The 57,671-nt window shown below is 31.9% G+C and carries 56 protein-coding genes and 3 tRNA genes (2 of these 59 only partly in view); 49 read left to right on the top strand and 10 right to left on the bottom strand.

The features are described from left to right. The 4 genes from ACJ6WR_RS14870 to ACJ6WR_RS14855 form a co-directional block, all read left to right on the top strand. Positions 1 to 674, top strand: partial view of an ATP-dependent DNA helicase RecQ gene (locus ACJ6WR_RS14870; RefSeq protein ID WP_409415643.1) — the end only. The gene continues 1,219 nt to the left of window position 1, outside the view; 674 of the gene's 1,893 nt are visible here — the last part of the coding sequence; the start codon falls outside the window, past its left edge; the stop codon is at positions 672 to 674. Beyond that, positions 674 to 1,621, top strand: a complete 948-nt coding sequence (gene fmt, locus ACJ6WR_RS14865) for a methionyl-tRNA formyltransferase (protein ID WP_039118057.1) — start codon at positions 674 to 676, stop codon at positions 1,619 to 1,621. Before ACJ6WR_RS14870 ends, fmt begins: the two co-directional genes overlap by 1 nt. Positions 1,622 to 1,801: 180 nt before the next feature. Beyond that, positions 1,802 to 2,074 carry an HU family DNA-binding protein gene (locus ACJ6WR_RS14860; RefSeq protein ID WP_017498096.1) on the top strand — a complete coding sequence of 91 codons (273 nt, stop codon included), beginning with the start codon at positions 1,802 to 1,804 and terminating at the stop codon, positions 2,072 to 2,074. A gap of 126 nt (positions 2,075 to 2,200) precedes the next feature. Then, positions 2,201 to 2,761, top strand: a complete 561-nt coding sequence (locus tag ACJ6WR_RS14855; RefSeq protein ID WP_039112398.1) for a YqgE/AlgH family protein — start codon at positions 2,201 to 2,203, stop codon at positions 2,759 to 2,761. On the opposite strand, the gene ACJ6WR_RS14850 is transcribed toward ACJ6WR_RS14855, so the two are convergent. Both ACJ6WR_RS14850 and ACJ6WR_RS14845 read right to left on the bottom strand, forming a co-directional pair. Next, positions 2,762 to 3,595: an aminotransferase class IV gene (locus tag ACJ6WR_RS14850; protein ID WP_039112280.1), complete on the bottom strand. Its 834-nt coding sequence runs from the start codon at positions 3,593 to 3,595 to the stop codon at positions 2,762 to 2,764. 55 nt (positions 3,596 to 3,650) lie between these two features. Next, on the bottom strand, positions 3,651 to 4,043 hold the full coding sequence (locus ACJ6WR_RS14845) for an START-like domain-containing protein (protein WP_035620801.1): 393 nt from the start codon (positions 4,041 to 4,043) through the stop codon (positions 3,651 to 3,653). 153 nt (positions 4,044 to 4,196) lie between these two features. On the opposite strand from ACJ6WR_RS14845, the gene ACJ6WR_RS14840 reads away from it, so the two are divergent. The 26 genes from ACJ6WR_RS14840 to ACJ6WR_RS14715 all read left to right on the top strand — a co-directional run bounded on the left by ACJ6WR_RS14840 (position 4,197) and on the right by ACJ6WR_RS14715 (position 27,126). After that, positions 4,197 to 4,273, top strand: a tRNA-Met gene (locus tag ACJ6WR_RS14840). A gap of 300 nt (positions 4,274 to 4,573) precedes the next feature. Continuing rightward, positions 4,574 to 4,831 carry a hypothetical protein gene (locus tag ACJ6WR_RS14835; protein WP_039112317.1) on the top strand — a complete coding sequence of 86 codons (258 nt, stop codon included), beginning with the start codon at positions 4,574 to 4,576 and terminating at the stop codon, positions 4,829 to 4,831. Between the two features lie 208 nt (positions 4,832 to 5,039). After that, a complete protein-coding gene (locus ACJ6WR_RS14830) occupies positions 5,040 to 5,954 on the top strand; it encodes a bestrophin family protein (RefSeq protein ID WP_409415642.1) in 915 nt (304 codons plus the stop codon). Positions 5,955 to 6,314: 360 nt separating this feature from the next. Continuing rightward, the gene (locus ACJ6WR_RS14825; protein ID WP_409415641.1) at positions 6,315 to 9,983 is read left to right on the top strand and encodes a PKD domain-containing protein; all 3,669 of its coding nucleotides are present in this window, start codon (positions 6,315 to 6,317) and stop codon (positions 9,981 to 9,983) included. 172 nt (positions 9,984 to 10,155) lie between these two features. Next, entirely contained in the window at positions 10,156 to 12,315 is a 2,160-nt protein-coding gene (locus tag ACJ6WR_RS14820) for a DPP IV N-terminal domain-containing protein (RefSeq protein WP_409415640.1), read from the top strand. Between the two features lie 355 nt (positions 12,316 to 12,670). Further along, the gene (locus ACJ6WR_RS14815; RefSeq protein WP_409415639.1) at positions 12,671 to 13,048 is read left to right on the top strand and encodes a nuclear transport factor 2 family protein; all 378 of its coding nucleotides are present in this window, start codon (positions 12,671 to 12,673) and stop codon (positions 13,046 to 13,048) included. 249 nt (positions 13,049 to 13,297) lie between these two features. Beyond that, a complete protein-coding gene (locus tag ACJ6WR_RS14810) occupies positions 13,298 to 13,834 on the top strand; it encodes a GNAT family N-acetyltransferase (protein ID WP_409415638.1) in 537 nt (178 codons plus the stop codon). A gap of 35 nt (positions 13,835 to 13,869) precedes the next feature. After that, complete coding sequence (locus tag ACJ6WR_RS14805; RefSeq protein ID WP_039118065.1) at positions 13,870 to 14,430, top strand: hypothetical protein; 561 nt, start codon at positions 13,870 to 13,872, stop codon at positions 14,428 to 14,430. Positions 14,431 to 14,500: 70 nt separating this feature from the next. Continuing rightward, the gene (locus ACJ6WR_RS14800; RefSeq protein ID WP_039118066.1) at positions 14,501 to 15,421 is read left to right on the top strand and encodes an AraC family transcriptional regulator; all 921 of its coding nucleotides are present in this window, start codon (positions 14,501 to 14,503) and stop codon (positions 15,419 to 15,421) included. Positions 15,422 to 15,491: 70 nt separating this feature from the next. Continuing rightward, positions 15,492 to 15,692, top strand: coding sequence for a hypothetical protein (locus tag ACJ6WR_RS14795; protein ID WP_039118067.1), 201 nt, complete (start codon positions 15,492 to 15,494; stop codon positions 15,690 to 15,692). Positions 15,693 to 15,733: 41 nt separating this feature from the next. Beyond that, complete coding sequence (locus ACJ6WR_RS14790; protein ID WP_039118068.1) at positions 15,734 to 16,306, top strand: pentapeptide repeat-containing protein; 573 nt, start codon at positions 15,734 to 15,736, stop codon at positions 16,304 to 16,306. A gap of 74 nt (positions 16,307 to 16,380) precedes the next feature. Beyond that, positions 16,381 to 16,929, top strand: coding sequence for a hypothetical protein (locus ACJ6WR_RS14785; protein WP_409415637.1), 549 nt, complete (start codon positions 16,381 to 16,383; stop codon positions 16,927 to 16,929). 40 nt (positions 16,930 to 16,969) lie between these two features. After that, positions 16,970 to 17,806: a hypothetical protein gene (locus ACJ6WR_RS14780; RefSeq protein WP_086895153.1), complete on the top strand. Its 837-nt coding sequence runs from the start codon at positions 16,970 to 16,972 to the stop codon at positions 17,804 to 17,806. A gap of 20 nt (positions 17,807 to 17,826) precedes the next feature. Next, complete coding sequence (locus tag ACJ6WR_RS14775; protein ID WP_409415636.1) at positions 17,827 to 18,357, top strand: hypothetical protein; 531 nt, start codon at positions 17,827 to 17,829, stop codon at positions 18,355 to 18,357. A gap of 51 nt (positions 18,358 to 18,408) precedes the next feature. Continuing rightward, positions 18,409 to 19,335 (top strand): alpha/beta hydrolase, encoded by a 927-nt coding sequence (locus ACJ6WR_RS14770; protein WP_409415635.1) that lies wholly within the window; start codon positions 18,409 to 18,411, stop codon positions 19,333 to 19,335. Between the two features lie 87 nt (positions 19,336 to 19,422). Further along, positions 19,423 to 19,950 (top strand): MepB family protein, encoded by a 528-nt coding sequence (locus tag ACJ6WR_RS14765; protein WP_409415634.1) that lies wholly within the window; start codon positions 19,423 to 19,425, stop codon positions 19,948 to 19,950. Between the two features lie 79 nt (positions 19,951 to 20,029). Beyond that, on the top strand, positions 20,030 to 20,662 hold the full coding sequence (locus ACJ6WR_RS14760) for a LysE family translocator (RefSeq protein WP_039118074.1): 633 nt from the start codon (positions 20,030 to 20,032) through the stop codon (positions 20,660 to 20,662). Between the two features lie 60 nt (positions 20,663 to 20,722). Beyond that, complete coding sequence (locus ACJ6WR_RS14755) at positions 20,723 to 20,911, top strand: hypothetical protein (RefSeq protein WP_409415633.1); 189 nt, start codon at positions 20,723 to 20,725, stop codon at positions 20,909 to 20,911. 92 nt (positions 20,912 to 21,003) lie between these two features. Then, a complete protein-coding gene (locus ACJ6WR_RS14750) occupies positions 21,004 to 21,684 on the top strand; it encodes a GNAT family N-acetyltransferase (RefSeq protein WP_409415632.1) in 681 nt (226 codons plus the stop codon). A 12-nt stretch (positions 21,685 to 21,696) separates the two neighbouring features. Further along, entirely contained in the window at positions 21,697 to 22,182 is a 486-nt protein-coding gene (locus ACJ6WR_RS14745; RefSeq protein ID WP_409415631.1) for a DinB family protein, read from the top strand. An 11-nt stretch (positions 22,183 to 22,193) separates the two neighbouring features. After that, on the top strand, positions 22,194 to 23,075 hold the full coding sequence (locus ACJ6WR_RS14740) for an alpha/beta hydrolase (protein WP_409415630.1): 882 nt from the start codon (positions 22,194 to 22,196) through the stop codon (positions 23,073 to 23,075). 44 nt (positions 23,076 to 23,119) lie between these two features. Then, positions 23,120 to 23,482 (top strand): hypothetical protein, encoded by a 363-nt coding sequence (locus tag ACJ6WR_RS14735; RefSeq protein WP_409415629.1) that lies wholly within the window; start codon positions 23,120 to 23,122, stop codon positions 23,480 to 23,482. Between the two features lie 80 nt (positions 23,483 to 23,562). Continuing rightward, complete coding sequence (locus tag ACJ6WR_RS14730; protein WP_409415628.1) at positions 23,563 to 24,519, top strand: hypothetical protein; 957 nt, start codon at positions 23,563 to 23,565, stop codon at positions 24,517 to 24,519. Positions 24,520 to 24,566: 47 nt separating this feature from the next. Further along, entirely contained in the window at positions 24,567 to 25,208 is a 642-nt protein-coding gene (locus ACJ6WR_RS14725; protein ID WP_409415627.1) for a DUF6891 domain-containing protein, read from the top strand. Positions 25,209 to 25,316: 108 nt separating this feature from the next. Continuing rightward, complete coding sequence (locus tag ACJ6WR_RS14720) at positions 25,317 to 26,501, top strand: IS4 family transposase (protein WP_409415626.1); 1,185 nt, start codon at positions 25,317 to 25,319, stop codon at positions 26,499 to 26,501. Positions 26,502 to 26,913: 412 nt separating this feature from the next. Further along, the gene (locus ACJ6WR_RS14715; protein ID WP_039112341.1) at positions 26,914 to 27,126 is read left to right on the top strand and encodes a hypothetical protein; all 213 of its coding nucleotides are present in this window, start codon (positions 26,914 to 26,916) and stop codon (positions 27,124 to 27,126) included. Positions 27,127 to 27,364: 238 nt separating this feature from the next. On the opposite strand, the gene ACJ6WR_RS14710 is transcribed toward ACJ6WR_RS14715, so the two are convergent. Next, the gene (locus ACJ6WR_RS14710; protein WP_039112342.1) at positions 27,365 to 27,817 is read right to left on the bottom strand and encodes a DUF4442 domain-containing protein; all 453 of its coding nucleotides are present in this window, start codon (positions 27,815 to 27,817) and stop codon (positions 27,365 to 27,367) included. A 231-nt stretch (positions 27,818 to 28,048) separates the two neighbouring features. Here ACJ6WR_RS14710 and ACJ6WR_RS14705 point away from each other — a divergent pair, with 231 nt between their 5' ends. The 5 genes from ACJ6WR_RS14705 to ACJ6WR_RS14685 all read left to right on the top strand — a co-directional run bounded on the left by ACJ6WR_RS14705 (position 28,049) and on the right by ACJ6WR_RS14685 (position 32,440). Next, a complete protein-coding gene (locus ACJ6WR_RS14705) occupies positions 28,049 to 28,528 on the top strand; it encodes a DUF4870 domain-containing protein (protein WP_240474690.1) in 480 nt (159 codons plus the stop codon). A 189-nt stretch (positions 28,529 to 28,717) separates the two neighbouring features. Then, a complete protein-coding gene (locus ACJ6WR_RS14700; RefSeq protein WP_039112343.1) occupies positions 28,718 to 29,050 on the top strand; it encodes a PadR family transcriptional regulator in 333 nt (110 codons plus the stop codon). Between the two features lie 2 nt (positions 29,051 to 29,052). Further along, positions 29,053 to 30,783, top strand: a complete 1,731-nt coding sequence (locus ACJ6WR_RS14695) for a PspC domain-containing protein (RefSeq protein ID WP_409415625.1) — start codon at positions 29,053 to 29,055, stop codon at positions 30,781 to 30,783. A 2-nt stretch (positions 30,784 to 30,785) separates the two neighbouring features. Next, positions 30,786 to 31,526: a head GIN domain-containing protein gene (locus tag ACJ6WR_RS14690; RefSeq protein WP_039118081.1), complete on the top strand. Its 741-nt coding sequence runs from the start codon at positions 30,786 to 30,788 to the stop codon at positions 31,524 to 31,526. 80 nt (positions 31,527 to 31,606) lie between these two features. Continuing rightward, the gene (locus tag ACJ6WR_RS14685) at positions 31,607 to 32,440 is read left to right on the top strand and encodes a GIN domain-containing protein (protein ID WP_039118082.1); all 834 of its coding nucleotides are present in this window, start codon (positions 31,607 to 31,609) and stop codon (positions 32,438 to 32,440) included. 151 nt (positions 32,441 to 32,591) lie between these two features. On the opposite strand, the gene trxB is transcribed toward ACJ6WR_RS14685, so the two are convergent. Further along, the gene (trxB, locus tag ACJ6WR_RS14680; protein WP_039112347.1) at positions 32,592 to 33,539 is read right to left on the bottom strand and encodes a thioredoxin-disulfide reductase; all 948 of its coding nucleotides are present in this window, start codon (positions 33,537 to 33,539) and stop codon (positions 32,592 to 32,594) included. Positions 33,540 to 33,689: 150 nt separating this feature from the next. Between trxB and ACJ6WR_RS14675 the strand changes: the two genes are divergently transcribed. Then, positions 33,690 to 33,764, top strand: a tRNA-Pro gene (locus tag ACJ6WR_RS14675). Between the two features lie 109 nt (positions 33,765 to 33,873). Here ACJ6WR_RS14675 and ACJ6WR_RS14670 read toward each other — a convergent pair. After that, positions 33,874 to 34,827: an ISL3 family transposase gene (locus tag ACJ6WR_RS14670; RefSeq protein ID WP_409417930.1), complete on the bottom strand. Its 954-nt coding sequence runs from the start codon at positions 34,825 to 34,827 to the stop codon at positions 33,874 to 33,876. Between the two features lie 22 nt (positions 34,828 to 34,849). Then, positions 34,850 to 35,197 (bottom strand): transposase, encoded by a 348-nt coding sequence (locus ACJ6WR_RS14665; protein WP_409415476.1) that lies wholly within the window; start codon positions 35,195 to 35,197, stop codon positions 34,850 to 34,852. Between the two features lie 271 nt (positions 35,198 to 35,468). Here ACJ6WR_RS14665 and ACJ6WR_RS14660 point away from each other — a divergent pair, with 271 nt between their 5' ends. Continuing rightward, positions 35,469 to 36,713 carry a site-specific integrase gene (locus ACJ6WR_RS14660; RefSeq protein WP_409415624.1) on the top strand — a complete coding sequence of 415 codons (1,245 nt, stop codon included), beginning with the start codon at positions 35,469 to 35,471 and terminating at the stop codon, positions 36,711 to 36,713. A 220-nt stretch (positions 36,714 to 36,933) separates the two neighbouring features. Beyond that, complete coding sequence (locus tag ACJ6WR_RS14655) at positions 36,934 to 37,212, top strand: helix-turn-helix domain-containing protein (RefSeq protein WP_059114417.1); 279 nt, start codon at positions 36,934 to 36,936, stop codon at positions 37,210 to 37,212. Positions 37,213 to 37,313: 101 nt separating this feature from the next. On the opposite strand, the gene ACJ6WR_RS14650 is transcribed toward ACJ6WR_RS14655, so the two are convergent. After that, positions 37,314 to 37,529 carry a hypothetical protein gene (locus ACJ6WR_RS14650; RefSeq protein WP_323489699.1) on the bottom strand — a complete coding sequence of 72 codons (216 nt, stop codon included), beginning with the start codon at positions 37,527 to 37,529 and terminating at the stop codon, positions 37,314 to 37,316. A 387-nt stretch (positions 37,530 to 37,916) separates the two neighbouring features. Next, positions 37,917 to 38,354, bottom strand: a complete 438-nt coding sequence (gene mobA, locus ACJ6WR_RS14645) for a conjugal transfer protein MobA (protein WP_323489700.1) — start codon at positions 38,352 to 38,354, stop codon at positions 37,917 to 37,919. Positions 38,355 to 38,576: 222 nt separating this feature from the next. On the opposite strand from mobA, the gene ACJ6WR_RS14640 reads away from it, so the two are divergent. The 4 genes from ACJ6WR_RS14640 to ACJ6WR_RS14625 all read left to right on the top strand — a co-directional run bounded on the left by ACJ6WR_RS14640 (position 38,577) and on the right by ACJ6WR_RS14625 (position 40,500). Further along, positions 38,577 to 39,266 (top strand): nucleotidyl transferase AbiEii/AbiGii toxin family protein, encoded by a 690-nt coding sequence (locus ACJ6WR_RS14640; RefSeq protein WP_323489701.1) that lies wholly within the window; start codon positions 38,577 to 38,579, stop codon positions 39,264 to 39,266. A 48-nt stretch (positions 39,267 to 39,314) separates the two neighbouring features. Continuing rightward, positions 39,315 to 39,626: a DUF6922 domain-containing protein gene (locus tag ACJ6WR_RS14635; protein WP_323489702.1), complete on the top strand. Its 312-nt coding sequence runs from the start codon at positions 39,315 to 39,317 to the stop codon at positions 39,624 to 39,626. 76 nt (positions 39,627 to 39,702) lie between these two features. Continuing rightward, positions 39,703 to 40,149, top strand: coding sequence for a hypothetical protein (locus ACJ6WR_RS14630; protein WP_323489703.1), 447 nt, complete (start codon positions 39,703 to 39,705; stop codon positions 40,147 to 40,149). A 108-nt stretch (positions 40,150 to 40,257) separates the two neighbouring features. Further along, entirely contained in the window at positions 40,258 to 40,500 is a 243-nt protein-coding gene (locus tag ACJ6WR_RS14625) for a DUF6922 domain-containing protein (protein ID WP_409415623.1), read from the top strand. 898 nt (positions 40,501 to 41,398) lie between these two features. Here ACJ6WR_RS14625 and ACJ6WR_RS14620 read toward each other — a convergent pair. Next, a complete protein-coding gene (locus tag ACJ6WR_RS14620) occupies positions 41,399 to 41,671 on the bottom strand; it encodes a hypothetical protein (RefSeq protein ID WP_323489705.1) in 273 nt (90 codons plus the stop codon). An 11-nt stretch (positions 41,672 to 41,682) separates the two neighbouring features. Next, on the bottom strand, positions 41,683 to 41,832 hold the full coding sequence (locus ACJ6WR_RS14615; protein ID WP_323489706.1) for a hypothetical protein: 150 nt from the start codon (positions 41,830 to 41,832) through the stop codon (positions 41,683 to 41,685). Positions 41,833 to 42,045: 213 nt separating this feature from the next. Here ACJ6WR_RS14615 and ACJ6WR_RS14610 point away from each other — a divergent pair, with 213 nt between their 5' ends. From ACJ6WR_RS14610 to ACJ6WR_RS14580, 7 genes are all read left to right on the top strand, one after another. Continuing rightward, entirely contained in the window at positions 42,046 to 44,463 is a 2,418-nt protein-coding gene (locus tag ACJ6WR_RS14610) for a T9SS type A sorting domain-containing protein (RefSeq protein WP_409415622.1), read from the top strand. A 1,061-nt stretch (positions 44,464 to 45,524) separates the two neighbouring features. Further along, positions 45,525 to 45,597, top strand: a tRNA-Met gene (locus ACJ6WR_RS14605). A 400-nt stretch (positions 45,598 to 45,997) separates the two neighbouring features. Then, entirely contained in the window at positions 45,998 to 47,443 is a 1,446-nt protein-coding gene (locus ACJ6WR_RS14600; RefSeq protein WP_409415621.1) for a hypothetical protein, read from the top strand. Between the two features lie 14 nt (positions 47,444 to 47,457). Next, a complete protein-coding gene (locus tag ACJ6WR_RS14595; protein ID WP_409415620.1) occupies positions 47,458 to 48,789 on the top strand; it encodes a DKNYY domain-containing protein in 1,332 nt (443 codons plus the stop codon). A 113-nt stretch (positions 48,790 to 48,902) separates the two neighbouring features. Then, positions 48,903 to 52,718 (top strand): WG repeat-containing protein, encoded by a 3,816-nt coding sequence (locus ACJ6WR_RS14590; protein ID WP_409415619.1) that lies wholly within the window; start codon positions 48,903 to 48,905, stop codon positions 52,716 to 52,718. Between the two features lie 598 nt (positions 52,719 to 53,316). After that, the gene (locus ACJ6WR_RS14585; protein ID WP_323489711.1) at positions 53,317 to 55,515 is read left to right on the top strand and encodes a hypothetical protein; all 2,199 of its coding nucleotides are present in this window, start codon (positions 53,317 to 53,319) and stop codon (positions 55,513 to 55,515) included. Then, positions 55,512 to 57,671, top strand: the 5' portion of a protein-coding gene (locus ACJ6WR_RS14580; RefSeq protein WP_409415618.1) for a WG repeat-containing protein. Its footprint extends 1,887 nt past the window's final position; the window shows 2,160 of its 4,047 coding nt (coding positions 1-2,160); its start codon is at positions 55,512 to 55,514; the stop codon falls past the right edge of the window. The genes ACJ6WR_RS14585 and ACJ6WR_RS14580 overlap by 4 nt, the downstream gene beginning before the upstream one ends.

The raw sequence follows: 57,671 nt of genomic DNA, 5'->3' as shown, positions 1-57,671 counted from the left end.
CTTTATCTCAAAGTTTTTCGGAAAAAATCACAATGCAATTTCTTATCGAATCGAGAGAGGTAATACGTTATACAAGCCTAAACTCTAATGACGAGGAAATTATTCTGGCAATTTTGCGTACTTACCCTGGTATTTACGAAATGAAAACTCCGTTTAACCTGCAATTGATTGCTAAAAAATCGAATAGCTCTGAAGCTGAAGTTCATACCGTTTTAGAAAAATTAAAAGAAAAAGAAATCATTGAGTATAATAGCAAAAACAATGATGCCTCTATATTATTTAATGAAGTACGAGAAGATGACCTTACTATTAATAGGGTCTCGAAATATCTTGAAAAACAGAACAACCTAAAGAAAGACCAATTACAATCGGTTCTGGACTATGTAAACGAGAAAAAAACTTGCAAAAGCAAATTGATCCTGGATTATTTTGGAGAAAAAACAACTACCGATTGTGGCATTTGTTCTTATTGTATTACCAAAAAAGTCAAAAAGACAAACAACTCTGTCGCACAAACTATTCTTGATTTATTAAAAACTGAAGATTTGAGCTCTAGAGACATCCAAACACGCACTAACAATAGTGCCGATGATGTTGTTCATACTTTACAAGAATTACTAGAGGACAATCGTATCATAATAAAACCGAATAATAAATATACATTAAAATCATAATGGAAAAATTAAGAATCATATTTATGGGAACTCCTGAATTTGCAGTAGGAATTCTAGATACCATAATAAAAAACAATTATAATGTTGTAGGTGTTATTACCGCAGCAGACAAACCAGCAGGACGTGGTCAGAAAATAAAATATTCGGCTGTAAAAGAATATGCGTTAGCAAATAACCTTCCTTTATTACAACCTACCAATTTAAAAGACGAAGATTTTTTATCGGAGTTAAAATCTTTAAATGCTAATTTGCAAATTGTTGTTGCTTTTAGAATGTTACCTAAAGTTGTTTGGGAGATGCCTTCGTTAGGAACATTTAATCTTCATGCTTCACTCCTTCCTAATTATCGCGGTGCCGCTCCTATAAACTGGGCTATAATAAATGGTGAAACCAAAACTGGTGTTACTACCTTTTTTATAGATGATAAAATTGATACCGGAGCAATGATTCTTAGTTCTGAAACAGAAATAGAACCAACAGAAAATGCAGGTCAACTTCATGATCGCTTAATGCAGTTAGGAAGCGAAACAGTTATTGAGACTTTGCAAGCTATTGAATCAGGTAACGTAACCACTATAATTCAAGAAGACAATGCCGAAATTAAAACGGCATACAAACTAAATAAAGAAAACTGCAAAATAGACTGGACAAAACCAGCAGCTGTAATTAATGATTTAATAAGAGGTTTAAGTCCTTATCCTGCAGCCTGGACTTTCCTTAAAGATAAAGAAGAAGAATTAAGTGTAAAAATCTATGAAGCTAAACCTATTTTGGAAGCACATAATCTAGAAATAGGCACTTTAATTAGCACCAAAAAAGAGATTAAAATTGCAGTTACTGATGGCTATATTCAATTATTAAGCCTACAATTGCCCGGAAAAAAACGAATGGCGGTTGCAGAATTACTAAATGGGATTACTTTTTCTGACAACACAAAGGTCTACTAACATCAACAAAATAAGGCTACTCACTAAATTTAGTGATGCTTTTGGGTTGCTTTATGAACAAAAAAAGCAAGTTATTAACAATTCAAACTAAAATTAAACAAAACACTTGCAAGGAACGTATTTCCTACTAAATTTGTGTATTGACAATTTTTTTTAACCAACAATTAATAACTAATTATTATGAACAAATCAGAATTAATCGATGCTATTGCTGCTGATGCAGGAATTACAAAAGCTGCGGCAAAATTAGCTTTAGAATCATTTTTAGGAAACGTAGGTGCTACTTTGAAAAAAGGTGGGAGAGTATCATTGGTAGGTTTTGGATCTTGGTCAGTATCAGCAAGAGCTGCGAGAGATGGTAGAAACCCTCAAACTGGAAAAACTATTCAAATCGCTGCTAAAAATGTTGTGAAATTCAAAGCAGGTGCTGAATTAGAAGGTGCAGTTAACTAAGAACAAGTTACATACGCTTTTAATATAATTAAAACCTTCCATATGGAAGGTTTTTTTTTGCCGTTTAACGATTTTATTTACGATTTTAAAAAATTTATTCTTAAATTTAATAAAAATTGTAACGATATGATTTCAGAAAAATTAAAAAAAGGACACCTGCTTATTGCCGAGCCTTCTATAATTGGAGACTTATCATTTAACAGGTCAGTGATTCTATTAGCAGATCACAATGAACAAGGTTCAATAGGTTTCATCATAAATAAGCCACTTAAATATACTATTAATGACTTAATTCCCGAAATCCAAGCCACGTTCAAGATTTATAATGGAGGTCCAGTTGAGCAGGATAATCTCTATTTTATCCATAATATACCCGATTTAATTCCGAATAGTGTCGAAATTTCAAATGGTATATATTGGGGAGGAGATTTTGAGTCTACAAAAGACTTAATTAATAGTGGAGCAATCAATAAGAACAACATACGTTTCTTTTTGGGCTACACTGGTTGGGACGAAAACCAACTCGAAACAGAAATGCAGGGTAACTCCTGGATTATAGCCGATAATAATTATAAAAATAAAATTATCGGAAAATCACCTACCCATTTCTGGAAAGAACAAATTATCGAACTGGGAGGCGATTATCTTATTTGGTCTAATGCACCAGAGAATCCGTATCTCAATTAATTAAGCAATACTTTCATTAAGTTTTTGCGTAAGGATACCAGATATCTTAGTCGTAAAATCTTTCTTTCTGTATTTGGTTATTGGTTGAATCCCTTTTATAACATTAGTAAGAAACAATTCGTCGGCTTTTTGAAGATCAAACGGCGATATTGGTTCTTCTACAACTTCTATGTCTGTTAGTTTTTTGGCAAGGGCTAAAATTTGTTTACGCATCACACCATTCAAACATCCTTCAGAAACTGGTGGTGTAATTAATTTATTACCCAACAACATAAATAAATTTCCTTGTAATGCTTCGATTGCATTCTTACTATCATTTAACAAAATACAATTATCCAGTCCGTTTTCATTTGCAAAAATACTTCCTGTGATATTTATTATTTTATTTGTCGTTTTTATTGATGACAATAATTGCTTGGTAACATAAAAATCCTTGTACAAATCAACTTCATATGGATTCTCATTTACTTCGTATGCTTTATTATCCAAAGCTGTCGCATGGATTAAAAAGGATACTGTATTGTTTTGAGGTAAATAATATCCGCCGTCATTACGATATACCGTAATTCTTGCTCTAGCCGAATCGGCAATAGAATTATGATTAAGCAATGAAAGGATTTGCTCCTCTAGATATTCCATTGTAAAGTTCATAGGAATCTCCATTCGAACTACACGCATTGAAGCCATTAGCCTAAAATAGTGATCCTCAAGAAAGAGGATTTTATTATTTACTATTTTAAGTGTTTCAAAAACACCATCTCCATACAAAAAAGCGCGATTTTGAATCAATAAATTATCGTCCTGCGCTACTATGTTTCCGTTAAAATTAATCATAAAAAAACCCTGAATTTTTGTTCAGGGCAAATATAAGTTATAAAATAGACTTTTACTAAACTGATCCGATAAGATGTTTTAGATCTGATATTTGATTTTCCCATAATTGTTTCGCTTCTCCAAGCTCATCTTTTTCGGCAAAATCGACTACCATAAGCGAAACATCTTTCGTTATTTCGTCTACGAGAATATGCAGTTCAAAGAAATACTCTGTGTCTTTGCTGCTTTCGTCAACCCATTTAAACTTAACTTTTTCGCCCGTTTTTTTGGATGCTAAACGTGCTTTTTCCTGAGAATCATTCCAGATGAATGTAAAAAACTCTCCACGTGAATTTACATTATCAGCAAACCATTCAGACAATCCTGATGGTGTAGATATATACTGATACAACAACTGCGGAGATGAATTTATAGGAAACTCGATTTCGTAACGTACTTTTAGATCCATGTGCCAGATTTAATTTTTTGGAAATATAAGAATATATCTCTGAAAAAAAGAGTTTTTTAAAAATATTTTTTTTTCTTTCATTTCTGCTTGCTAACTCTAAATTTATTTCTATATTTGCACCCGCAATGAGGGACATACTCTTACTGCAAATATGGCGAGATAGCTCAGTTGGTTAGAGCGCAGGATTCATAACCCTGAGGTCCCGAGTTCAAATCTCGGTCTCGCTACCAAAACAAACCCTTAAACAACAATTGTTTAAGGGTTTTTTATTGAAATTATGCTTAGAAAATACTGCCCTAATCCTTTAGGACTGACGATAAAATCATAAATTTGAAGTGATAAAATTAACCTTAACTAAATATTTTAGCCGCAAAGATGCTACTTCAATCTCGCCTAATATTGCTGAATCTATATGAAGCCTCTCTTAAACTTCATATTCAGAAGGTAAATTAAAGCTCCTCATCTTTTGCATGACTGCAAAAAAAACCAAAAAAAACAGCATTTTGCAAACTAAGTAATTTACAAACAACATGGATATAGTTAAATTTAAAATCACGTCTAAGACGATAAAAGTAGAAGTACGCAACTCTAATAATTATATTTTTAATTTCAATACTGCTTTAGAGATTGAAAAAGAAGACAAAGAAGTTTTATTAAGACTTTACAATGCATTAGACCTTCTTTTTAAGAAAGAAATCGCTAGCGAGACAAAAAATTACATTGCACCCAATCAAACTAATATACTTGATCAGATTTCTGCTGCTGATAATTTAGAACAGGAGAAATAAAATAGTATCGAATAAAGCTTAGCAGAAAGAATTATCAAAATACCCCTTAAACAATTATTATTTAAGGTTCTTTTTCTTTTGATAATGCTTCAAAAGCTACAATCATACCTACATTCCTTAAATACTACATAGCTACTTACCAAAAATTTGAGAGATACAATCAGGGATATAATTATTACTTTTGTAGTAACAAAATTGATTTCACCCAATGATTATAAAGAAAAAAAGCAATTGGTTTAAAATGTTGTTCGAATGGAATGGTTCCGTTTTGCCACAACTTATGCCGAGATTAATACTATTGTTATTGTTTTCGATATTGGTGGTGTATTTCAAACCTTTTTTATTAGAACATAATCTACATATTAATCCTGCTATATTTACTTTATTTGGAATTGCGTTGGCTATCTTTTTAGGCTTTCGTAATAACGTTAGCTACGACAGATTCTGGGAAGGCAGAAAACTTTGGGGAGCATTACTTAACGACACCAGATCGTTGGCTCGACAAAGTCATACATTAATAGACAATGACTATAATGAAAAACGTGACCAATTTATCAATTTACTTATTGCTTTCGTTTACGCATTAAAACACCAACTCAGACATACTGATTCTAGCGACGACATGAGTCGTCTTCTTTCTAAAGAATTTGCAAACACCTTAAAAGAAGTTCATTTTAAACCCATCATTATTTTAAGAGAATTAGGAAATTGGGTGAAGAACGCAAAAAAAGAAGGTAAAATCGATAGTATGTCCCAATTGGCATTTGAAGAAAACCTGAATAAACTTTCGGATATCGTAGGTGGTTGCGAAAGAATTGCCAGTACTCCTATTCCTTATACTTATAGTGTATTACTACATCGAACAGTTTATATATACTGCTTTATATTGCCTTTTGGCTTTGTAGAAACATTAGGCTGGATTACTCCATTTGCAATCGTGTTTATTGCCTATACATTTGTAGCCTTAGAAGCAATCGCAGATGAACTAGAAGATCCTTTTGGTCTACAACCTAACGATTTGGCTCTGGACACCATGTCGCAAATGATAGAAAACACACTTTTGGAATTAAACAACAAAAAGATAACTCCACCAAATAATTCCAACGATTATTACATTACCTAAAAACTGGTATCTATCCCTCAATTAAAAAAAAATTCCGATTAGTAATCTAGGATGTAGCAAAATCCTATCAGGCATCATACTACCTTGTGTTTTCTGTATATTTTTACCACAAAAAATACGAATCACTTTAAAAAACAACCAATATATTAACACCTAAACATATTTTTTAACATTAAACCAGATAATATACCATTATTTAATGTTAATATAATATAAATGTGCCACAACTCACTACTGTACTTTTATCAAAAAAAATATTTAGCTCAAGATTAAGACCACGACATTAGATCAATTTTTAATTTAAAAAATAGAAATTGACACTACAGGATCTAAGCTAATTACAAATTAACCTAAATTTTTATGAAAAAAAATTACTTAGTATTTGTGTTTTTACTGCTCTTCGCATTAAACACTTCTGCACAAACAATTATGGGATGCGGAACCAATTTATCTCAAAAAGAGCAAGATCTATTTAGACAATCTTTGCCAAAAATTGAAACTGCAAAAAAAGCTGGATTAACCAAGAAAAAGGACGCTGCTCCTTATATTATACCAGTAGTATTTCATATCCTAAATGACGGATCTAATATTGGGAAAACATTTACCAAAGCCCAAATGCAAAGCCGAATTAATGATGCAATCGATGTTTGCAACAAAGATTTTAATGGTTTATACCCTGCTTACAATACTGTAGACCCACGTTTTGAAGCTATAAAAAGCAAAATGAACATTCAATTTGTTCTGGCTACAGTTGACCCAGATGGCAATTTATTAGAAACTCCCGGAATGAACTGGCATCCAGAAGCACATATTGTCGATGGATACGATTCGAAAATTTATAATTATATGTACTACGGTAAAAACGGAAAATATTACTTAGACATAGTTGTTGTAGATGAACCTAACCCAGCTGATGGTGTTTATGGTTCTGGACATGCTTTTTTACCTGTACAAGATGTTGTTCCTCACGTAACTTATAATCATAGATATATTGGTACTACGGGTGGATCTGATGCTAATTTCCAATTTGCTAAAGAAATGTCTCATGAGTTTGGACATTATTTTGGTTTGCAACATACTTTTCAGAATGGTTGTGACCCAATTAACGATGGTATGGCAGATACTCCACCAACAACGCAGGGATTTGGTTGTAATTTATCGGCTGTAAATAGCTGCGGAGTTATTGCAAACTATCAAAATTTAATGGATTATAATGTAGATTGTCAATCTATGTTTACCAAAGACCAGACTAATGCAATGACTTATTGGCTAGACGATATGACTGTAGCCAAATATCCTAGAGGTTTTTTATGGCAAAACAGTAATTTAGCTTCTGTGGGAGTTATTAGTACAGCGCCAATAGCTCAACTTACAGCAAGTACAACTGCTATTTGTGCTAATAAAAGCATAACTTTTAAAGATGTTTCTCTTGGATTACCTACTTCCAGATCCTGGACTTTTATCGGAGGGTCACCAGCTACATCTACAGCGGTTAACCCAACAGTTACTTATACAACACCAGGAATTTATCCTGTTTCACTTACTGCTACTAACGCATTAGGAAACGACACCAAAACAATTACCAGCTATATAAAAGTTGATCAAAGATCTACAGTAAACTTAACTGAGAATTTTTCGGGAGCTTTTCCTCCAGACGGATGGGCTATTACAAATCCAGATGCAGGTTTAGCGTGGGAAAAACGTAAAGATGTTGGCAATGGAGATTCAGCATGTATGATTATGAATAATGCTGATAATGCTGTCGTTGGCGAACTGGATTACATACAACTTCCTTATTATAATTTTACAAATGGAGTAAATAGTCAACTCTATTTTGATGTTGCTTACACAAAATTTGATGATATAAGTCCAGACGTTCTTGAGGTAGAAGTTTCTACCGATTGTGGGGCAAGTTGGACATCTGTATATTCTAAAACACATACCGATCTTCAAACTACAACTACTCCTATAACGCTTCCAAATAACTGGATTCCGAGTACACCTGAAAACTGGAGAAAAGAAATCGTAAATCTTAATGCTTATATAGGAAATCCAAATGTTACAATTCGTTTTAAAAACAAATCAGGTTATGGAACCCGCATTTGGATAGACAATGTAAATGTAGCGATTACTCAAAGTCTTACTCCTATATCTGATTTTTCTGCTGCTGTTACCAAAACAAATTGCGCAAGTTTAGTTGTTCCATTTAAAGATACCTCAACAGGAAACCCTACAAGTTGGTCATGGTCTTTCCCAGGTGGAATTCCTGCAACCTCAACAGCACAAAATCCAATAGTAACATATACTACAAATGGTTCTTATAATGTTACTTTAACAACTACAAATCCATCTGGTACAGGAACTTCAGTTACCAAATTAAACTTTATTACAGTAACTACTCCTGTAGGCGCTTCGTTTACAGAAACCTTCGAAGGAACTTTTCCTCCAGCTGGATGGGAAGTCACTAACCTAAATAACAATCTAACATGGGAAAAAAGTACTGCTGCTGGCAGAAATTCTTCCTCTTGTATGATTATAAACAATGCAGATAATGCTGCAGGAGATGTAGATGAAATTACATTGAAACCATTAAACTTAGCAGTTGGTGCAACTGATTTCTCTTTTGATGTTGCTTATGCAAAATTTGATGCAGATAGTCCTGATCTTCTAAATATTTTAATTTCCAAAGATTGTGGAACCACTTGGACACCTTTATACTCTAAAACTCATACGGTACTAGAAACTGCCACAAGTACAAATCCTAATAATTGGGTTCCAACATCAGATTCTGATTGGAGAACTGAAAGAATTTCATTAACAGCTTTTAAAGGAAACCCTAACGTTCTGATTAAATTTGTGAATACATCTGGTTATGGTGCGAGAATTTGGATTGATAATTTAAAATTTACTTTTGATAGTAAAGAAAAACCATATACTGATTTTAAAATTACAAGTTCAATGATTTGTAGTGATTTACCAGTTCAATTCTCAGATACTTCTTTTGGTGAGCCAACTTCATGGTTATGGTCTTTTCCAGGAGGAACACCAGCAACTTCTACAAGCAAGAATCCAGCTGTAGTATATAATACTCCAGGTGATTATAATGTTACTTTAGTTGCTACTAATACTTACGGACAAGGTACAACCATGCTAAAAACAAGCGCAGTAACAATAAAAGGTAAAAATACTTTACCTGTTACTGAGAATTTTAATGATGCTTTCCCTCAGCAAGACTGGCAAGTTCTAAATTTAAATGCAGATCCTATTACTTGGGAACAACGCACCGATGTAGGTAAAGGAGATTTAACTTGTTTAGTTATCAATAATGCTGATGCTCCAACAGGAATGGTCGATGAGTTAATTTTAAAATCAATGGATTTTACAACAGCTGATAAACCTCATTTACATTTTGATCTTGGATACACACAATATTTAAGTGTTTTTGACCCTGCTCCTGCCCCAGATCAGATCGATATTTTAGTTTCATCAGATTGCGGTGTTAATTGGACAAATGTATATTCTAAGAATCAATTGCAATTGCAAACTGTATTGCCTCCTATTCAGGATGACCCTGCTACTACGCAAGCAAATGAAACTAATGACTGGAAGCCAACACAAGATTCTGATTGGAGAAGCGAAACTGTAGATTTAAGTGTTGTAAAAAACCAATCGAGTGTTCTAGTTAAGATAAGAAACACATCGGGTTATGGTACCAGAGTTTGGTTTGACAATTTCAAAATCAACAACAGTCCAACATTAAATGTAAAAGAAAATAAAATCGAGGGAGTTGTGGTATATCCTAATCCATCAAAAGATTTATTTACTGTATATATTCCTTCATTAGATCAAGAAGAATACGAAGCTTCTGTTTACAGTGTTACGGGACAATTAATATTAAGTACAACATCATCAAAAATTAAATCAAATGATATAACAATTGATTTATCTGGAAAAGTAAATGGTGTTTACATTTTAAAAATTAAATCGTCAAGCGGAAAAACAATAATCAGTAAATTAATAAAGGAATAGCAAAAATGTGAATCAAGGGATCAAACAACACAACTACAAATTAAGATTAAACCTAACAGATTTAAAAACCCGTTAGGTTTATACAAAAATTCAACTCTTGATTCGCATTAATCATTAATTTTATAGCGCTATAACCATAGCGCTATTATTAATCTAAAATTACATAAGTATAATGAAAAAGCATTTTCTACTATTATTATTAATCTGCTCGAGTGTTTTTGCTCAGGAAAGCATTGATATTAATCGGTTAAATTGGTTGCCAAACTCCCATTCTTTTTGGGTAAACTCCCAAGGAAACGTAGTTGTTTACGATGTTGATAAACTAAACCAAAACACTACTATTTTAACTCAGGAGCAGTTACAAAAATCTGGATTTACGGGTGAAATAGAACAATTGGTTTGGAACCAAAACAAAACAAAAGTATTGGTCTATACTAATTCTAAGAAAGTTTGGAGAGCTAATACCAAAGGAGATTATTGGTTTTTTGACCTTGCAACTGGTAAAGGAAAGCAACTTGGTACAAGCTTAGAAAAGTCATCCTTAATGTTTGCTAAGTTTTCTAATGATAATGAGAACGTAGCCTATGTTTCGCAACATAACATTTATCTGGAAAATCTAGTTACTGGAAAAATAACTCCGCTAACAACCGATGGAACTGATAAAATCATCAACGGAACTTTTGATTGGGTTTATGAAGAAGAACTTGCAGCTCGAGATGGTTTTAGATGGAGTCCGGATGGAAAAAGCATTTCGTTTTGGCGTGTAGATGCATCCCAAACAAAATTCCATTTAATGATAAACAATACCGATGCACTATATCCTTTTACAGTTCCTGTAGAATATCCAAAAGCAGGCGAAAAACCATCATCTGTAAAAATTGGGGTAATCGATATTACTTCATTAAAAACAAATTGGTTAAATATTCCAGGTGAGCCAGACAATAACTATTTGGTTCGAATGGAATGGATCAACAATCAAAATGTAATGGTTGTTCAGTTAAACAGACTTCAAAACCAAGCTTCTATTTATACTTGTGATGCAAAGTCTGGAACAGCTAATTTAATCTATCAAGAAAAATCAGAATCATGGATTGATGTTTTTGACATCTCTTCGGGAGAATACGATGTTTTTCCTTGTCAGTTTGTAGATAACGGAAAAGCTTTTTTATGGAGCTCAGATGCTGATGGTTGGATGCATATTTATAAAATTAGTGCCGATGGTAAAAAGAAAGAATTAATTACCACCGAAAATTTCGACGCTTATTATAAAGCATATAATCAGGAAACAAAATCTATCTATTATATTGCCAGTCCTACAGATGCAACACAACGCTATTTGTATGAAACCAATTTGAATACAAAAAAAACAAAACGCATTACTCCTAAAGAATTTGAAGGAACAAATGAATACCGTTTTTCTACAGATGGTAAATATGCCAAACATACCAACTCTAACATTAATCGTGATTACAACACACGCTTAGTCGCTTTACCTAGTCATAAAAAAATATTACCACAAACAGCTGATTCTTTTGTAGCTCCGGATCGTAATTATTCTTTAGAGAAATTTAAAGTTACTACTGTAGATGGTATCGAAATGGACGGAATAATGGCTAAACCATTAGACTTTGATCCTAATAAAAAGTACCCTGTGTTCTTTTATGTTTATGGAGAACCAATGGCTTCTGTAGCAAATGACGAACCATATTTTTATCCGTACATCGCCTATTTAATTCCAGAAGGATATATAGGAATTGCTATGGATAACCGAGGAACTCCTGTAATGAAAGGTACAAAATGGAGAAAATCGATTTATAAAAACATCGGAATCGTAAATACTCGTGATCAAGCCATGGCTGCCAAAGAGGTTTTAAAATGGAAATTTATCGATACCGACAGAGTTGCCATTCACGGATGGAGCGGCGGTGGAGCAGTAACATTAAATTTAATGTTTCAATATCCTGAAATTTACAAAACAGGAATTGCAGTTGCTGCTGTAACCGATCAGCATTTTTATGATAATATTTATACAGAAAGATATATGGGATTGCCTAGCGAAAACGAAGTAACTTATGTTAAAGCATCACCAGTAACTCACGCCAAAAACCTAAAAGGAAACTTATTATATGTTCATGGAACAGGCGATGATAACGTACATTATAAAAACGCCGAAGTTTTAATTAACGAATTAGTTAAATACGATAAAATGTTCGACTTGATGATTTATCCTAATCGTTCGCACAGTATATCCGAAGGTGAAGGAACAAGAAAACATCTTTTAGATACCTTTATGAAATACATAAGAGAGAACTCTCCTCCAGGAGCAAAATAATTCAAAGACATTTTAACTTGTCATCTTTCTCAGTCTTGTCATTCTTAGGAATGGTGAGGCTGAGTTTTTTTTTGAGAAAAGGTTCAAAGGTTCAGAGAAGCAAAGGTACAAAGGTTTTAAGCCACAGAGGTGCTACGATTCTATCGTATTTTGCATAGCCCACGGTTTCAACCGTGGGATACGGATTGTGATAATGCATTGTGCTCCAACGGTTGAAACCGTTGGCAATGTTTATATTCGCCAGTTCGCTATCGCTCGTGTATTCCTGTGTCAGATAGACACATTTGAAGAAATTCTTGATAAATATTTATATATTAGCTGAAGAAATAGATTCCTCGAATATAAGACTATTATCATGATCAAAAGAGAAAAAGCAATTCAGAATTACATTGACGGTTATAACCAATTTGATATTGACAAAATGGTTTCAGATTTTGACGAAGCTATAATCTTTGAGAATATTCAAGGTGGCGAAACAAATATGTCTTTAGCTGGATTAACCTCTTTTAAACAGCAAGCTGAACAGGCAAAAGCATATTTCTCGAGCCGAACACAAACCATAAAATCTTTTAAACATTTAGAAAACGAAACCGAAATAGAGATTAACTACTTTGCAATTTTAGGAATGGACTTTCCTAATGGACTCAAAAAAGGACAAGAACTGAATTTAAAAGGAAAATCAATCTTTAAATTTTCAGGTGACAAAATTTCTAAATTAACAGATATTAGCTAACATTCTATAAACAACAAAAAGTAATCAACTCATGAGTATTTACAAAAAAATAGGAATTGGTTTTATTATAAATGGTATAATAATGTTTCTTATAACTGGGGCATTGTTTAGCTATATGGGAACAATAACTCCATTAATAAAACTGATTGCCGAAATATCTTTTATATGTTGGGTTCCTTCAATAATTTTAGGAATATTTATGATAGTAATAAAAAGAAAGAAATAAAATAATACTTCACCCCATCAATCATGACCATAAACATAGACCAAAACCTAAAACTTGAGTTAATCCACGAGAATCATGCACAACCAATCTTTGATCTTGTTGATGCAAACAGAACACATTTAAGAGAATGGTTACCATTTGTAGACAGAATGCAAACAGTTGAATTTGCAGAGAATTTTGTAAAAGGGACAATGCAACGAAACAAAGACGGAAATGAGTATGCTTTTGTTATTGTTGATAATGGAAAAGTCATAGGAAGAATTGGCGTTTATAAAATTGATGGTCAGAATAAAATTGGAGAAATCGGATATTGGCTTGCCGAAAACCTACAAGGAAAAGGGATTATAACTAAATCTTGTAAAGCAATTATTAACTTTGGTTTTTCGGGTTTGCAATTAAACCGAATCGAAATAAAATGTGGAACCGAAAACTTTAAAAGCAAAACAATCCCAGAAAAACTTAACTTTACCAAGGAAGGCATTATTCGCCAAGGAGAATTACTTTACGATAAATTTATCGACTTGAATTTATATTCACTTCTTAAATCTGATATCGAGTAAAACATCTTAGTCCATCCAAAAACTAAATTCATAAAATGAAAAATATAAAATTTACAAAACTCATCCTTCTTTTTAGCCTTATCACATTAGTTTCATGTAGTGAACCAGTAACTATTGATGAATTTGCCATCGAAATTACAAATAGCATTAAAGATAAAGATGCAGAAGATTTGTATTCTTTGTTTATATCTCCCAAAGAAAATGCTGCTTATGGTTTTGTAAATGGTACAATAACTCCTGAGGAATCTTCGAGATTAAAGTCCAACGAAGATTTAATAAAGCTAATTGTTAGAAAAGGAAAACAAAGAAAACCGGAAGATATCAAACGTATAAATCAGTTTATTTCGGAGGCGCATTCTTTATTTAATTGGGAAAACATCAAATTGGTAAAAACAGAATCTGCTTTAGTAGAAACTAAAAAAGTTAATACCATAAGAAATAAAGTAACTATTGAGGCTGCTACTTATGACTTAAAAATCATAATCGAATTAAATGATAATAAAGTATATCATTTAAAAGTAAACAAAGCAATGAAAGTAAATGATCGTTGGGTAATCTTCCCTACGAATGGTTTTGGGATTGAAATTGAGAAATAAGTAAACAAGAAACCTATTTTTAATTCCTATTTTCGCTGAGTAAATTTTACTACGAATACCAAACAGGAAAATGAAAGCGAAAAAAGAGGAAGATATAAAAACCTATGGTGCAAAAGATTTTCGGGATAAGTTCCTTGAATCTGAAAATACTGTAGAACATCTCTTTAAATCAAATTCAGAACATTTTTTTTGTTTGAGGCTTGAAGATGTAAATCAACTAAAATATCCTGTACCTCCATCCAAACACATTTGCCATACGTTACTTTTTATCACTTCTGGAGTTCACAAATTAAAAGTTGGATTTGAAGAATATACTACTAAGGAAAATGAAATGATACTTGTTCCTGCCGGACAGATTTACTCGATAGATTTTATGAGTAAAAAGATAACTGGTATTATATGTCAGTTTCATCAGGATATCCTAATTGGGAAATATGGTAATCGGGAAATGCTAAATGATTTTGATTTTTTGAAAGTTTGGGGAAATCCTACTGTAAATTTCCAAAAACAAGAAGCTGGATTTATTTCGAACTTATTAAATCGTTTACTTATTGAATATACCGAAACTGGTAGTACCAATCTGGATATTATACAACCATACCTTATTGCTTTACTTTTCGAAATAAACAAGAACGCCGTAAAAACCAATAAAACCCTCACGGCAGCAACTACACTTACAACTAAGTTTAAAGAACTTATTTATTTACATATAAAAACCCAACATCAGGTAAGTTATTATGCCTCGATTCTGAATGTCACTCCAAATCATTTAAACAAATCGGTTAAATCAGTCACAGGAAAATCGCCTACAAAATGGATAGACGAAACAATCCTACTAGAAGCCAAATACTTATTATACCAAACCAATCTTACCATTAACGAAATTGCAATACAGGTAGGACATTATGATCAATCGTACTTTAGTCGTATCTTCAAAAAACACGAAGGCGTCACTCCTATTGAGTATCGGAAAATGATTGATAAATCCTAACTCCTGCTTATTGAATCCTAATAGAATTGTCTCTTTATTATTGACATTTGCAAACTAAAAAAAGCAAATAATGATTTACGTTTTCAAAACTTCGGTAAACACAGAATCGAAATTAGAATCGGCAACAACAATCCTTAACGAATTATTACCAGACGCAAAGTGGAATTTCGATCTTGAAGATTGGGATAATATTTTAAGAATTGATAGCGAAGCCGATATAGTCGAAATGATACTAAACAACCATGTTTTTGATTGTATCGAATTAGAATAAATATCGCATTTGCAACAATTAACTTTCATCATCAATTTATTATGGACACATTACTTCAACAAGGCAAGACATTTGAAAACATCGATTACTCAGAAAAGAAATTAGTTGATTTCGAATTTTTTAATTGCGACTTTATAAACTGTAACTTTTCAAAAAGCGATTTAAGTAATAACGACTTTATAGACTGCAACTTTAAGAACTGTAATTTCTCTTTGGCAACGCTACGAAACACAGGATTGAAAAACATTAAATTTACTGATTGCAAATTAATGGGATTAGACTTTAGTGACAGTAATGCCTTTTTATTCTCCATGAACTTTCAGGGTTGTATCCTGGACTACTCTACTTTTTTACAAAGAAAATTAAAGAAAACAAACTTCTTCGATTGTTCTCTAAAAGATGTAGATTTCTCCGAAGCCGATTTGACTCAAGCTGTATTTAAAAACTGCGACCTTTCGAACGCAACATTTGTACGAAGTATTCTTGAGAAAGCAGATTTTCGTACTGCAAAAAACTATTCTTTCGACCCAGAAGAAAACAGAGTCAAAAACGCTAAATTCTCCCGTTTGGAACTTGCGGGATTATTAGAGAAATTTAATCTTGATATTGAGTAAATCAAAGAGAAAGACTAGATTATGGTAGAATTTTTATTTGTATTTTCGTTCTATTAAAACAACAAAATGCTGATATGAAGAAATACTACCTATTACTAATCTTAACAATTATAAGCTGCAACAATTCAACTAAAGTTATTCCAAAAGAAAATATTACTTCAAAAAAAGAATTGAAAAAATTCTACGAATCTGATAAAATTGACCATTACTATTTGGACATTTCAGAAGATAAAATCATTGATATTCTATGTATTAAAAACGGGACTAACGACGAAAAAAATCTAGGCCAACTATTAGCTGGCCATTATCCTGATTCTATCTCAGAACCTAACTTTGAATCCGATTTAAAAAAATTCCATTTTGTAAAGCAAGAACTAAACGGAGAAAAGAAAAAAGAAGTGGAAAACATTTTTAGTCAAAAAGATTCCTTACGATATGAATATTCTTCCTGTATTCCTGAATATCGCGATATCTTTATTTTCAAAAGAAAAGATTCTATAATCGGAATAGCAAAAGTTTGTTTTGGATGTGGTATTTCTCAATTCATAGGAACTAAAGTAGATACCGAAGGATTCGGATTAAATACTGAATTAGATAAACTCGAGAAAATCATTCGAAATTAGAAGTAAATAAAAAATAGTTAACGGAGAATCATAAAGCCAGATGAACGAAAAAACAACTGTAGACAACGCCATTAAAAAAGGTAAATGGTTAATTAATTACCCCGCACGAACAATATTATTTACATCAATTTTTATTGCTATTTTTCTTCAAACTCAAAACATCGTAACAGGTTGGTTAATTATACCAATTGTATATATCCTTCCTTTTTTCTTAGCTTGCTTATATTGGTGCCTTACAATTACCAAGTGGAGGATTTGGGCGTTTACAAACGTTAGAAATGTTCATGAATTAAAAAAAAGAGCTATTCAGGAAAGGTTAATTGGCACTGATAACAGTATTTATCAAAAAGCAGAAATAAAAAGTCCCGGAGATAAAAAGAAATGGGATTCGTTACTATTAAAATTTGAAAAGGAAGATGTATTTCAAGACAACATATTTATCCCAAAACAAACTATAATTTTTTATTCCAAAAGCAAAAATTCAATCCAAATGCTTTTAGGTATTTCGAGTATTATCCTTGGTGGCTACTTACTATTTAATTCAAGAAGCCTGCCTTTAGGAATACTATTAACATTTGCAGGTCTTTATTTAACTTACAAAGAATTCAGAGAAGTTATAAATACTACACCTCAGATAATTTTAAATGAAAAAGGTATAGAAACCATAAAAACAAAGTTTCACAATTGGGAATCTATAAAGAACGAAGAAGCAATCTGTGAGGGCTTTGGAAAAAACAGACATTATTATTTAGTCTACGATTATCCTGGTGGGAGAGAATATTTGCAAATAGATAGTTATACTACAAATATGAAATCTCTAAATAAGTTATTGATATTATACAGAGGTCGATCAAAACAAATAAATAATTCGATTTAACCAACAGTAAAATCCTAACAATGATATTTATAATTAATTCTAAAAATACAAATCTCATAACACGTGAGGAACTTTCTGTTACCGAATGGGCTGAAAAATTAGATAAATTTGTTAGATATATAGCTTTTACAAATGACAACGAACTCATAAAACAGCTTACTTATGAGTACAATCTTAATCACAGCCAGATTGAAGAAATTAAAAAATGCCTTGAAAACGAAAAGATAAAATCTCATCGTTATTCATGTACCAAATACGAGCATTTTAAAATTGAGCCAGTTTATTTGGAAATTAGAAAGGTAAAAGGAAAACTAATTTATTGGAAAGATTGGGATTATATTTTTGAGAAACGAGACAACGATTACTTTCTTTGGTGTTTTCTGGGAGGTTTTGCCGATGCACAACGAGAAATAAAACTGAGTGAAGAACACATCAAAAAGTACAAAGAAAAAGGTCTTGCGCAAATAGATTATTTAATAGACAATCTAAGAAAGCTACACAACTCCGAAGAATATGAACTTGCAATAACCGAGAATAGAAAGATAATGTAAATCGTTCTTTCTGATATTTTCCTTATATTTCAAGTTCTATTTTACAACTTCATGAAACAATTACTTTTAACTCTTTATTTACTTATCGGAATGTCTAATTATCAATATGCCCAAAATGTTATCCCTTTATATAACGGTAAAGTCCCAAACGCTAAAGAAATTGCAGACTTAACAGATTCTGTTATGGTTTATGATACTGGTGCAAAAAAAATCACTGTAATTACAAGAGTCGCTACTCCAGACCTCACTGTTTTTCTTCCCGAAAAAAATAAAGCTACAGGAATTGCTGTAATTATTTGTCCTGGTGGCGGCTATTCAGGCGTGGCAATTGATCATGAAGGTTATGCTATTGCAAAAAAACTAAACGAAAGCGGAATAGCAGGATTTGTATTAAAATACCGCTTACCAATTGCAAAATATGTCGAAAACAAAGAAATAGTTCCTTTGCAAGATGCGCAACGTGCTATTGAATTGGTAAGAGAAAATGCCAAAAATTGGGGAATAAATCCAAACAAAATTGGAATTCAAGGTAGTTCTGCCGGGGGACATTTGGCTGCAACTGCGGGAACACATTATACCAAATCATATATCGCCAATCCGTTAAAAACCAATTTGCGTCCCGACTTTATAATTCTTACTTATCCTGTTATTAGTATGACAGATAGTTTAACACATATGGGATCCAGAAATAATTTGCTTGGAAAAGACGCATCTCCCGAGGAAATTAAAGAATACTCGAATGAATTGCATGTAACACCAAATACTCCTCCTTCATTTATTACTCATGCCATAGATGATCCTGATGTTATAGTACAAAACTCGCTTGTATTTATTGCTGCTTTGCAAAAAAACAAAGTCCCAGTAGAATCTTTCTTTTATGCCAAAGGGGGTCATGGTTTCGGGATGGACAATCCTACCAGCGATGTACAATGGATTGATAACTGTATTGATTGGATTTTGAAAACCAATAAAAAATAACCCCTTCAATAATTTAAACGAAAATAAAAACTAAACGGCTTAGGTAGTTTAAATTTTATATAATCCTCCGAAATCTAATAACAAAGCATGACAACCTCAACCATTTGGTCTACAAATACCATTCATAAAGATTTGCTTGAAGCAAAAGAACTACTATACGATACTTGCAACTTAGAATGTTCGCAACCTATAGCCGAAGCAGAAAGTGCCGATTATGGTGCTTATACTTTTAAAATAAACAATCAGGCTGTTATATACCGTGTGGCAAAAATTACCCCAACAAAAGTGGGACAATTTGTTACTTTGTGGAAAAGAAGCCTAAAAGGTCCTATTGCCCCTTTTGAGATTACAGATGATATCGATTTTTTTATTGTAAGCACTAGAAATAGTTCTCACTTTGGACAATTTATTTTTCCGAAATCGATACTACACCAAAAAGGAATTTTATCTGATAATAAGAAAGAAGGCAAACGTGCCATTCGTGTATATCCGCCTTGGGACAGCACAACAAGTAAACAAGCACAGAAAACACAACAATGGCAATTAGATTATTTTGTTGCCCTACCGAGCGATAAACCTGTAGATTTGGATTTAATAAAAAAATTAATTTCGTGATAAATAAATTCATATTTTAGCTAATGCTTAAAACTTAAGCAGATAACAAAACCAATTATTAATACTAAAAACGATAGCCATGACAGGAATAGAAAGCTTAGGAACATTTATAATAGCAGCAACAATTGTAGTTATTACTCCAGGGATTGACACTATCATGGTATTAACAAGAAGTATTTCTCTAGGCAAGAAAGCAGGATTATATTCGGCATTAGGAGTTAGCTTAGGGCTAATTGTTCATACACTTGCAGCTACATTTGGGCTTTCGCTCATTTTAGCACAATCGGCACTGGCATTTAGCATAGTTAAATATTTAGGAGCTGCCTATTTATTTTATCTAGGCTATAAATCGCTTACCGCAAAAGCAGATCAAACAGAAATAAAATCTATTGAAGTTAAAAATACCGCTAACAGAAAGTTATTTTTCACAGCACTTTTAAGCGATGTTCTAAATCCTAAAATTGCAATTTTCTTCTTAGCATTTTTACCGCAATTTGTAAAAAGTTCAGAGATAAACAATCCTGTTCCATACTTATTACTAGGGTTCATCATCTTTATCATAACCTTAATATGGTGTTCATTTTTAGCATTAATGGGAAGTAACGTTGCAACACTTTTTAATAAAAACAAAAATGCCGAAAGTCGATTAAACAAAATGACTGGAATTGTTTTTATCTTACTTGGCCTAAAAGTCGCACTTACAAAAAGATGATTTTAACGAATTGTTACCTTTCTAAATAAATTCATTTAAAACCAATTTAAAGAACACGATATGAAAAAGATTTCCAGATTACTCTTGTTTTTAGCAGCTGTAGGTTTAGTTACCGGAGCAGTGATTAAGCTTCAAGGTTTTAAAAACATTGGAGATGTATTTCTTGGTGTATCAACTCTCATTTGGTTCTACATTATTAGTTCTTTTATTTATGAAAGAGCAAAGAAAGATAAACTAAAGACAAACTAAAGACAAACTAAATATTCAGAAACATCTAATCAATCTTTAGGCAAAAGCATACAATAATAAACGCTCGAAGTAATTCTGGCAATATCAAACATATGAATACCGATTACACAAAATTAGACAATCCCGCTTGGTATTCTTTATCTGAAACGCACCAGGAATTTTCAATAAATTACAATAACATCAAATTTTACAATCCTGATTATTGCCCTTTTGGAGGATTTATAATCCTTGAAAACATTTCAAAATCTATTGATGAATATTCGAAATTAACAAATGGCTTTTTTATAGTTGGTGAGAAACCTCAACTTTCAAATCAACTAAAATTGAATAACGAATTGGTTTGTTTGCAAATGATTATTCATGACCGAATAGATGTTGAAATAAAAGAAAACATCGTTGCTCTTACAACTAGCGAACACATTGACGCTTTATTTGAACTGGTTAGTTTGGTTCAACCTGGTTATTTTAAAAGAAAAACTGCTTTACTAGGCAATTATTTCGGAATATTTAAAGACGATAAACTTATTGCAGTTACAGGCGAACGTATGAAAATGGATGATTTCACTGAGGTAAGCGCTATCGTTACGCATCCCGAATATACTGGTCAAGGATATGCTAAGCAACTAATTACCCATGCTGTAAACAATATTTTTAACCAAAATAAAACACCATATTTACACGTAGTCGAAAGTAATATTGGTGCTATAAAACTATATGAAAAATTAGGATTCTCAACCAGACGTAAAATGAGCCTTTGGCATATTTCAAAATAAATAATTTATAATATGACAAAAACTTATAGACAAGGAGCTAGTGGCGCATTACTAGATGAATATGAACGGACAATCATAGATTTGCAAAATACAATTTCGGACATTTCAGATGCTGAACTTATAACTATTGTAGACAACCAAACAACAGACGATAGCTGTAAATCAATCCAGACCATTTTATCTCACGTTGTTTGTTCAGGTTATGCTTATGCAATTTACATTCGAAGATTTAAAGGGGAGTCAATAGATTTTCGAGATGAAATATTTCATACTTCTATACATGATTATACCAATCATTTAAATGATTCCTTTGTTTTTATGGAGGATTCCTTTAAAAACATAAACGACAATCAGCTTGAAGAATCAGATAACGCTAAAAAACTAAAAACTTCTTGGGGGCAAATTTACGATATCGAACAAATCATGGAACATGCCATTGTGCACGTCTTGAGACATCGCCGCCAAATCGAAAAATATAAAATAATCGTACGCCAATAATCCACCCTTTCATGAAAAAAATATTCTACCTCTTTACCTTCCTTATAGTATCAAGTCAGAATTTTGCTCAAACTAAAAACAAACAAGATACAGACGAAAGTCAGCCGATAGTTCTTGGAATTACAGATAAATTAAAATCGGCAGAGCTTGGCGAGACAAGAACAATAAACATATACTTACCTGAAGGATACGATAAAAAAGACAACACAAAATATCCTGTTATATACATTCTGGATGGTGGTGTCGAAGAAGATTTTATTCATATTACAGGAATCGTACGATTTAATACCCAATCATGGATTGCCAGATTTCCTAAATCTATTGTTGTAGGGATAGAGAATACAAACCGAAGACGCGATTTTACATTTGCCGTTCCCAATTTGGACTTTGTTGAAAAAATGGGATTCAAGAAAAAAAGCTTCCCTCAATATGGTGGTTCTGATAAATACATCGCTTTTCTAGAAAAAGAACTCCAACCTTATATCGATAAAAAGTTCAATACAAGTAATCACAAAACTATTATCGGAGAGTCATTGGCAGGACTTCTGGCAACCGAAATTTTATTAAAACACCGAAATTTATTTGACAACTATATAATCATCGCTCCAAGTTTATGGTGGGGAGATCAATCATTATTAGCAGAAGCTCCTAAATTGCTTAAAGCAAAAGATAACAAACCTGTACTAGTATATATTGCTGCTTGCAATAAAGAAGAAGATAAAACAATGTATGATGATGCCGTTTCATTAAGCGAAATGCTAAAGCAAAATGACGAAAAGAATACTAAAGTGTATTATGACTATATCCAAAACGAAATTCACTCGACAGTAATTCATCAAGGTGTTTACAATGCTTTTAAAGCTTTTTATCCTAAAACTATTTACGAGAAATAAAATCAAAGAGATATTAATTGCACAGAATACACTAACAACCTTATATGAATATTAATAAAAAAAGGACTCTAAGTAAGAAGAATATCTTTCTTATTATTCTGCTTGCGTTTCTTACTGTTTTATTCTTCACACCAATTTTAGGAAACATATTCTCTCTTATTATCGAGAAAGAATACTTTATTCCTAAACAATCTTCTATTTTCACTTTTAATGAAACTGTGCATAATGATGGTTCTAGTGACGTGTGGAGATATGGAGAAGATTCTAATAATTATTACTTAAACTTAAGTGATACTAATAATAATGTGCTTGTTTTCCCAAAAGCCAATATCAGTAACTGCCCAGGATTTAATCCTGAAGATGTAACTACTTGGTGTGGATTGAAAGGGCCAAAGACTGAGCTTTAATATTAGCTCCATAACACATAGACTATTTACAAGAAATAAAACTAATTAATCCAATCCTACAATTAATCCTAAAGACCTAAATGAAACATATTACTCTTTTCTTTTTATTATTTCTAAGCTCAAATGTATTTTCACAATCAACCGAAGACTTATTAAAATTTAGCTATGAAATGTACAAAGACTATAAAAAACCTAGTCTCGAAAAAGTAAAATCAGTTACATATAATCCTGACATAACTTTCATTAAATCAAAATACAGTAAAGATAACTTGATTAGTTATATCGATTTTTTTATTACAAACGCAAAAATCGCATTAGAACAAAAAGATAAAAACCATCTCAATGTTTTATTAAATTCTGATTTCCCAACCTATTATCAGGAAGAATTGTTTGGCATCGTTAGCTTAAAGAGCACCAATAGTGAACTAAAAGACTCCAAAAACAAAGAAATTAAAATGGGAAATTCCAATGCTAATAGCATGGGAGGAAAAATAAAAGAAAATTCTAATTCTGAATTTGAATATAGAAGTATCGAAAACCAAACTGTTGCTTTTACTAATAATGTAAATCTAAAAGGTACTATTACTTATGAGTTATCAATTCTTACTGATTATTCTACTCAGAAATTAACGAAACAAGATACTGGAAAAACTATCGTTTTAAACCATCTAAAATATGAAGTCGTAGAAATAATTGGCAACAAGGTTATTCTAAAAAAACTTTATGATTTTAAATATGATGGAAATATTAAAATACTATTATTTGACAAAAATAAAAACCTAATAGTATCTGATGATGGAAACAGAGCTCAAAACTCACTTCTTTGGACAGGAAAGATAGATAGTACTTATTATAATTTTATATCAAAAAACCCAAATGCTACTTTTGATGAATTTAAGAAACATATCAAACTTGAAAATATGATGTCCAAAAATCCAGAATACATTATAATTACAGCAGTTTCAAACTTAGATAATGAATTTGTTATTTACGAGCCTGAATATAATGCCTCTAAAGAATTTAAAGTAAAATTATAATTTACTCCATCATAAAATAAATTATCCCAAACTATAAATTAAAAATCATGACCGAAGATCAAGAATACATATACGATTCATTAGTGAACCAAATAAAAATGGGATTTTTTCCTGTTGATGAGATTAAAGAAATGACTTGGGAACAAGTTGAAGATGAAGAGATGGAAGATGACGTCTCAGAAAAATGGGTTAATACAACTATTGATGCCGAATTTAAAAAACATCTAGAAGCGAGTAAAACGTGGAAATCACCAACTGATACCGAAAGACTTGTAAAAGCTTTTAATGAGTTGAGTCAATCAAATATCATTGCGCTACATAATGCTGGTTATACCACCAGCGAAGGCGAATATGAAGTTGTTGAGGTAGAAATAGAATTAAGAAAACAACAAGTACAATCGGATGGATATTGTTTTTATCACGGGCAGGATCTAGAAAGAGCTATTGACCCTGATAGTAGAAACTTGATGATTGCTTTTCAGAAAATAGATAATTCGGATGATACGGTTACAATAGAAGTGGGCAAAAAAGTAGCCGAAAAACTAAAAGATAATGGCTTCGAAATAATTTGGGACGGAACTGCTCTAACCAAAATAGAGATTCCAAATTTTGATTGGCAGAAAGTTTATAATGACTCTGAAGAGGATTTGTTGAATCATAATAGGGTATTGCAGTTTATGGTAAAATAATTCTATGAGAGACTCCACAATCTTTGTCAAAGTTTTGAACCAAGGCTGTAAGGAACTTTAGTAAAAAATATTATTTTTATTTTCGTATATCTTTAAACATATCATGAAATGCAAATCAGAACAGATGTGAGAGAAATATTAAGTTATATCTCAGATGATCAACTTGATTTTTTTGCTCGAGAAACTATGGTTGATTGGAATGCTAAAAAATTAAAAGGTAAGGAATTATTTAAACTTTGTGTTTTTGGAGTTCTAAATGAAAATAGAGCTAGCTCTAGAGTATTTGAGAATTTTTATGAAAATCATTTCTTTTGTAAATATGCTCAAATTCCTAAAGATAAAAGTGTTAGTCACAGTAGTATTGCTGAGAGAATAGGAAAAATAAACGTTGCGTATTTTGAGAAATTATATCAGCATACTGTTACTATCTTTGAGGATAAACTTAATGAAAAAGATAAAGCTAAATTAAGTTTATATGACTCAACAATTACAAGTTTATCAGCTTCTTTACTGAGTTTTGGAATGCAAAATGGACAAAAGAACAAAAAAGGCGAACAAGGAAAAAATAGTATAAAATTCACGATTGGCTTTAGTGAGCTGCCTTTTAATGTCAAGTTTCACAAAGATCAAAAAATGATTAGTGAGGATTTGGCTTTGGGAAATATTCTAGAAGAACACATAGCCAATAAAAAAGATATTGCAGTTTTTGACAGGGGAATGAAGGATAGAAAGACAATGGTTGAACTCTCTAATGATGATAAGTATTTTGTGACCCGAATTTATAAATCATCTAAATATGAAGTAGATAAAGGTAGTAAAGTAACTCTATTAGATTTTGAAAATGAAATCCTTAAACTAACAAGACATAGCAAGGTTTACCTTTATGCTAATCAAAAGAAGACTAAAATAGTTTTTAGATTAGTTGAGGGGATATTAAAATCTGATGGAGAAAAAATATTGTTTTTAAGCAATTTACCTGAAGATGAATTTACAGCAATTCAAATAGCTGAAATTTACAAAAGACGTTGGGATATTGAGCGTTTCTTTAGATTTATAAAACAAGAATTGAATTTTAAACACTATTTTTCAAGACAGTGGAATGGAATTCAAGTAATGATTTACATTATTTTAATTGCATCAATATTGCTTTTGAGTTACATAAAACTAAATCAATTAAAAGGATATAAAATCCCCAAAATGTCATTTTGTAATCAATTGCAAAATGACATTATTCAACAAGTAGTAATACATTGTGGTGGAGATCCTACTAAATTAGAAACATTTAATGCATGAAACCAAGTTCCTTACAGCCTTGGTTTTGAACTTTGACAAAGATATGCGGGTATTGCTATTCCGAAAAATAAAGAATCTTTACTAGTAGCTAGACAAAGATTATGGAGTCTCTTGCGGAGATTGCTTCACCAGTTCGCTATCGCTCATATCTTCGTTCCTCAGAAAGACAAGTTTGTGGTTAGTTTATGTCTAAACCTATATTATGTAGACGCACTGCTGTGCGTCTCTACAGAAAACCTTTGAACCTTTATTCCTCTGAACCTTTTAAACCTTTACTAAGAACCTTAAAAAGATTTTATAAAAACATTAACGTTACTCTTATTCTTACAAAGAGTAAATCATATTATATTTGATTCATATTTTTAGAACTATCTAAAAATGAAATCATCAACATTCAAAAAAACCTAACAAAATGACAAAAGTAATCACTATTCTAACTATTGCCTTATTCTCTATGGGTGTTAGCGCTCAAGAAGCTAAACCAACTGCTAAAAAAGAAACTTGTTCGAAAACAATGAGCAAAGCTGATATCGAAAAATGTAAAGCTAAATGCAAAGCTGAAGGAAAAAAATGTGATAAAGATATGGCTGGTAAAGATGCCAAAAAATGTTGCGCTAAGAAATAATACTTCTTTGTATCCCATAAAAAATGCCTCAATTACTTGAGGCATTTTTTTTTAAATTTATGTGCTTAGTACGCGGATGAAACGGATTCGCTATCGCGAAAACGCAGATGAAAACAGATTTTCTTTCACAAACTTTAAATCTGTTTGATGATTCTTTTAAAAGATCCGTTTCATCTGCGTTCCTTTCCCTTCCTTTCCTTATATAGACAATTGTAACTCTTTATCTATGGCTAAATCGTTATTTTACACGTACGCTCCACTCAAAATCCATTTCGGATACTTGAATTCCTTTTTCATCGGTTCCTATAGATTTCATCCAGAAGGTTTGCCCCTCTCCTGTTTCGATTGTTCTTTGGATGGCTTCGGCTATTAAATGACCGTCGTTACATACGAATGTAATACGCCCAGTTGCTTTCTTGGTAAAGTTTCCTTTGTTATTTGCCACTAGCATTGAAATCTTGCGTCCGCTTTTTTGGATTTCGGATATTACCAATGCTCCTGTTGTAAGTTCGGCTGCCATGGCTTGTACTGCAAAGTACATAGAATTGAAAGGATTCTGGTTTATCCAACGGTGTTTTACCGTTACAACACATTTATTATCGTTGATTTCTTTTACTCGTACTCCACAAATGAAGGCCGATGGTAATTTGAATAATACAAATTTATTGAGTTTAGAAACTGAAACTGCCATACCGTTTTGATTTTTATGTAAAAATACAAAAAAACTATGCACGCACAATAAATTGCCATTTTTTTCCTAAAACCTCAATAAACACAATACTTAGCACTGGTTTTCAGTATCTTTTTTATAGAAAACAAATTTCAACTTTGTTAAAATTTTGTTAATAATTAGTACTATGCAAAACAAGATACTGTCTTTTAGCTATATATTTGTATAAGAAATTACTATATACTTTTAATCATGGAAACATCAACACCACTAATCATGGAAACATCATCAGAAAGAAACATGGCAACGTTTACTCATTTGAGTACATTAACTCAATATTTTATCCCTTTTGGGAATTACATCTTCCCGATATTATTATGGTCGAGTAAAAAAGACAAGTCAGAATTTGTGAATCATCATGGTAAACAAGCTTTAAATTTTCAGTTAAGCTTATTATTATACACTTTGATTCTTGCATTAATTGCTATTCCAATTTTTGTTTTTGTAATCTTCAAGAACATTCCGATGGATGTAATTATTAATGACAACGATTTTACAATGAATAATTTTAATCTTGGGGACAATATCGGAATCTTAAGTATTGGAGTTTTAGCAATCTTAATTTTTGGAATGCTTAAAGTAGTTGAGTTCTTCTTGGTTATTTATGCTTCGATAAAAGCTTCGAACGGAGAATTATACAAATACCCGCTTACGATTCCTTTTATTAAGTAATTGTAAAAATTAAAAGTTATATACAATATATGAGCCTAGCCCTGATAGAAGCAGCATCCTTTTTCTGGCTCTTTTGCCAGAAAAAGATATAGCGGAGAGCAGGAAAAAGCTTCAAAAAAAAATCATCAATCAATCACCAATCATCGATCAAAAAACGAAACGTCAATCTAAACAAAACAAAATGAAATTATGAACATTGAAAACACAAAAGCACAGATGCGCAAAGGTGTTCTTGAGTTTTGTATCTTATCTGTACTGAAAGAAAAAGATGCTTATACATCGGAAATATTAGACACTTTGAAAAACGCAAAATTACTGGTTGTAGAGGGAACTATTTATCCATTATTAACCAGATTAAAAAACGACGGTTTACTTAATTATCGCTGGGAAGAATCGACTTCTGGACCACCACGAAAATATTATGGATTAACTGAAATAGGTCAGACATTTTTAAACGAACTAAATGGCACCTGGAATGAACTTTCGGATGCTGTAACACTAATCACCAATCAAAAACAATAGTCATGAACAAAACTGTAAATATTAACTTAGGAGGCATGTTCTTTCATATAGATGAAGATGCATACTTGAAACTGACGCGCTATTTTGACGCTATAAAACGTTCTTTAGGTAACTCTTCTGGTAAAGATGAAATCATTAAAGACATTGAAATGCGTGTATCGGAATTATTAACCGAGAAACAAAAAAGTGAAAAACATGTTGTGGGATTAAAAGATGTGGATGAGGTTATTGCAGTAATGGGACAACCTGAGGACTACATTATCGAGGAAGAATCTAATGCATCTCATCAATCATTTAGCAATTCTGGAACTCGTAAATCTAAAAAATTATACCGTGATAAAGAAAAAGGTATGATTGGTGGTGTAGCAACTGGTTTGGGTCACTATTTTGGAATAGATTCTGTTTGGTTAAAAATCATGTTCTTGATATTTGTTTTTGCTGGATTTGGAACTGGAATACTTGCTTATATCGTATTATGGATTGTAACTCCCGAAGCTGTAACAACTTCGGAAAAACTAGAAATGACTGGTGAACCGGTTACGATTTCGAATATCGAAAAAAAGGTACGTGAGGAAATTGAGTCTTTTTCGGATAAATTTAAAAATGCCGATTATGATAAAATGGGAAACCAGGTAAAATCGGGTGCTGAAAGACTAGGAAGTGGTTTTAGTGATTTTATCATGACTGTATTTAAAATCTTTGCTAAGTTTTTAGGGATTATTTTAATCATGTCGGGTATCTCTACCTTAATCTTATTACTTATTGGGGTTTTTACTCTAGGAACTAATCTTTTTGTTGAGTTCCCTTGGCAAAACTTTGTAGATGCTGGAAACTTTACTGATTATCCTATCTGGATGTTTGGTTTATTAATGTTCTTTGCTGTTGGAATTCCGTTCTTTTTCTTGACGCTTTTAGGATTTAAATTATTAGCGCCAAACATGAAATCTATAGGAAACATAGCAAAATACACGCTTCTTGCTGTATGGATTATCGCAATGGCATTGGCAATAAGTATTGGAATAAAACAAGCTACAGAAATTTCATATGACAATAAAACGGTACAAAAACAACCTATAAACATTAAAACTACTGATACCCTTTTTGTAAAGTTTAAATACAATGATTATTTCTCTAAAGATCTTGATCATCACAGAGATTTTGAATTTGTACAGGATTCGGCAAACCATCAATTAATCTATTCAACTAATGTTAACCTGCGAGTATTGCACACTGATGAGAAAACAGCTTACATTCAGATAGAAAAGACTGCAAGAGGAAAATCATACATTGATGCTAAGGAAAGAGCTGAAAAAATAAACTATAAATTTGAAATAAAAGGAAACCAGCTTATACTAGACAATTACCTTCTTACTGATATTAAAAATAAATTTAGAGACCAAGAAGTAAAAATATATTTATACTTACCAGAAGGTCAATTACTAAAACCAGATGCTTCGGTAGAAGATTATGATGAGTCTGATGACAATTTCTTTAATTTGCATTTCAGTTCTGATAATTACATTTATAAAGTAGAAAGTTCTAAAGTTAAATGTTTGAACTGCCCTATCTCTGAAAATGAATTTGATGATGTTGAAAATATTGAAGATATCGATTCAAATGATACTATAAATGAAGTATCGGTTAAAATAAACGGAAAAGAAGTCTTGAACGGAAAGAAAACTTCAGGACACTTAACAACAGACAAAAACGGAGTTATAATTAAAATTAATTAGTCATGATCAAGATAATTATGTGGATTACCAAGTTTATAGTTGTTGCCTTAACAGCTTTGTTATTTGCTTCTTGTAACTACTCGAATAATTTTAAATCGATAGTAGGAAGCGGAAAAGTTATTACTGAAAAAAGAACGGTTCAGGGAGATTTTAGAAATGTATCTGTTAGCAATGCTATAGATCTTGTAATTGAACAATCAGACAAAACTGAAATTACTGTAGAAGCTGATGATAATTTGATAAACGGAATTACCACAAGAGTGGAAGGAAATACTTTGGTTATTAAATCTGACTACAACTCTTTTAAAAATATAAAATCTAAAAGAGTTATCGTAAAAATGCCTTTCATTGATAAGATTAAAGCTTCGAGTGGATCATCTGTAAAAAGTCAGAATGTTTTAAGAGGCGAAGATATTAGTCTGGATGCTTCGAGCTCTGGAAACATGAGTCTAAACATAGAATCGGATGCTATTACTTGCGAAACAAGTAGCGGTAGCTCAATAGTTATTGAGGGAAAAGCATTAAAACTAAATGTGTCTGCATCTAGCGGAAGTGATATTAGTGCAAAAAGATTGCTAGCAAACGAAATTGAAGCACAAGCTTCTAGTGGAGCTACTGTATATGTACACCCAATAGTAAGCTTAAAAGCTGATGCTAGCAGCGGAGGAAATATTAATTACAACTCTGTCCCAAAATCTATAGAAAAAAAATCTAGTTCTGGCGGAAGCATCGATCAGGACTAATACTTAAATAGTACTTAAAATTATATTAATCATCCACCGCAAGTGGATGATTTTTTTATATTTGTAAAAAACAAAATTTAATGAAAAATTACACACTAGCGCTCCTGCTTTTAGTTGTTACTACAGCAACTTTTGCACAAAAAAGAGAAAAGATAAAAGGTTCAAAAACAGTAACTATAGCAACCAAAGAAGTAGGCGAATTTAATAGCCTTGAAGTTAATGACAATCTTGAAGTTTACTTAGAACGTGGAGAAAAAAACGAAATAAAGATTGAAGCCGACGATAATCTTCATGAAATTATTGGCATGGATTTAAACGGACAATTGCTTCGTCTTTACACATCTAAAGATGCTAGTATCTTTAAAAAGCTAATTGTAAGAGTAACTTATACTAAAGATTTAATTAAAGTTATTGCAAAAAATGCGACTGTAGTAAATGCTATTCAGGAAGTTCAGCTTGATGATATCACTTTTAACTCTGTAGATTACTCGAAGTTATTTTTGAATGTAAATTCTAAGAAATTTGCTTTGATAGCTGATGATAAATCGAAAACGGAACTAAATTTAAAATCAGAAAATGGAAGTGTGCAATTAAGTAAAAATGCTGGTTTGAAAGCATTGGTTGTTGCAACAGATTTTAAATGTGATTTATATCAAAAAGCAAATGCAGCTATTGAAGGTTCTGCTACTAATGGAACTTTTAGACTGGATAACAACTCTGTACTAACAGGAAATAAATTTACTGTAAAAAATGCTAATCTTACTGCCGAGAGTTATTCTACTTGTAGCTTACTTGCAGAAACTACCATTACTATTGCAGCTGGAGATAAAGCCGAAGTTCAGCTTTTGGGAACACCTAAAATTGAACTTACCCGTTTTTCTGAGGAAGCAAAACTGATAAAAAGATTGAAATAAATAAATCTGGTCTTAAGTTAATTTGACAATATAAAATAACATAGCATTGTCAGGTTGAGCGGAGTCGAAACCTTATCTATAAGTATAAAAACAAAAAAGTCCCATTCGCCGCGGCGAATGGGACTTTTTTTTATAGATTGTAAAGAACTAATTAGTCTTTTGAAGCCAAATATCTTTCAGCATCTAATGCGGCCATACATCCGGTACCTGCAGCAGTAATTGCCTGACGATATACATGATCAGCAGCATCTCCAGCTACAAAAACACCTGGTACATTTGTTAATGATGTTCCTGGAGTATTAATGATATATCCTGTCTCGTCTAGAGTCAAGAAATCTTTAAAGATATCTGTGTTTGGTTTATGACCAATTGCAACGAAGAATCCTGTTGCTGGAATGTCAAAAATTTCACCAGTAGTTTTATTTTTTGCTTTTACAGCAGTAACTACTTGTTCGTCTCCAACTACCTCTACAGTATCATGGTTCATTAATATCTCGATATTTTCGGTTTTACGAACACGATCTTCCATAATTTTTGAAGCTCTGAATTTTTCACTTCTTACCAACATCGTTACTTTTTTACAAAGTTTAGATAAGTAATGTGCTTCTTCGCAAGCTGAATCTCCTGCTCCTACGATTACAACTTCTTGGTTTCTGTAAAAGAATCCGTCGCAAACAGCACAAGCTGAAACTCCACCACCCATTTTTAAATAATGTTGCTCAGATGGCAATCCAAGGTATTTAGCAGATGCTCCGGTAGAAATAATTACCGTTTCGCAATGTAATTCGATAGTATCGTTGATCCAAACTTTATGGATATCTCCAGAAAAGTCAACTTTGGTAGCCCAACCATCTCTTATATCAGCACCAAAACGTTGTGCTTGGCTTTGTAATTGTATCATCATTTCTGGTCCAGTAACTCCATCAACATAACCAGGGAAATTTTCAACTTCGTTAGTAGTTGTTAATTGTCCTCCAGGTTGCATTCCTTGATATAAAACTGGATTCATATTAGCTCTGGCAGCATAAATAGCCGCAGTATAACCTGCTGGTCCAGAACCTATAATTAGGCATTTAATTTTTTCGATTGTATCTGACATAATTTTAATTTTACTGAGATGCAAATGTAATCTATATTATAAAAATTAGAGCCTTAAATAAATCCTAAATAACTATATAGAAATAAATAAAATTTATTTTCAAAAAATGTTTTGACAACTGAAATAAATGTCTATCTTTGCAGCCGCTTTCGGGGTGTAGCGTAGCTCGGTTATCGCGCCTGCTTTGGGAGCAGGAGGCCGCAGGTTCGAATCCTGCCACCCCGACAAAAGTCTTTTCATTTATTTGAAAAGACTTTTTTGTTTTACAACAAATCCCATACTAAATCCATTATATCGTCCCGAAGGAAAAGGGATCATGTTCAAAAGTTGGGGATTAAGCAAAAAGATTAGATAATCTGAACAAGAAGAAATCAATATTTCTTACACCTCTAAATTGGCTTCTAAATGCTTTTATTTTTGCATTAAAAGATTCGGCAGAAGCATTGGTACTTCTATTATCAAAATAGTTTAAGATTGATTGGTAGTTAAAAGTTATAGTATTGAGCAGAATATTGAAGTTTTTAAAACCTGATTCCTCTACATTTCTATACCAATGTGCTAGTTTGGTCATAGCAATATGTTTATCGTTGTGATTATTGTAAATCCCTCGAAGTTGTTGATTTAAATTATAGGCTGTTTTTATATCTGGATATAGCTCAAAGAGCATTTGAGCTCTTTCTTTTTGACTAGTAGTCCATTTTTCTCGAGATTTATAAAGTAGATATCTGCTTCTGGCTAATAGCTGTTTTACAGAATCTCCGTTTGATAAAAGCTGTGAGATATATGTTTTATTTTCTTTTTTTGCCTGTAATATCAATTGATTTTCAAAATCCATAGCTTCCCATCGATGTTTGATTCTGATTTCTTGTAATGCTTCCAATGCCAATTTTTGAACATGGAACCTATCGGTTACTTGTATGGCTTTTGGAAAGGCTCTCTTTGATATTAATTTCATGGAATTAGCCATATCAAGTGTTATTTCTTTTACACAAGATCTCTTTTTGTAATCAATTTTACAGAGGTGTTCTATGACCTGATCAGCTTTGGTTCCTGCAATAATAGCCACTAAACAGCCTTTTTTGCCTTTGAATTTCTTGTTGATCACAATTGTATAGAGTTCACCCTGAGATAAAGCTACTTCATCAATGGATAAATGAGTACCTATATTTTCGGGGTAAACAATCCACTGGTGCGCATGTTCGCGCGGAGCCCATGTACTAAAAAAGCTTAGATGTTTTTTATATTGTCTTTGAAGTTTTTTTCCATTGACTCCGAAAAAACCTCCAATGGTATGACAGTCGGTAGCGTTATTATCTATTAATTTCTTTTAAAAAAGCCGCAAACTCCTGCGTCATGCGAGTTCCTTTGGCTACTAATGCCCAATCTCTTTTTATAATTTGACTATTGGTTTTATTGGTCCAGCGGCGTCTTTTGATATGTAAATACACAAATTTGCCTCTTAATGGAAAATCCTGAATGGTAATCTCATCTTGAAAACCCTTTGATACTAATTCAAACATATCAAACTCTTGTGGAGGCTTAGCGCTCTCTTCGAAATAAAGGTGTAGTACTTCTTCTGTGTTAGTGCTAGAAATTATTTCAAAGTGTTCTACTAAAAAATCAGGCAGCATAAATTTTAAAAGGTCTATAGGAGTCATCTCAAATTCTTAGATTACAAAGTTCTTATTTTATTTTGACATTCCTCCCCAGGTTTTGTTCTTGATCCGAAAATGGGACCTATTCGGCTACCCCCTTTTCTTTTTTTATCTTTAGGTTCCAAAATTCATTTTAATATTTTGAAAATCAATCAGTTGTACTAAAATTTTAACATTTGGTACTTCTCAAATTATGCAGTTTTTCAAAAGAAAATCCAGCTTTCTTGGGACCCCTTTAATGTGCAATTGATCTGAAACATTAAATTTTTGAGATATGAAAACAGCAGGAATTACATTCGGGGTCCTCTTTTACCTAAAGACCCAAAAAACTACGATGCAAGGTTCGGCTCCTATCTGTGCCCGAGTAACGGTAAATGGAAAACGGACTGAGATTTCAGTCAAGCGTTCCGTTAAGGCTGCTGAATGGGATGAAAGAAAAGGCATGGCTAAGGGAAACCGCAAAGAAATTACTGAACTCAACATTTTTCTTAACCAGTTCAAGGCAAAAATCATAAATACCTATCAGCAGATGCTACTGAATGATGCTGCTATAGACGGCCCTACTATACGCGACCGTGTAATGGGCACGGACAACACAACTCCAACTCTAATGGTTCTGATGGAATATCATAATGAACAGCAGATGCATAAACTTGCTCAGGGAACCATGAAGAATTACCATACCACGCAACGGTACTTAAAAACATTCCTAAGGGAGAAACTCTACAGAAATGATATTGCCCTTTCGCAGCTTAAGTACAAATTTATTCTGGATTTTGAACGCTATCTATTTAATTATGTTCCCAAGGATCACCAAAAGCCACTAAATAACAACGGCATCATGAAGCATATCGAAAGGCTGCGAAAAATGATAAATATGGCTATCAAGCTGGATTGGCTTGTTAAAGATCCTTTTGCCAGCTTCAAAAAACATTTTGACAAAGTAGAACGGCAATCATTGAACGGTAAAGAACTTGCATCGCTGGTAGATAAAGAATTTACAATCGAAAGGCTGAGAAATGTTCGGGATATGTTTCTGTATAGCTGCTACACTGGTCTTTCGTATATTGAACTAGCTGAACTAACCCCAAGCAAGATTATTACAGGTATAGACGGCGGGCTTTGGATATCTACGAGCAGGGCAAAGACAGATACCGGCGTACGTGTACCGCTTCTGCCACAGGCGATAGAATTAATGGAAAAATATATAGATGATCCAAGGGCACTTAATAACGATACAGTTTTTCCCGTAATTTCAAATCAGCGTATGAACGGCTATCTGAAAGAGATAGCTGACCTCTGCGGAATATCAAAAATTCTCACCTTTCATATCGCACGGCATACTTTTGCAACTACTGTTACCCTTAGCAATGGAGTACCTATTGAAAGCGTATCAAAAATGCTCGGGCACACAAGCATCCGTACCACTCAAATCTATGCTAAGGTGGTTGAACAAAAACTCAGCGAGGATATGCACAAACTTAAACAGCGGATGTCTACTCATTTATTAGACGATTGAAAGCTTAGGAACTTTGATAGAGGTAGTCTAAATTAAAGACTGCCTTTCTATTGCTTTAATCTAATTTGATTTGATCATGATTTTTCTTAGCAGAAAAAAAGAGCAAATGCCTGCCAAACAGAACACATTTGTGCTTTCTAATGCTACTATACTTTTATTTTGTTTCGATCTGAAGCCAATACTATTATGGTGATGACATAGTAATGTAAAACTGAGTATTATGAATGTAGATCTTATTACAAGAGATGACCTTGAAAAGTTTAAAAAAGAATTGCTAGAAGAAATCAAGCGATATCAACAATACCCTCGCAAGAAAGGCGAGGAAACCCGCGTATGGCTTAAAAGTTATGAGGTGCGTAAACTTCTAAGTATTTCGGCTGGAACGCTTCAAAATCTTAGAGTAAACGGCACTCTTCCCTACAATAAAATTGGCGGACTTATGTATTACCGCTATGACGATATCCAAAAACTGATGGACGGTGTAAGCAATACTAAGTAAATTGAGATTCTGATTCACATTCTTCCAATAATTTTACAAAATCTTTTCTTATGAACCTTTCGAGCCACTTAATAAATACATTCAATACTCATAATTTTAGTTTAAAAATTATAAACTATTACTGCTAACCGAAACAGGTGTTCAATTATATCTTGTCCCTCCGATTCTGATACTGTTTCAAAACCTTTAAACCTTCTTAATTCTTCAATAGTTAATTTTTCAGCTTTTTGTTTCTGATCGCAAAAATTGTTTTCTTTTTGTTCGAGTCTTATATCCCGACTTTCAGCCTGTTGCTTTACGAAATTTCTACCTCCCATAATTCTTCTTTTATTAATTTATTTATTTGCTATCTTTCACCTTCTGCTGCAAACGGCAAAAGACCATTTTCACGATCTTTACTACTTACACATCATTACTTATTAAAAATGCATGCTTAAAGTCATTTCACTAATAGTTTCGCTGGTACTCTTTATCTTTTAAGATCGTAATCTTTAAAACAAAAAATGCACACTGACACTTTATGATGGTATAAATTAAAGCTGTGGCAGTATATAGCCATTCGTTTGATAAACAGCAATTAATAAAATCTTACGGATGTATCTTATCAATTCTTTATATAGGGTACACTAAAAAATCATGTTTCATACATTGTACATGAATCGACACTAGTATAAATCTACTATTCTTAGAATTTCGCTATCATATCAAGACTCTTTTTTCATATGCTTTTCTTCAAATTCCTCTGTGAGCTGTATTATCTTTTTAGATAAAACAGCTAATTCTATTGTCTGCTTTTCGAGTTTGTACAGATATGCCGAAGCTTTCTTTTCGGAAAATTTTTGATATAAAATCTTGACAACCTGATTATAATTTACCCCGACAGCCCTAAACTGGCTGTAAAAGGAGGTAAGGCGCATATAATAATCCATAGTCGCTTTATCAATTTTAATTGTTTTGATCCCTTTTTGAAAAATACACGCTGTAATAAAGTGTGCCATTACATGCATCCCTGATGTTTCGAAAAGAGTCAGGAAACGTGCGTTTTCTTCTGCAGTAAGACTGATGGAATAGCGGTGGACTGCGGGATCTATTTTGGAAGGTCTGCCCCCTTTATGCGGGTTCTTTTTTTCTTCATTTTTCATGACTTTAATTAATAGTGTTACTAAAAAACCAATATATTTTATAATCAGTAGTGGTAACCTACTGTGGAAGTACTTGGGAGTATTTGGAAGTATTTGTCTTAGCTATTCCAAATACAGTCTTATATCTTTAGGATTGGACATCCTCTGTCAAATAAAGCCGATAGAGGACACTTCAAGAGAGTAGGGCTTTTTCAGAATTAATTTTTCTGAAAATATAAAATTATGCTCTGCAAAGAAACTGTTACTTCGGAAATGTGGGAACTTCTCCAAAGGCTTATGAAAGATGAAAATTTAAAAAACCACATATTAGTTGGCGGTACGGCGCTGGCCTTACGATTAGGACACCGTTTATCGGTAGACATAGATCTTTTTACAACAAAAGATTTTGATCCGCAGGCGATGCTCAAATATTTGCATACCACTTACAACGCAAATAAAGAGATAAGCAGACTCTACAATAACACAGTTCTTACCTTCATCGATAATATAAAAGTCGATATTGTTACACACAATTACCCTCTCCTGAATTCTGTGGAAACAGCAGAAGGAGTCCGCATGATTTCTAATGAAGATATTGGGGCAATGAAACTCCATGCAATCCATCAGAGCGGTACCAGATACAAGGATTTTGTCGACATGTACTTTATGCTTGAGCAAGAACCTCTAAAGTTTTATCTGCAAGCCTATCAGAGAAAATATGATAAAAATCCATACTGGGCTTGCAGAGGCCTGAATACTTATGACAAGATTACCACATTTGACGGTGTAGACATGCTCAAAGAAAAAGAGCAGAACTGGAAAAACATTAAAAAACGTCTGGAACTGGCAGTAAAAAATCCTTTATATAAATTTAAATCAGAAAGCCAGGATTTACCAATTAACCCCAATAAAAAGAGAGGTTTTCGCAGGTAATTCAGCAAAAAATGCTTATATTTGATACTAACCATTATTCAAAAAACAATGGAGAAATTAACTAGAAAAATACCCAATCTTCACCCTAAATTCTTCTGGGATTTTAGATTCGACAGCATTGATTGGGATGGAGGATATAAAATGGTTATTGCCCGTATTGTTGAGCGTGGAGGTCAGGATCAAATTGACGAAATCGTGCGTTTTTATGGTCGTGAAAAAGTAATTAAGGCAGTCCGTGAAGAGATTTCCTTTCTGCCCAACTATGCCATTGAAGATGCCCTTAAATTTTTTCCCGAACTCGAAAAGGAAGAAATGTACTGCTACCTCAACCGCAAGGACAAGCCATACCACTGGATTTAGTTTCAGTGTTAAACCATCGGAAATAAATATTCAAACCCTACCTTTCACTATAATTTATCAGTCTATTCGATTGTCTATGAAAAACAATAATGAACATAAAATTTATACCGGAAATTTCATTTCAACATTTAGCGCAATAATACTTATCCTATTTTTTATTTTCGTCTGCGTATATTTTATAAAAGGCATTTTAGCAGGAAGTGCTGCAGGCTGGGTCGGTTTTCCCATTTTTTTTGTTTTATTTTCAATTTTCACATTACCAATGAATTATTTTATCTTAACGGATAAAAAACTAATATCAAAAAATCCTATTTGGTTTTGGAAAACAAATGAAATAGAGTTTGACTCTATTTCCAGCATATCAATTGTACAGCCTCCTAAATCTGCTATCTCTTTAAAAATAGAAACTTTTGATTCAAAAAAAGTTATACCAGCATGCAGTTTAAGAGATAGCACATGGAAAGAATTGAAAACACATTTGATTAAAAAGAACATTACTTTATATGATAAAGTGGGCGTTTAGGTTAAATATCTTTTTTTAATTGATTTCATATTTTGGCAGTAGTTAAAAAAAATAACAGAGTTCCTAATTTGGTTCCTCTCTTTTTTTTGGGATTTCGATATAGATGCTATGGACTTTGAGAAAGCCTATAAAACTATTATTGCCCGTATCATAGAACATAGAAAACAGGATGAGATAGATAAAATCGTGCATTTTTATGGACATGAAAAAGTTATCAAAACTATTCGTGACGAAATCTATTTCCTTCCCAATTATGCCATTGACCGTGCTATAAGATTCTTTCCCGAACTTAAAAAGGAAGAAATGTACTGCTATCTTAACCGCAAGGACAATCCCTATCACTGGATTTAATCCTGTTCCTTAAATTATTAAACACGAGATTCTTTTTACTTTATATTTTTCCGAAGAAATAAAAAGAAAACGAAGGTATGACGGGCTGTCTTAGTCTGGCAAAAAGACTTCGGCATAATGCCTTGCTCGCATGCTCACAAGTCACCCTTCGGGACTTATTCCGATTCCTTTTGGCCTGCCTACATCCCGTCCTGCGAAATTGCTTTCTTTTTCTTTTTTCGGGTTTTTCTGTTTTCTTTTGAAAATAGTTATGGTTGTACATATCTAAATAGCACTGTATTTACTTATTTATACAGAGAAGTATTTATGTAAAACTATAAAAACATAAAAACGTATGTACACACATACTCCTTTACAGTTTTACAAGTACACTTACTTATAATATTATTTACAGCTTTATATCTGACCATCCCTACAGAAATTCATCTGCGCACAAATACGTATCAGCAGATGCGCATAAATACGTAAATTATACTGTACATATTTATATATTTTGAGTTCGATGAAAAAATTATCATTAAGACCGCTGGAATTTAGGGAAGCAAAATTATATAGACAGGGACTTTCAAAAACAATATCTAATATGACCCTGCCACAACTGATTTTAACCTAAACACAATCATGAAATTAAAAAATACGGACAAAACAATAAAAGGGCATCAAGCCCTTTCAATTAAAAACTATTGATAATAATATTTTCGAGAGAAAATAGCAAGTTGTGTTCTGAGATGCTTGAAATACTTTCCGCATCTCAAAACCACTTGCCCTGCCGGGGGCTGGAAAACGTCTCCAAAGTCGCCGTTTTGTTAAAATTATAGATGGAAACAAGTTAATTTAAAACGTTGTTTTTACTTTCATCTAGATGTATTTGGTAAAGCCTGTCTAGTAGTTCCGCTTCTTACAATGGGACCAGCATTTCAATTATTCTAAGCAGACTTTCTACATATCTTTCCGTATTGATATTACTATCCATACTCACTTCAATTCCGTCCAGAGCAAATTTTGCTGTTTTAAGCAGATCCATTATCATACAAAAGAGGTCTCTATATCCTTCTACATTTATTTCAATATTGTGCAAATCATTTCTGGTTTCTACTGTTGGTTTGAGAAGTACAAAATACTGCTTTGGGTTTTCTATAAACTCATTTAATTTGATTTTATCATTTTCCATAATCTTTTACTTTAAGTTGATATTTTATTATCGCCGGACATGTTATCCGTTTCTTTATTTTTATCAAATTCCCATACATATTTATGCATAGCGTCGAGCGCTTCTCCTTCGGTACAGGGTAGTAACTGTACTGCCATTTCTAAAACACTTATCATATGCATTGTGGGATCTATAATCTGCCCTGAGTTTTGAGTTCCACTGTTATAAAGCGTATGCAGACAAATTTTTAATAAATCCTTTATTGAACCAATAAGGTCAGAATATCTTCCAAAGCTTATATTGGCGTTAAATAGAGAATCCTTGTTATTAACAGGCCTCAAAGTACCTCGCAGTTACTTTATTTTGTAAATTCGAGCATCTTTAAAAATAAGACAATGAAAACTACATTTTATCTTCTAATAAGCTTATTGATTTCAACAAATACTTTTTCTCAAGCAGAACAACTGTCGAATGTAATTGTAGGAACTAAGTTTGACATGGTTTACGAGCCTATCACAGTGCAGGCCGAATATTCAAGATCACAAACAATATATTACCCTGATGAGATGCGTTTTAGAGGTACTATCACTTCACTTAAATATTTTCTAGAATTTTCATCTTCTGCTTTTGAAAACTCCACTATATGGCGTGTAGCAATAGGTTATACCAATAAAACAGAATTTGCTCAAGGTGATCCCAATATCCCAGATAGTGAACTTACCGAAGTTTTTAATGGTAGAATCAGCGGGTCTGGAAATACTGTCATTTTAACATTCGATAAACCTTTTTACTATGATGGTCGACAAAATCTAGTGATCGATGTACAGGAAATCGAACCTGGAAAAACTGCCAGTCAATTGACAACTTTCAAAGGGGTTAAAAACTACAACAAACCACCTACAAGAACCCGAATGACAATGTCTGGTGGAGCAGCTATATATGAAAACGTTTATGCGTGTACCGAATTTGGAGGATCTTTGGAACGATGCGAACCATTCTATGAGGGTACGTTTAGTATCGTCACTGCTACATCTGTATTGGCAAATTGGCCAAGTAATGTTATATCGCCTGCCTTCCGCTATATGATTCAAAAGTTGGGAGATCCTATGCCAACTACCTATAAAGTTGTTAATGGAAAAAATGTGCTGTTGGAAAATCTGCAACCCGCTACTGGCTATACTTTCTACCGCAAAACGGATTGTGACATTACACCTACTAATTATTACTCTCAGCAATTTACTACTGGCCCCTATAATCTTAAGGTTCCTACAACCATAACCTTTGACGGTAGTAATACATTCGACTATTTTCTGACGGCAAGTAAAACTGTCGGAGTTTACATTTCATCAATTGCGGCTTCAAATTCTGAAAACGGCATACTTTTCAGAGGAACAGATGATGTGATAAAGTCCGCGGAATGGAAAACAACTACCAACGATTCTTGGAATGACAATCCGTCGTTCATTTCAAGAGCTTATTTTACCATTGATTTAACCAATTATACTGGAAATCCGATACTTCAATTTGATCTGAGGCAGACAAAAGATTCCAAATTCAGAATCGCGACAATAACGAACTCAGATTACGCACTAATTCCTGGAGTTTATACATCAACTACCGACAATTCTGACGAATTTAAAACCATAACGATTGATTTATCTAAATCAAATGGAACCAAATTTGATTTGATTATGCAACATCTTGGTAGATATACCACCGAAGCTTCTCCGTATAATACTGCCTTTGTAGATAATGTAAAACTAATTGAAATGCCAGTTTGTAATCCTCCGCAAAAGATCATGGTCGCAAGGACAGAAAATAGCATAACACTCAATTGGACTTCTGCTGCCGACGAATGGGAAGTGGCATGGGTCGATCACGATATGACTGCTCCAAACTCTGGTACGGTCACAAAAGACAAGTTTTTTACCATTACAGGACTGACAGTTGCCAAATCCTATGATATATATATTAGAAACAAGTATGAAAACAGTTATTGTGAATGGAAGAAAATAATAGAATCGACTAATCCTACTACAGTAAAAGTACCATATCAACAGCTTTTCACAACCGCTGCAACTAATTATGCTCCAGAATTACAAGATATTTCGAGACAATTTTTGTATTCGAATGCATTAAACTTCTATCAAAAACTACAAGGAAATGGCTCAGCTTGGGTTGGTGGATCAACTACTACAGAACAGCAGGCATGGAATGACAACAAGGCTTTCACATCAGGAATTTCTTTTAAAGTTGATGCGACAAACGTAAGTAGTTTGAAGTTGGCAATCACAATGAAGCAAAAATATTACTATAGCAAAAATACTTCTTGGTTCAGAGTATTGGTAAACAGAGTCCAACAAGGCTCCAGCCGAAACCCAACTACCTCTTATAATGATGCTTATGTAACATTAAACTATGATTTAACAGCATATGCTGGTACAGTTTTAGATGTTACTTTAGAACATTGTGGCAGGTATATGAATAATTACTATAATAATGCGCCAATGGATCTCACAATGGTAAGCAATGTACAGTTTAGTGGTCAGACTTTGGATACTGAGGATTTTAAACAAAAATCTGGCATAAAGGTATTCCCTACGCCATCTGATGGTTTTATCCATTTTAGTCACACCGAACCTATAGATGAAATAACAGTTCTTGACATAAATGGGACAATATTGATGACAGTTAATCCTAAAGATAAAACACAGGAAATTACTTTAAATATTGCTTCTTTAGCAACGGGGATATACATCGCAAAAATAAAAAGTAATGGAACCTATCAACATACGAAAATAGTACGTCAATAATGTGACAGAGACATTTGATAAAGTTGAAATTTGAATAGGAGTACAAAAATAAGCTTCATTTAAGTTTAACTTAGTTGTTTTTTTTAAATATGTTTTTAGAAAATTTGTAACGCCATATTATTATGTTTTTTTGCTACGTTCGGTTCTGAAGATTCAATTTTTTCTTGCCCTGAATCATTCATCTAGAATAAATTAATTGGTAATCTATTATATCTTTAACCTTTGTTCAGGATTTTGATTTTTGTTTTCAACCATGACGAAACTTGATTCAAAATATTTTGTGATTTTTTAATATATAACAAATCAATGCAAATTAAATAGATTATAAATCGGAATTATTTCATTCTATTTGAAAAATTATCAATGTTGCATCTAAGTTCTTTTGTCCTTGGTCTCACTACCAAAAGATATCAAATTAAACATCTGTCTTAATCTTGAACTTGCTCGATTTCCATAGGTTTTTTCGATTTCAATGGTAGATAAATTTGTCGTGATGTATTGACAGAACGGTTGCTGATGAATTCTTCATATGGGTGATTAGAATTTCAGCCATTGCATTGCAATCGTTACCGAAATGTTTTATTTGTGCTGTACAGCGAAGATGCTAATCTCTTGAATAGCCGTTATTACCAATATGACGTGAAATTCGGTTACCCTAGATTTGATTTTTTTTGAGGTAACCGAATTTAACACCTTTGATTTAGGATTGTATGATTAATTTGAAAAAGTATCAAAACAAAAAAGCCTGTAAATAATACGATTTACAGGCTTTTGATACAATTTTAATTTCATTTTTTGGAGTCGCAGAGAGTAAAATCGAACACCTTATACCAATTTTAGCTTTTCTTGACAGCTTGAAATTATGATTCAATTTGTTAAATTTAAAATTAAAAAGTGAAATGAATAAAGTCTCAAATTTAAAATAAAGCATCCGTAGGGTTTTATTATTCTACTTAAAATACAACATATTAGCTTACTTTTCTAAAAAAATAATTGCTAAAATGGTTCGATTCCTCTTCCCTCTACTAAGGGTAGCCTTATGTAGATTACAAAACGCACATCGCGGGATAGAGCAGTAGGCAGCTCCTCGGGCTCATAACCCGAAGGTCACAGGTTCGAGTCCCGTTCCCGCTACAAGTAAAAATTAAAAGCCGAGAAATGTAGATTTCTCGGCTTTTTTTATGGTTCGAAAAATCTTGTTTTAATTTCTTAAAATTTTAAACTCCTGTATTTTCAAGAGAATTTGGTTCGAGTCCCGTTAAGTTTAACTGAACAAATTCTAATTGAAAGTTTGTCTTCGATACACCTATAATATCTAATCTATTATACTTGGTTTTGTCTTAGAGCAAATAGTTCGAAAAAAAAAACATTCCTTCCCAACCTTTTTCGATTTTAAAGCATCTATAATTATAAAGGGAAATTAACTTATCAAAATACTTTTTTTTATTGTTAATTTGATGAGTTAAGTTTTCTTTCTTTTCCAGTTTAAAGAAAATTAAATACGAAAACAAATTCTGATAATTAAAGGTAAGAGATGAAATACAACAGGTTAATTTTGATATTTTTTTTAGTTTTCAATTGGTTGGCAAATGCGCAAATCGATAATATAGATACAAAGGCAAAATATATATTTGATTCTGATAAACTTATAACAGAAGAAGATGGGAGAATATATATGACTTTTTATAATTTTAAATATGATCCGGAGACCGGTAAAGCGAAAATGGTTATAAAAAATGCAGATACTCCTTTCAATACTATCGAAGACCTTTTAACGTATTATAAAAAGTCAAAAGAAGATTTGATTGCATTATCTGATTTAAAAGAAGAAAAAAGCAGTACTATTATTGATGATTTGAGAAAAAAACAGTTTTCTTTTCCTGAGGGAAATAAAAAAATGAATGTTATAGATAGAGAAAATGTTGTAATCAGGAGCTATATAAAAAGCGAACTAGGCGATATTGTACTTGGTGATGCAACATTTTTTAGCTTACATCCAATTACGATCAATAAAAAATATACCGCTTTTATTATAGAAAATAATAAATTAAGATATTCATATGGATATATTTTACCAATTAAAAATAAATATATTTTTAAATTCGAAAGCCAATATTTTTTGCCTGAAATAATCAGTAAAACTGATATCTCTGATACATACAATGCAATAGGATTAAATTATAAAAAGGGAAATCTTTACAAGAAAAATGATAAATATGGATTGAAATCGGAGAGTGGAAATCAAATTCTGATGCAGCCGATTTACGACACAATTTATTATTATGAAAATTTCATTTTAAGCAAAAAAGAAAAATTGTTTCAAGCTCATTATAAAAATGGTGAATTGCTTAATATACCAAAAATCAGAGGTATAATACATACCAATAACGGATATGGCGCCTTAGTAAACAATCAAACCTATTGGCTGGAAAGCAGCGGAAAATTACTTGATTCGCTGCCAAAAGAACGTCCGATGTATGTTTGCGGTACAGTTCCTCAAATTGTTGTTTCGATCGTAAAAGAAAAAGATAATTTTAAGTTTTATTATTTTAGTGGGGGTTCTGGATATACTCCTTATGGTTACGAAAATATACTTTGTTCGAGCAATAGTCTGAAAGATATTGCTTTTTTAGATCAACAGACAAAAATTGAAACGGATTCAAATCATGATTTTTTAGTTAAGACGCTGCTGGCAGCAAATAGTTACATCGTAGAAACTTTAGATCATAATAAAAGTATAGCAAAATTTAATAATGGTAAGATTGAATATCTTTTAAACCCTGATAAATACAGTTTTGAATACATTTACAATGATATCTTAAAATTTGAATTGAGAGGATTGTTTGGTCTTTATCCTTTTCATAAGAAACCTAAATATACAAAATTGCTGAATTTCGAAAAAGGATTTGCTCGTTTTGAATTTCCTAATGGCAAAAAAGGCTGGCTGGATTTAGAAGGAAAAGAATATCTGGATATTTAAAATTACAAAAAACCATGAGAGAAAAACTTATTTTGCTTTTTACTTTTATCTTAATTACAAGCTGTCAAAAAAATACTATTGAACCTGCAACCGTTGACCCTCTTTTAAAAGTTGAAAACGGATCTTACGGAAATTGTAGTTTTCTTGAAACTCCAGTTTACATTGTTAATAAAGATTATGTGATTTATCAGGACTGTTATACGCATAAAATTATTATTGCTGATGCAGCTTCTTTCGGAACAAAAGAACTGAGCAGAGAAGGTTTTGCATTTGATAAAAACGGAATTTTTGTGAAAGGTGAATTTTTAAAAATCGATACCACAGGATTTGCTTTTTTAGGAAATAATGAAAAATTAGATCTTTGGTGGGAAGCCAAAACAAAGGTTTTTAAAAATACAACAGAATTAAAAGGTGCAGATGCCGACACGTTTCTACGAAATCATGGCAAAAAGCAAAAAATGGTGTTGAATAATAAAGATGCTAATAAAATTAAAATAGATTATAATTTTTATAAGGAGGAGAATCATATTTATTTTCGAAACAAACGCACGGGTTTTGATGTTGGGACATTTACATCAATTGATAAAAGCCATTTGTATTATAAAGATAAAGATGTTGTGTTTTATATTGATGATGATAAAGGAGGAATCCAGAAACTGAATGAAGTTGACGTAAATTCTGTTAGAATTTTCAATAATTTTTTAATAGATAAAAATTACTTATATAGTGAAAATATAAAAATCATCAAAAGCAACGCAATAGAATTGTTAGCTATCTTTCCAGGTTATAGAAGCGGTTGTGGTTTTGATGAAACTCCAGGTTCTAATTTTTATTTGTTTAAAAATATCGATGGATTCTGGCTTGTAAAGTTTTCAAATACAGTTTCAAAACGGTTTCTCGGAAAAATATTTGATCGCAATTGGGATCCCGCTTTTGATGTAGTAGACCTTCATAAAAAGTATGGAAATACTAGAATTAATTTGCCGCTAACACCTGGTGAGTTGGCATTAAAACAAGCAGAAAATCAAGTTTACAGCACTACAGCTGTTGATCATTCTCCTGAATATCCGGGAGGAATTAATGGTTTTACCGATTTTGTAAAGAAAAATTATGCTGTACCCAAATATCTAATTGAAAATGACATTAAAGTAAAAGTGTATGCAAGTTTTGTAATTGAAAAAGACGGAAGTTTGTCTGATATAAAAATTCGTCGTGATCCGGGATATGGAACAGGAAAAGAATTCGTACGGGTTTTAAAATTAATACCCAGTTGGAAACCGGCTACAGTGAATAGGAAACCAGTACGCTGTTTGACTAATATACCGTTCAATGTAAATGATTTTTGAAAGAATTTTTTAAAAAAAATCACATCTTCCCAACCTTTTTTAATTTAAAAGCCTCTAAATAATTAAGAAGCTTTATGTTTCAAAAATATAGTATTCATTCTTTCAAAAAGTATATGATAAAAAAATTACGCTTCTTGTTTATTTTGCTTCCGTTAGCTGGCTTTTCGCAGAATGCACAAGCATTGCGCGAACAAGCCGAAGCTTACTATAAAAAAGGTGATTTTTTAAAATCATATCAAACCTTAAATAGTATTAAGGATAAAAGTGTTTTAGAGAATACAACTGTCAACCTGCAAAAAGCGAATCTGGAAGATATTATCAATCACCGTTTCTTTAAAAAAGTAAAATTAAACGATTCCTTATACAAGGTTTATGTTAAAACAAAGGTTTTAAAATCGCAGGGAATTTATAATGAAAAATCGAATACGTACACGATTCCGCCTATTTATGATTCTATTCCTTTTAATGAACGGTATTTTAAATATTTAAATGTTTATAAAAACAAACAGACTGCATTTGTAAATATTGAAACGGGAAAAGTTATTATCCCCCTAGGAAATCAATCCAGTATATTTTACGGAGAATATATCTTGTCAGGCACAATGACGAAGTACAGCGGCTTTTCATTTGACGGCCTTGTAAGCGTTTTTGATTTAGATGGAAATTTACTTTTTAAAGATCTGAATGGTTATAATTATATGTATCATCCCAATTATATACGCACCAAAAACAAAAACAATAAATATCAGATATTTGAAATAAAAACCAAAAAGATAATCATAGACGATGTTGATTATTTTTTTAATCCAAACGGAGCTATAGTAGAAAATGAAATTGTTTATGACAATATATGGCTGCCATTTCATAAAAACAATCAATATTATCTCTATAAAATTACTCCGGAAGGAATTATAGACACGCATAAATTTGATACTTATATTCCTTTATATTCAAATTTCAACTACTTTGATAATGCGATTACAACACTTATAAATAGTAAAGCCAATGCGCCGTTTATTTTAGATGAAAAAAGAGCCTCTTTTTTTAATTATTATACCCTTGTAAAAAAGAACGATAAGTACGGAATTTATAATGTTTCAAAAAATAATTATTATAAAGAACCCATTTATGATTCAATCAATAAATTAGGCAATACATTTTATAATGGAAAATGGATAAACCTTATTTATGGCGAGGAAATCTGCGCGCCTGAAAGTGATAGACCTGAAGGTATCGTTTTTAAGAAAAACAATCTGTTTGGGCTTATGAATTTAAGCGGTACAATTATCGCTGAAGCTGATTATGATGAAATTAGGTTTCTATCTAATGGAGTTTTTATTTTAAGAAAAGGCCAAAAATGGGGTTTTATAGGTGTTGAAAAACAAGATAAACTGGTATTGCCGGAGTATGATTATATTGAATACGTGAGTAGTGATTTTGGCAATATTGCCTGCCATAAAAATAAAAGAACGATCAAGTATTTTAGAAACGGCGAAAAAATAGATCTGGTAACTATTGAAAATCAAAAATTTAAAAAATATAAATATCTTGAGGAACCCAATTTTAGCAACAATGTAAGTGATTTAGAAAGGTTAGATGAATTTGACAGAGTTATTTTTGAAAAGAAAGGAAAATACGGTCTGGATGATTTTTCTAATAAAGAAATTTTGGAAGCTAAATATAATAATATTGCTTATGGGAGAAAAAACACCTACATAGTTTCTATAGGTAAATTATCTGGGTTAATAGATCATAATGGCAAGGAGATTATTCCCGTAAAGTATGATCGTATTGAGCGCGGCGATTATAATTCGGGTTTGCTTTTTGCAACCTTAAATAATGGGTTGGCAAGCATTTTTAATTCTAAAGGCGAAATGCTGTATCCGTCTAAGATCAAAGAAGTTACTGATTATTATTATAATCCCAAAACAAAAACTTGTTTTGTGTATGTTACAGAAATTTCAACAGCGGTAAACGTAAAAAATAAACAAGGCAAAAAAGAAGAAATTTATAAAAATGGTATAATAAAAATTAAAGATGATAAAGCTGAAAGACTAAATATAGAAGGTGATTCTTTTGAATTTGTAAATCCTAATCATATAATTGGCAAGGACGAACGTACAGGTAAAATATATTTCTATAATTTAAAGAATGGAAAAATTATTGAACACCCTTTTAATTACTATTTTATTAATGATTATTCAAACCACAGGATTTTTGCTAAAAAAGATTATTACTATGATACTGTAATTGATAGTTTAGGTAATGAATCAACTCTCGAGCATCCTTTTGATGTAATAAGCAACGGTAATTACTTTTTTAGAGAAGGGAATAATACCGGCGTAATGAATATAAATCTAGAAGCAGCTCCTTTCAGATATCCTGTTTTAAAAAATATAAACGAAAGTGATTTTCAGCAAATGTCACCGTATCCTTCAAAAGAGTATCGTGAAAAAGCTTCTTGTTATTTTAAATTTAATCCAAAGAGCAGTACAATAAAAAATGGCTTAATAAATTTTGATGGAACAGTAATTTTTCAGTCTGGAATTTATGATGATATTCAATTACTGCATTTTGGCAAAATGAATTACTACAGCAGTTTTGGAGAAAATGAGTTTCTAAAAAAATACGAAAACGACCTTTTTGTATGTACAATCGATAAAAAAGAATACAAAACAATACAACTTATTACCAGTAAAAAAGAAATAACGGCTGAGTTTGACATTGAGCGAAACGGCTATTGGAACTTTAGCAACTACAATAATGCTATCATAATCAAAAGTGCCGATTCGGTGAAGGTTTATGATCTAAAAAATAAAAAATACCAGTTAAAAATAAAAACAAATCGTTTTGAGGAAGATAAAGATTCTGGATATACTATTTCCTATATCGATCAAAAAACAGCTAAAGTTAAGTATGAGAAATACGACTATAATGGTAAACCCATTTCAGATACTATTGTAGATGTAAAAAAACAATATTATGCAAAACCAAATGAAAATTACATCGTAAAAAGAAATGATAAATACGGAACAGTCAACTCAAAAGGAAAACCCGGAATTCCGTTTGTATACGATTATTTAGAGTCTAATAATGGAAAATTATTTATTAGTAAAAGCGATAATTTATTCGGAATAATTGACGGAGACAATCAAACCATTGTAGATAAAAAATATCAGGAAATAAACTGGGTTGAAATAAAGGACAGAAATTCAGATTATAGAACAGCATTTTCTGGCTATAAAGTGAAAGAAAAAGATAAATTTGGACTTCTTGACGCTAATTCAAGAACGACTTTGCCAACTGTATTTGATGAACTTAAACTTTCGCGAACTATAATAACTGCTAAAAAAGATTCACTTATAAGTGTTTACGACTATACATTCGAAGAGAACTTTTCGGCTATAGCCGATAGTATTGATTTGGATAACAATAATATGTATCATTTGTACAAAAACGGTAAATTGTTTTATAGAGATTATAATGGAAATATTACAGACAAAAATCCTTACAGACTCTGGGAAGATCAACTTAAAACTACTTATTCTAAAGAAATAGAAGGAAAGTATTATCTGGTAAAAAATAACAATTTACTTTATAAAACACCTGTTGTAAGTTTTGCAGAACTGGAGCAATCCAGAGATTTTATAGGGGAACATTTTGACCACTTATTAATTCAAGACGAAAATAATTTTTACGGCTTATTTACAAAAGACTTAAAACAAATTCTGCCTTTTTTATATGAGGAAATTAATATCGTAATAAATGAAGATTTTTATATAGTTAAAAAAGCTGGAAGATACGGTGCGATAAATTCCAAAAATCAAACATTGATTCCGTTTGAGTATGACAAGATTTATTTTAATCGAGGAGTATTTTATTGTACAAAAAATAAAATAATTTATCACATAACTCCACAAATAAAATAATTAATTGCATCAGAACAAATTAAAGAAAAACAGCTACAATGGCAGTGAGCAGAACAATCAAATCGATGGCAAAACAGGAGCAATTTTCAAATGGTGTTATCGTGTATATTGAACAATAAAGTACGGGCAATTGATGTTTATTTTTTTCAAATCTTCAATAAAGTGGTTCGGAAATTGTCCCGTTAGGGCTACAAGTATAAATTAAAAGCTGAGAAATCTAGATTTCTTGGCTTTTTTTGTGGTTCGATAAATTTTGTTTCAGTTTCTTGAAATTTTAAACTCCTGTATTTTCAAGAGAATTTGGTTCGAGTCCCGTTAAGTTAAACTGCTATTAAGTTATTCTAATTACCCTGAAAATAGAATAGAAAAAAAATTAATCTTCCCTACTTTTTTCGATTTTAAAATATCTATAGTACGAAGGAAAATCAAGTCATCAAAATACTTTTTTTATTGTTAATTTGGTAAAGTGAATTTTTAGCTAAAAAAAAGAATTAAATAGAGTCGCCTTTCTATCAATTTATGGCTTTTTTAGAATAAAAAGACATTCATTCCCAACCTTTTTGCTTTTTAAAGCATCTATAAAGAAAAGAAAACAATTATGAAAAAACTGAATCTCATTTTTATATTATTTTTTTTATTTGGAATACAAAAGTCATTTTGTTTTGAATGTGAGAATTATAATGGAGTTCAGGTATATCCACTCAGAAATGCTATTAGCTCAAACTCTGCTTTTCTAATTGATTTTAGTGAGAAGGAATTTAAAATAAAAGATCAACTGAAAGATTTGGAATTTACAGCTATCTCAACAAATGGTAAAAAATATAAACTGATTATTCTTGAAACTAATTTTTCAGGAAGTATGGGGCAGTTTTTTCTAAAGCCGAAATCCGGAATAATAATTGGCGATACGATTTCCATTAGTATATCAATAAAAAATAAATCAGAATTAGAGGGGGGTATTAAAAAATTAGAAAGCTATATAAAATGGAAAAAATGGGTCGTAAAATATAAGAAAGATATAGAAAAACCTATTTGGAAACAATCTGGAGAAGAGTACCAGCTTTTTAATTATGGAACTGGACTAGCTGTAGAGTTAGTTGGTTTTAGTTTTTCAGATAATTTGTATTCTGAACTTGAAAAGGTAAAAGATTATGAATGGGTTCCCTATTATTTTCGTATTGAGTTTATGAACGAACGTTTTATCAGTTCAGGAGATCATACAACGCCTAGACTCTTTAATGGAATTTGTAATGGCAATTTCACATTCGAAAACAATAAATCGTATTCCGCAAAATTAAGAGCTGTTGATGCTTCAGGAAATTTTTCTAAAGCATCAAAAATAATATATTTTAATACTACAATCGGAAAGGTGAAACCAATTAATATAGATGGTCCATACACTGCGATACCCGATCCTAATTTTGAGAAAGCCTTAATAGAAAAAGGGTACGACTCAGGAACAATAGATAGAAAAGTGCCTACTGCGAATATCGCCAATGTAACTGATTTAGAAGTTTCTAATAAAAAAATATCTGATTTAACTGGAATACAAGACTTCGTAGCTTTAAAAACTCTTATTTGCATATCTAATGATTTAAAAACGCTGGATATAAGTAAAAATAATGCTTTGACTACATTGTGGTGTTTTTCAAATCAATTGTCTTTTTTAGACGTAAGGAAAAACAAGGCTTTGGAAGAATTACATTGTTATGAAAATAAATTGACAACTTTGGATGTAAGTCAGAATATTGCTCTGACTAAGCTTTGGTGTTATTCAAATCAATTAGCAGCTTTGAATGTAAACAATAATAAGATTTTAAAGGAGCTGGTTTGTCATACCAATCAATTGACGTCTTTGGATGTAACTAAAAATAAAGATCTGGAGGATTTGCATTGCGGTTTAAATCAATTTAAAGTGTTAAATGTGAGTAAAAATAGAGCTTTGAGAGAGTTTAGTTGTTATTCTAATCAACTCAATACATTGGATGTAAGTAAAAATATTGCTTTAGAAAAAATATATTGCCAAGAAAATCAATTAACAGCTTTAGATTTAAGTAAAAATATAGCTTTGATTGATTTGAATTGTTCTTCAAATCGTTTACCAATTTTGGATGTGAATAAAAATATCGCTCTGATTTCATTAAATTGTCATTCCAATCAGTTGAGTAATTTGGATGTGAGTAAAAATACAGCTTTGACCTGGTTGAGTTGTCGTTCAAACCAATTGTCTTCTTTAAATGTTGACAACAATAAAGCATTAACCGAATTGTATTGTTTTGAAAACCAATTAACTAATTTTGAGGTAAACAAAAATATCGATTTGCAAATTTTGAAATGCAATACAAATAAAATATTAGCTTTAGATACAAGTAAGAATATTGCTTTGAAAATCTTTGACTGTTATTTAAATCAATTAACTGCCTTAGATATATCTCAAAATTATCAATTAACTGAATTTCGTTGCGACAGTAATCTACTGACAAATTTAAACTTATCCCAAAATCCGCTTATAACTCAGTTTTCCTGCAGTCATAACAAATTAAAAACTTTATATCTAACAGAAAACGCTGTTTTAACTAGTTTAGATTGCTCTTTTAACGATTTATACTCGTTAATTATCTCAAATGCAAACAATCGAAGAATTACATCATTTAATGCTCTAAGTAATGCTAATTTAAAATGTATCCAAACTGATGGCGAAAAAGTCCCTAGTTACTGGAAAAAAGATGCAATAGCCAGTTTTGAAATCTCCTGTGATAGTTTAAAAGATCCTATAAAGAATCAACCCTACAAATGAAAACCCCAATACTATTTATCTTCGTATTCATAATGCAGCTTTGTCCTGCACAAAACCATGATTTGATAAAGGAGAAAGCGATGCTGTTTTTTAATAACGGAAAAATACAAGAAGCCTTACAGACTTTAGAACAGATTAAAGATCAACAAACCCTTGAAAATACAAATGTAAACATCTGGAAAAAGCATTGCAAAGAAATCCTCGAATGCAAATTTTCAGAAGGGATTAAGATAAATGATTCTGTTAAAATAATTACGGTAAAAACCGGGCTGCTAAAACATTTTGGTATTTATAACAGTAACGCTAAAAAATACATAATCACTCCGGTTTATGACGATATTACGGCCAGTAAAAATTCTAATTACAGCATTATCAATTTAAATAATCAAAATGCGCTAATTGATTTATCGGGAAAAACAATTATTCCTTTTGGGGATTATAAAATCACGAGGTACGATAAATTTGCATTGTTGACTTCAAATGATGGAAATTCGATCCTAAGTTTATATAATTTGGACGGAAAACTGCTTATAAATAATTTAAAATCGGTTTATCTGGTAAGTGAGAAATATTTCATGACGCAGAACGAGTTAAATAAATTTGGATTATTCGACACTGAAAAGGCTCAGTTTATAATTGAAAACTGCGATAAAATTGAAAGCATTGACGGAAATTTTGGATCGAATACCAAAGGAGTTTTTATAAAAAGAGATAACAAAACCGAGCTTTACAGTTTTACTACCAATCGTTTTAGTGCGCAGAATGATTTTGATGAAATCATTACTAAAAGCAAAGGAATAAATTCATTTCTTCAATATCAAAACAAAGCAGATAAAGAGAATACCATAGAAATAGATAAATGTATTATCGTAAAGAAAAATTCAAAATATGGTGTTTACAATCTGACACAAGAAAAATATGACACAGAACCGGTTTATGACTCTATAAACCATTTTTACAATTTCCTGAAGAACAAGGTTTTGAAGAATTTAAAATATGATTATCCCATAAAAGAAGATTTCGATTATCTCTCAGAGGCCGTAGTTTTTAGAAAAAATAATTTATATGGGTTAAAATCAATCTCTAATAAAATTATTGCTGCAGCTCAATATGATGAAATTGACCAAATAACAACCCGTTTATTTCTAATCAAAAAGAAAAAATTTTGGGGATGGATTTATGTAGAAAAAAATAAAATCTCAAACATAAAACCTCAATTTGATCATGTTTATCAAAAGTATAATTACAAATATGATTATACGCGCCAAAGTTTTGATAAAGAATATGCAGTTACTCAAGAGCAGCCTTACCTTGAAACCTGTTTCAAAAATAAAATTAAAAAATTCTCTTTGGATGGTAAGGTTCAGGTAAATTTTGAATCAAAAACGGATAAAGGATTTACGGAAAAAGAATATCCACAGACGGATTGGAGTTATAGCAGCCCAAAAACCTATAGAGTTTTAACAACCCAAACAAAACTAGCTAATTATGCTGAAAAAATACCTGACGATCAAAAATTATTTGGCCTTGATGACACAAATGGCAACGAAATTATAAAGCCATTCTATACAGAAATTGATAAGGGATTAGCAAATCAATTTCTTGTTGTGTATGATGATCGCGCAGTGGGTGCTATTGACGAAAACGGCAAAGTGATTATTCCGCTAGATTACAAAGCAATAGAACCTTTTGATTCGAAATACTACATCGTAAAAGACAATCAATATTTTGGCCTTTTTGACAAAGACGGCAAAGAAGTTTTTCCGCTTATTTATAAAGAAATCAAAGTGTTTTTAGATGGTTTTTACCTAATTAAAGATAAGGATGATTGGTTTAAAATTGTTGATAATCAAAACAAAACCATTTATGTTTTTCCTAAGTATACCGAGAAAGTTTTCACTATCGAGAAAATCGTAACAGATAAAAAAGTGGTTCTATATAATTTAAAATTCAGATTAAAAGCAGGATATGAATACTGGGATGATCACTTTTTAATAAAAATTGAAAATAATCTGGCGACAAGATTTTTAGAAAAATATAAGATTGAGGAAATTTATGATAATAAGATTGTTGCAATAAAATCAATTAACCTGATTGGATTTTATGACTTGAACAATCAAAAATTGATTGAGCCGAAATTCAGTGAAATTAAAATA

The sequence above is a fragment of the Flavobacterium sp. PS2 genome (genome assembly GCF_046250155.1).
Classification (GTDB): Bacteria; Bacteroidota; Bacteroidia; order Flavobacteriales; family Flavobacteriaceae; genus Flavobacterium.
This window is presented reverse-complemented; position numbering and strand designations above follow the sequence as displayed.

What these genes read in the sequence shown, in the direction of transcription:
- ACJ6WR_RS14805 (WP_039118065.1), top strand. Translation starts at nt 13,870, where the DNA reads ATGAAAAATATAAAATTTACAAAACTCATCCTTCTTTTTAGCCTTATC.
- ACJ6WR_RS14655 (WP_059114417.1), top strand. Translation starts at nt 36,934, where the DNA reads ATGAATGTAGATCTTATTACAAGAGATGACCTTGAAAAGTTTAAAAAA.
- ACJ6WR_RS14665 (WP_409415476.1), bottom strand. Translation starts at nt 35,197, where the DNA reads ATGACTCCTATAGACCTTTTAAAATTTATGCTGCCTGATTTTTTAGTA.
- ACJ6WR_RS14810 (WP_409415638.1), top strand. Translation starts at nt 13,298, where the DNA reads ATGACCATAAACATAGACCAAAACCTAAAACTTGAGTTAATCCACGAG.
- ACJ6WR_RS14625 (WP_409415623.1), top strand. Translation starts at nt 40,258, where the DNA reads ATGGACTTTGAGAAAGCCTATAAAACTATTATTGCCCGTATCATAGAA.
- mobA (WP_323489700.1), bottom strand. Translation starts at nt 38,354, where the DNA reads ATGAAAAATGAAGAAAAAAAGAACCCGCATAAAGGGGGCAGACCTTCC.
- ACJ6WR_RS14750 (WP_409415632.1), top strand. Translation starts at nt 21,004, where the DNA reads ATGAATACCGATTACACAAAATTAGACAATCCCGCTTGGTATTCTTTA.
- ACJ6WR_RS14780 (WP_086895153.1), top strand. Translation starts at nt 16,970, where the DNA reads ATGAACGAAAAAACAACTGTAGACAACGCCATTAAAAAAGGTAAATGG.
- ACJ6WR_RS14685 (WP_039118082.1), top strand. Translation starts at nt 31,607, where the DNA reads ATGAAAAATTACACACTAGCGCTCCTGCTTTTAGTTGTTACTACAGCA.
- ACJ6WR_RS14695 (WP_409415625.1), top strand. Translation starts at nt 29,053, where the DNA reads ATGAACAAAACTGTAAATATTAACTTAGGAGGCATGTTCTTTCATATA.
- ACJ6WR_RS14800 (WP_039118066.1), top strand. Translation starts at nt 14,501, where the DNA reads ATGAAAGCGAAAAAAGAGGAAGATATAAAAACCTATGGTGCAAAAGAT.
- trxB (WP_039112347.1), bottom strand. Translation starts at nt 33,539, where the DNA reads ATGTCAGATACAATCGAAAAAATTAAATGCCTAATTATAGGTTCTGGA.
- ACJ6WR_RS14775 (WP_409415636.1), top strand. Translation starts at nt 17,827, where the DNA reads ATGATATTTATAATTAATTCTAAAAATACAAATCTCATAACACGTGAG.
- ACJ6WR_RS14860 (WP_017498096.1), top strand. Translation starts at nt 1,802, where the DNA reads ATGAACAAATCAGAATTAATCGATGCTATTGCTGCTGATGCAGGAATT.
- ACJ6WR_RS14735 (WP_409415629.1), top strand. Translation starts at nt 23,120, where the DNA reads ATGAATATTAATAAAAAAAGGACTCTAAGTAAGAAGAATATCTTTCTT.
- ACJ6WR_RS14845 (WP_035620801.1), bottom strand. Translation starts at nt 4,043, where the DNA reads ATGGATCTAAAAGTACGTTACGAAATCGAGTTTCCTATAAATTCATCT.
- ACJ6WR_RS14790 (WP_039118068.1), top strand. Translation starts at nt 15,734, where the DNA reads ATGGACACATTACTTCAACAAGGCAAGACATTTGAAAACATCGATTAC.
- ACJ6WR_RS14795 (WP_039118067.1), top strand. Translation starts at nt 15,492, where the DNA reads ATGATTTACGTTTTCAAAACTTCGGTAAACACAGAATCGAAATTAGAA.
- ACJ6WR_RS14725 (WP_409415627.1), top strand. Translation starts at nt 24,567, where the DNA reads ATGACCGAAGATCAAGAATACATATACGATTCATTAGTGAACCAAATA.
- ACJ6WR_RS14635 (WP_323489702.1), top strand. Translation starts at nt 39,315, where the DNA reads ATGGAGAAATTAACTAGAAAAATACCCAATCTTCACCCTAAATTCTTC.
- ACJ6WR_RS14590 (WP_409415619.1), top strand. Translation starts at nt 48,903, where the DNA reads ATGATAAAAAAATTACGCTTCTTGTTTATTTTGCTTCCGTTAGCTGGC.
- ACJ6WR_RS14815 (WP_409415639.1), top strand. Translation starts at nt 12,671, where the DNA reads ATGATCAAAAGAGAAAAAGCAATTCAGAATTACATTGACGGTTATAAC.
- ACJ6WR_RS14785 (WP_409415637.1), top strand. Translation starts at nt 16,381, where the DNA reads ATGAAGAAATACTACCTATTACTAATCTTAACAATTATAAGCTGCAAC.
- ACJ6WR_RS14855 (WP_039112398.1), top strand. Translation starts at nt 2,201, where the DNA reads ATGATTTCAGAAAAATTAAAAAAAGGACACCTGCTTATTGCCGAGCCT.
- ACJ6WR_RS14600 (WP_409415621.1), top strand. Translation starts at nt 45,998, where the DNA reads ATGAAATACAACAGGTTAATTTTGATATTTTTTTTAGTTTTCAATTGG.
- ACJ6WR_RS14690 (WP_039118081.1), top strand. Translation starts at nt 30,786, where the DNA reads ATGATCAAGATAATTATGTGGATTACCAAGTTTATAGTTGTTGCCTTA.
- ACJ6WR_RS14640 (WP_323489701.1), top strand. Translation starts at nt 38,577, where the DNA reads ATGCTCTGCAAAGAAACTGTTACTTCGGAAATGTGGGAACTTCTCCAA.
- ACJ6WR_RS14825 (WP_409415641.1), top strand. Translation starts at nt 6,315, where the DNA reads ATGAAAAAAAATTACTTAGTATTTGTGTTTTTACTGCTCTTCGCATTA.
- ACJ6WR_RS14850 (WP_039112280.1), bottom strand. Translation starts at nt 3,595, where the DNA reads ATGATTAATTTTAACGGAAACATAGTAGCGCAGGACGATAATTTATTG.
- ACJ6WR_RS14700 (WP_039112343.1), top strand. Translation starts at nt 28,718, where the DNA reads ATGAACATTGAAAACACAAAAGCACAGATGCGCAAAGGTGTTCTTGAG.
- ACJ6WR_RS14585 (WP_323489711.1), top strand. Translation starts at nt 53,317, where the DNA reads ATGAAAAAACTGAATCTCATTTTTATATTATTTTTTTTATTTGGAATA.
- ACJ6WR_RS14765 (WP_409415634.1), top strand. Translation starts at nt 19,423, where the DNA reads ATGACAACCTCAACCATTTGGTCTACAAATACCATTCATAAAGATTTG.
- ACJ6WR_RS14650 (WP_323489699.1), bottom strand. Translation starts at nt 37,529, where the DNA reads ATGGGAGGTAGAAATTTCGTAAAGCAACAGGCTGAAAGTCGGGATATA.
- ACJ6WR_RS14730 (WP_409415628.1), top strand. Translation starts at nt 23,563, where the DNA reads ATGAAACATATTACTCTTTTCTTTTTATTATTTCTAAGCTCAAATGTA.
- ACJ6WR_RS14770 (WP_409415635.1), top strand. Translation starts at nt 18,409, where the DNA reads ATGAAACAATTACTTTTAACTCTTTATTTACTTATCGGAATGTCTAAT.
- ACJ6WR_RS14745 (WP_409415631.1), top strand. Translation starts at nt 21,697, where the DNA reads ATGACAAAAACTTATAGACAAGGAGCTAGTGGCGCATTACTAGATGAA.
- ACJ6WR_RS14660 (WP_409415624.1), top strand. Translation starts at nt 35,469, where the DNA reads ATGAAAACAGCAGGAATTACATTCGGGGTCCTCTTTTACCTAAAGACC.
- ACJ6WR_RS14835 (WP_039112317.1), top strand. Translation starts at nt 4,574, where the DNA reads ATGGATATAGTTAAATTTAAAATCACGTCTAAGACGATAAAAGTAGAA.
- ACJ6WR_RS14740 (WP_409415630.1), top strand. Translation starts at nt 22,194, where the DNA reads ATGAAAAAAATATTCTACCTCTTTACCTTCCTTATAGTATCAAGTCAG.
- ACJ6WR_RS14705 (WP_240474690.1), top strand. Translation starts at nt 28,049, where the DNA reads ATGGAAACATCAACACCACTAATCATGGAAACATCATCAGAAAGAAAC.
- ACJ6WR_RS14595 (WP_409415620.1), top strand. Translation starts at nt 47,458, where the DNA reads ATGAGAGAAAAACTTATTTTGCTTTTTACTTTTATCTTAATTACAAGC.
- ACJ6WR_RS14610 (WP_409415622.1), top strand. Translation starts at nt 42,046, where the DNA reads ATGAAAACTACATTTTATCTTCTAATAAGCTTATTGATTTCAACAAAT.
- ACJ6WR_RS14760 (WP_039118074.1), top strand. Translation starts at nt 20,030, where the DNA reads ATGACAGGAATAGAAAGCTTAGGAACATTTATAATAGCAGCAACAATT.
- ACJ6WR_RS14630 (WP_323489703.1), top strand. Translation starts at nt 39,703, where the DNA reads ATGAAAAACAATAATGAACATAAAATTTATACCGGAAATTTCATTTCA.
- fmt (WP_039118057.1), top strand. Translation starts at nt 674, where the DNA reads ATGGAAAAATTAAGAATCATATTTATGGGAACTCCTGAATTTGCAGTA.
- ACJ6WR_RS14820 (WP_409415640.1), top strand. Translation starts at nt 10,156, where the DNA reads ATGAAAAAGCATTTTCTACTATTATTATTAATCTGCTCGAGTGTTTTT.
- ACJ6WR_RS14720 (WP_409415626.1), top strand. Translation starts at nt 25,317, where the DNA reads ATGCAAATCAGAACAGATGTGAGAGAAATATTAAGTTATATCTCAGAT.
- ACJ6WR_RS14620 (WP_323489705.1), bottom strand. Translation starts at nt 41,671, where the DNA reads ATGGAAAATGATAAAATCAAATTAAATGAGTTTATAGAAAACCCAAAG.
- ACJ6WR_RS14830 (WP_409415642.1), top strand. Translation starts at nt 5,040, where the DNA reads ATGATTATAAAGAAAAAAAGCAATTGGTTTAAAATGTTGTTCGAATGG.
- ACJ6WR_RS14755 (WP_409415633.1), top strand. Translation starts at nt 20,723, where the DNA reads ATGAAAAAGATTTCCAGATTACTCTTGTTTTTAGCAGCTGTAGGTTTA.
- ACJ6WR_RS14615 (WP_323489706.1), bottom strand. Translation starts at nt 41,832, where the DNA reads ATGCATATGATAAGTGTTTTAGAAATGGCAGTACAGTTACTACCCTGT.
- ACJ6WR_RS14710 (WP_039112342.1), bottom strand. Translation starts at nt 27,817, where the DNA reads ATGGCAGTTTCAGTTTCTAAACTCAATAAATTTGTATTATTCAAATTA.
- ACJ6WR_RS14715 (WP_039112341.1), top strand. Translation starts at nt 26,914, where the DNA reads ATGACAAAAGTAATCACTATTCTAACTATTGCCTTATTCTCTATGGGT.